Raw genomic sequence first — 55,549 nt, forward strand, 5'->3', positions numbered from 1 at the left:
GTGCCGTCGCTCTAATCCACCCGTGAACGGGTGGGCGTCCGCTCGATATGTGTCACATCAACCGAGTTGAGGGTCGTGCCTGTGCACACTGCCAGATATCCCAGACTCCAGGGAACGAGCCGCTTAGTCGGGCTCGGTGCCTGATTCCCCCGAGCGCAGGCCCTCGATTGTATCAGGGCGGGTCCCACACCTGTTCTATCTGATCGCCTGAGTGATCCGCGCAGACCAGAGCCAGAGACCAACATTCTGGAGCCGGTCCCCATGGAGCCCAGGGGATGCCAGACAGTCACGCGCTGCAGACATGATGAGTGAATCGGAGACACCGGCTCTTCACGACAGGCTGAATCGATGTTGTCCGGCTCCCCCAGTGGACGGGCAGAGGGGTACGCATTAACAAGCATTATTCCGGGGCACGGCGGACTCAGCGACAATGGTACACGGCGATGCGCTCGGTCTCTTCGTTGGCGCAGTCGCTCTGGGCGCCGTACATGGTATCGAGCCAGGGCACGGCTGGCCGGTCGCGGCCTCCTACGCGCTCGACCAGGCGAACGCGTGGGTGTTCGGGATCGCCGCGAGTGTCATCTTGGGCATCGGGCACCTCGTCAGCAGCATCGCCATGGTCGCTGTCTTCTTTTACGCAAAATCGTTCTTCAACCTCACCCAGGTCAACGATCCTATCCAGTTAAGCGGGCCCATCGTCATCGGTGGACCAGTCAGTCTTGTCGCTGGCGTCTTGCTCACCCTGCTTGGCATCCGGGAGTACCGGCACGGGCACGCTCACAATCACGGACACACCCACACTCACGGCGACGCGCACGACCACGGCCCCCACGGACACGACCATGCGCACAGCGACGGTGTTCAGTTCACCGGGGTCGATGAGAACCAACCTGTCCACGAGCATGGCACCCACGGAGCCGACAATAACGGCCTGTGGCGCCGATTGAAACGAGCTGTCCCGTTCGTCGGAGACCAGTCCCACGACCACGGTACCCTCGGAGAGGCGCCCGACCGGGGCTTGTGGGGTATCGCCTGGTTCGCGTTCCTGCTGGGGTTCGCACACGAGGAAGAGTTCGAAATCATCGCGTTGTGTGCCGGCTCGACGTATTGTCTCGAGTTGATGGCCGCCTACGCGCTGACCGTCATCGCCGGCATCGTCGGGCTGACGATGCTGCTCATCGCCGGCTACGAGCACTTCGAGGAGCGGGTCAAGCGGTATACTCACTACCTCCCCATCGTTTCCAGTGCCGTGCTTGTCGGAATGGGTATTGGCTTCATTCTTGGCGTACTCTGACGAGCCCAGCCCGTTTGTGCGTCGTCTGCACCCGTAGCGTCGCCACCCACGTAATGCCGACCTGTCCGCCGCGGTACCGAAGCAGTATCCAGACGGGCAGTCGGTGACTGGACATCGTCGAAACCTGTGCCGACATGCCGACTGCTGAACACAACCCCACACGATTCCCCGACTCAACTGAGTTCTCTCGGCGTCCCCGTAGCCACACCGCCATGGGGACGCCAAACACGGTCGCGGAGAGTAGGCCCGGCCCGTGGCATAGTCAGCAGTCCAACCAGGCCGAGACTGTGGGAAGCGTGGGTGCGAACAGCCTGGTTGACCTCGATTGGACTGCGATCCTGGCCCCCCGTCGCACGGGCACTCGCCGCGTTCACGTGACGGCAGATGGCACAGAACCTGCGTTTCGCTGCCGCCCTCTTGCGTGCAGCACGTTGTGACGGGCGGTGTCGGCGCGGTTAGTTGTTAGTCAACAACGGGGCATCGCCGCCGTACACTTCTGCGAGGAGTAGCGCGACCAACGCAAACATGATGATTGCGTAAGAGCCGGCCGCGAAGAGGGCATCCTGGAGGGTGGCGTACTCACCGGTCCGGAAGATAATCGCCTTCCGAACCATCGCGATGACGCCCGTGTAGATGACCAGCCGGACGATTCGGCGAGTGTCATTCTCTTCGACGTACGCGAGCACCGTCTGGTACACCTCGACGATAATCAACAGGAGCAGTCCGGTGTCGATGAAGCCGATGACCACCAGCGGGTCAGTGATGTTGCCCGACTGGACGGCGTCCAGAATCTGCAGCGTCAGGTCGATAACACCGATTGCAAACAGGAGCGCGAAGACGGTCGCGGCTGCAAGTTCCACGCCGTGGACAAACCGACCCATGATCGCCGAGTAGCGGTCCGAGAGTTTCTCCGGGTGTCCCTGCTCGACGGGATCGGCAGGGTCCGTCTGTGCCGCCGACTCGTCACCGCTCATGCTCGCGAACCTTCAGATGCGCCCAACGTCCGTGAGTCTCTCATTGCCCGCGTGTACACCCGGGGGCCTCATATACGGTTGCCCGCCCAGTTGGGCTCGCCGATGCAGACCGCCTGCCCCACGGGGGCGCCCCAACCACTCCCTGCCAGGTGTCGCGAGGCGCGCACGGCTCGCTGTCTGGTGTCCACTTCAGGACGACCGCAATTGGATGGTAACGAGGCTGGACGATGTCCGCGAACGACCACATATCACAGCAGTCACAGCACTGATGCCCATCGTTCGGGCGTGGGTAGCTGACTGGCCGCGCTGGAGCAGGTCACAATTCTCACCGAGGTGGACGCGGCACGCCGCCCGAACCGACAAGAGTGTATGCACCGGGACAGGGAGTGTGGGTGCACACACGGGACTGCCCTGGGCCCTCCATGGTAAGCCAAGGGCGAGTGTGTGTTGTCGGGTCGCGATGAAAACCCGCATCCCCACATATCTAGAGAGTCGGTGCGGAGGTCGGCGGGCTCAGCACTCCTATCGGTCGTTGTTGACCGCCCACGCGAGGCGACTCGCTCGACGCTACGCGTCAGGTTGCTGCTGCAACTGTACAGGTTGTGTTGAGCCGAGGTTCACAGTGGCGCGTTTCGCTGTCACTGACGACTGTGCCCGCCTCGACGTGGCTAACGTTGCGGCTTGAGAACGCAGGACGGTCAACCCCTGGCTGGCCGAGTGCGTGTGCGACGCAGAGGGCCGTCGCGGACGGGTGCTGGGCTGTCGCCCCACCCCTCATTTCCGCGAGACGAGCAGGGACCGACAGGTCGGTCTTCAGACCGCTTCGACGGCCGTGAGCAGGTCGGCGTAGTCGGGCTCGTTCGTCGGGTCGTCGGCCACCCAGCTGTAGGTGACGGTCCTGTCCTCGTCGAGGACGAACACAGCGCGGTTCGCAACCCCGTACAGCCCCAGGTCCGGGAGATCCAGCGAGAGTCCGTACGCCTCGATGGCATCGCCGGCCATGTCGCTCACGAGGTCGAACTCGAGGTCGTACTCGTCGGCAAACGCCCCCAGCGTGAACGCCGAGTCGGCGCTTACCCCGAATAGCGTGGCCCCCGCTGCCTCGAAGTCGTCGAGCCGTTCCTGGAGTGCAACCATCTCGTTCGAACAGGGCGGCGTGAACGCCCCAGGGAAGAACGCCAGCACCGTGGGTCCGTCGCCGAGATGCTCGGCAAGATCGAACGTCTCGTGGTCACTGCCGCGGTAGGTCGCCGTGAACTGTGGTGCCGCCTCGTTGGTAGAAACCATTACTTGGGCAGAGGAAGGTAGCAAACCTAAACGTTCCGTGACACAAGCCGACAGGCACCTCCGGCGCTGACCGACATACAAAGCCTTGTGAGCTGACCATCCACTCCGCGTCAATACATATTGTGGCGGTCAGCGTCCACATATACGTCCCGACCGATCCGATAATGGGTGCGGTACCACACCGCCACTGGAACCCCCTCTATGTCGTCTGTATCGCATGGCGAAGTGATCATCACCGGAAGCAACCCTTACCAGAGCACTAGCGTAGTGCCGCAGACATGTACCCAGCAATGTCCCGCGTTGGACCGACGGGACACGGGACGATTCCGCCTGCTAATCTACCCCACAGCAGCGTGACCGCGGAATCGATATTCTCACACGGGCTCAGCCGTCTGACTCCTTTCGTGAGGATGATTGTCATGTGGCGCCAATAGAGGAAACGTTCCCGTCAGACCGGTACCCGGACGAGCGTGACGCCGACAATGATGGCGAGGACAGCGCCGATGACTCGCGGCGACCGTGGGAGCTGGCGGGCGGCGATGTACGAGAAGGCAAGCACGAGCAGCGGAATCGTGTTTAGGAGAGGGACAACAGTGACGACCGTCCCAAGGTTGAGCGCGTAGAATTGCCCCAGCCAGCCGACGATGTTGCAGGCGCTCGCGGCCAAGAACGCGTAAAGGGCGGCGCGGGGGACGCGGAGTTGGCGGCGGCCTGCTGGCGTCAGCGCCCACGCACCGAAGATGACCAGTGCCGGCGTCTGCGTGAGTGCCGTCGCCGTGACGGGGTCGCCCGGCCAGCTGTCGAGGCCGAACTTGATGAGAACAAACGCGCTTCCCGTGAGCAACATCGTACACACTGGAAACAGGAAATCGAGGGGACTCGCGGCCGCCAGCTTTTGGCGGACGACGTCTCTCCCGGCACCATCGTCGGTGGTCTGTGTCAGCTGGAGCAGGCCGACGCCACCGACAATAAGCGCGATGCCGATGCCCGCAGCCGAGGGAAGTACCTCGCCGAGCGCCGCGACAGCTGCGAGGGCAGACACCGCCGGATACGCGCCCATAATCGCCGACGAAACAGCGGCGCCGACGCGGTCGATACTCTCGTAGTAGAGAAAGCGGAACAGCGCGGGGTAGGCGACACCCGCGATGACGAACGGCCACACCGTTTCCAGCGAGAATGCCGACCAGTTGAGCCCGCGGGCGCCTGCCAGCGCCCAGAACACGACACACGCGACGACGGTGAAATAGAAGGCAGCCGCGAGTGCGGGCGAGGCGTCGCCGGCATCGTCGACCGCGGTCAGTCCTTTCTCCACGACAACGGTGTACAGGGCAAACGCCAACGCCGCTGTCAGCGCTAACACGGCGCTGGGGTCGATACCCATGCCGCGCCGTGACACCGGCCAGGCTAAAGTAGTTCCCCAGCGCGACGGACGGCCTAACCAGTGTGCGAGGGCAGGCACACAGCTGTCCGGCGTGGAGTCCAAGTCTTCGGGGCTCCATCTGTGTGAGTCTTATCAGCGACAGTCGGCGACCCGTCTGATCGGGCGACAGCTACGTGACGAATTTGACGTCCGTAATCTCGATGCGGGCTCCCCCGTCGGGAGCATCCCCAATCTGTATGGCCCAGTTGTGCTCTGTCACAATCTGGTTGACGATGCTCAACCCGAACCCCGTCCCGTCCGTAGCGGTCGTGTAGCCGGTCTCGAAGACACGATCACGCTCGCCGGCCGGGATACCCGGGCCATCATCAGTGACGGCGAACCCGTCGGAGGTCGTCTCGACACGCACGTCGACAGCCGGGCCGGCGTGGTCGACGGCATTCCGAAACAGGTTCTCGAACAGCTGCTGGAGCCGCGATTCGTCGGCCACGATCCGGGGGTTCGTCTCGGGGAGGTGCAGCTCGGCCTCAGGGGTCGTCACGTTCTGCCAGGCCTGCTTGGCGACGGCTTGGAGTGCTACGAGGGTCATCTCGGCGTCGGCCGTATCGCTTTGGGCGAGCTCCAGCAACTCCGTGATGAGCGTGTCCATCCGGTCGAGCGCGTTGGCCACGAGCCGCAGTTCATCGCGGTCGACGTCCTCCTCTAAGATGTCGAGATACCCGTGCGCGACGTTCAGCGGGTTCCGCAGGTCGTGTGAGACGACGCTCGCGAAGTTGGTGAGCCGCTCGTTCTGCTGTTTGATCTTGCGCTCGCGGGTTCGCCGCTCGGTAATATCCTTGATAGTCCCGAAGTGGTAGGGTTGCCCGTCGATCGACTGTCTGGTGGTGACCGTCGCGACCGGGACCTCCTTGTCGTTCCACGTGTGGACTGTCTCAGCGGTCCGCGTCTCGCCGTCGTGGAACGAGGCCCAGTAGCGGTCGAACCTCTCCGACTCCATCGCTGGGACGACCTCCCACAGCGGCGTACCGACGAGCGCAGTTGGCGTGACACCGAATAGGTCGGCATATGACTGGTTCACATAGATGTACACACCATCCTGATCGTAGATACCGACCCCTACCCCGACCGTCTCGACCATCTTCACAAAGAACTCGGGGTCGAGTTCCGGCGACGACCCCGCGGTCACACTTGGTCCACCACGCTTCAGGCCAACTGCGGGCTGACGTATAGTACACACGCTACGTGAGTAGGACAGCGAACCTCGTCGCGACCCATCTTCGTCAGTGCCGCCGTCGGAGCGGCCAGCGAATGAGGTCCCGCCTCATTATCTGACTGCCGCCGACAGGGCAATCTGGGCTTGGATGGCCACAGGCAGTGTACGTCAATCCGCCCGACTGCCACGGTACCCTGAAGTGGCCTTGCCGAGGAACACAGGTATGGCCGAGCCCGATATCGACGCGGTGGACACGGCGATTCTGTACGCACTTCAGGCCGACGCGCGAACCACCTCTTCGAGTGATATCGCCGAGCGGACCGGTACCTCCGACAGCACCGTCCGCAAGCGTATCCAGCGGCTGGAAGCGGCCGGCGTCATCAAGGGATACAGCGCCAGTGTCGACTACGCGAAGGCGGGCTACCCATTGCGGATGCTTCTGTTTTGCACGGCACCCATCCCCGAGCGGGGCGACCGGATTCCCGAAATCCTGGCTATCGACGGGGTCGTCTCTGTCCAGGAGCTGGTAACCGGCGAGCAGAACCTCCTCGTGACGGCCGTCGGCGAATCCGACAGCGACATCACACCTGTTGCTCAGGAGCTGCTCGACATGGGGTTGACGGTGGCCGACGAGGTGCTCGTCCGGAGTCACGAGACCACGCCGTTCGGCGGATTTGCGTCCTCGACTGATGCGGCGGGGTCGTCGTCAGGGTCGGATCCAGACCAGGACTAAAATTCGGGCCGAGACACAGACCTGTTGTCTGCTGTCCAGAGACTGTCGGAGGCTCGATCCTAACCGGTACGCCCCGGTATCGTGAAGAGCGTCTTTGCGCATACCAGCAGTTAGATCTGCGCGGGCTTGATGCGCACCTCGTGCTTTTATTATAAAACAAACGAATCGTTACTTTTATCGAGCCATTGTTACCAAAGTGTTCATGCGGGGCACGACACGCGACGAGCCGCAGGCACGGTGGCTGCCCCCCACCACCGTGTTCTGGCCGCCTCGCCGGGCTGCTCGCGAGTGTCGTCGGCCTCCGTGGCCGTCCGAGTTCCCCCACCTCTCCCTTCCCCCTCATCCCCCGGGTGGCCGGGCGGACCCCCTTTCGCCGTCCACCGGTTCCAATACAGACAACGACCGACGGGCGACCAGCCGGTCTGACTCCCATCACGCGTACGGCCGTTGCTAAATTGCAAGTCGACGCCGCATGCAGAGCCCACAGAATTTAGGCGCCGAGCCGGTGCCGTTCGGGTGGCATGCCCTCTGTGTGAAGTCCCGCTGTGAACGGCGGGGAGGACGTCACCGCCCGAGCCCACGACCCTGTTTCATATCCGATGCTACTGTAGGTCGCATTTGAGGATGTTTGAAACGGTGCTCGTCCCGGTCGACGGAAGTGATACGGCAGAGCGAGCAGTCGCCGTCGGCAGTGCATTCGCAGACCGCTACGGGGCCCCTCTCGAGCTGGTACACGTCCAGCCGGACCGTTCCCGGATTCCTGGCAGCCTCGGCGCCGAGGCCCGTGAGCGGCGGGGCCGAGAGGTGCTGGCCGACGCCACCGACCGCGCTAGCCTTGCTGAGGAGGCGGTCACGACACGGCTGGAGACCGGCCGGCCGACACACCGCATCGCCGAGCGGGCCGCCGAGTGTGACAGCAGCCTCGTAGTGATGGGCCAGCATGGCCGGAGCGGTGTCCGAGAGCGTCTCCTCGGAACAGTCACCGACCGTGTGTTGCGCCGGACGGACTCGCCCGTGGTGACCGTGCCCGGGACGGCCCGGGACCAGCCCGTCGGTCGGTACGATGACATTCTCCTGACGACGGACGGCAGCGACCACGCCGAGCGAGCAGCCCCCTACGGTGCGAGCGTCGCCCGGCGGTTCGGGGCCACACTCCACCTGCTCTCTGTCGTCGACGTACAGGCCGAGGCAGGCGTGTTCGATGCCGGCGGAGTAACGGAGTCGTTCATCGATAATCTGGAGCGTGACGCCCGCGGGGCAGTCGACCGGCTCGCAGAGCGGATTGACGACACCGACCTATCTATCGACCGAACTGTCACGCGCGGGCGACCACACGAGACGATCAGGAGCTACACGACCGAGCAGGACGTCGACCTCGTCGTTATGGCCTCCGAGGGGGAATCAGACCTCGCGAGCCAGTCGCTCGGCAGCGTCACGGACCGCGTCCTCCGGACAGTCGACGTGCCGGTGCTTGTGGTCCAGTGAGCCCGAGCAGCTGCCATCACGGACACGCACCCCGAGACGGCCGCGGTACCGGCGGTTAGGACCTCGATTGAAACCCGAGGCGACCGTCGCTGTCGGTCGATGTACGATTCGATTCTGGTGCCCGTCGACCGGAGTGCGCCGAGCGACGCGGCCCTCGAGCACGCACGCTCGCTCGCGGGCGAACACGACGCAACGGTCCACCTGCTCCACGCTGTCGAGCTGGTCCAGCTCGGCTACGCCGGCACCATTCCGAGCCACGTCGTCGAAGGCGCCCGGAAAGGTGCCGAAGAGCTACTCGCCGAGGCGGCCGAGGCGTTCGATGCGGTCCCCGTCGAGACGACGGTGGCCACGGGTGGCCCTGCGGCGACCATCGACGAGTACGTCGACGACCACGACATCGACCTCGTCGTTATGGGCACCCACGGCCGGAGCGGTATCGAGCGGGTCGTCCTGGGGAGCACGACGGAGCGGACGATTCGGCTGACCGACGCCCCCGTGTTGACCCTTGAGGCCGCCTGAGCCTGGCCGGCGGTCCGTCGCTGGACGTTCCGACGGAACGCGTCGGACGAGTGCGGGGGCGTTCGACCGCGAGGCCGATCTGGTCAGGGGGAGTACTCCGGCGACTGGGCCTCGATGACCGTCGCAATGGCCTCCAGTTCCTCGCCCGCCGTTGCGACGACGTCGTCGAGGGTGACGATTCCCTCGAGGGTGCCGTCGTCGTCGACGACCGGGAGCCGACGGACGGTTGCCTCGGCCATCCGGTCGGGGAGTTCGACGTCGGGTGCGTCGCCGCTGATCGTCACGGGATCCTCCGACATGATGTCTGCCGCCCGGGTGTCGGAGAGGTCACCGTCCTCGGCGACCGCGAGTGTAATGTCGCGGTCGGTGATGATTCCGACGGGTCTGTTCCCCTCCTCGATGACGACGCTGCCGACGTCTTCCTCGGCGAGCGTTTCGGCTACGTCGTGGGCGTCCGCGTCGGGAGGTTCCGTTACCGGGTCGACGGCGAGGTGTTTCACCGGCATCGTTTCACCGGAACCTTCCAGGTGTGACCGAATAAACCGGCGTCCTAATCGCCGGCCTCCTGCCCCAACCGGCCGCGTGACACCGCGGGTGGCGGCCGGCTCGTGGCCTCGGATGGGTCGACCCGACCCGCTCGGCGGTCGGAGCGAACCTGCCGCCATCACACGCCGGGGGCGTCGCCGTTGGTCGTCTCGTTGCCGTACACCTCCACCAGCTTCCGCTCCGCCTCCCGGAGGTGCTCGTGCATCGTCGGAGGCGCCATGCCGAGGTCCTCAGCGACCTCCTCGGCGGTGCTCTTGCGCGGCCAGTCGAAGTAGCCGGCGTCGGCGGCGGTGAGGACCGTATCCTGTCGCTCGGTGAGCCTCGCCTCCAGCGCGGTGCGGAAGCTGTTCACGGATTCGTACGCGCGGGCGACGTTGCGCTTGCGCACGAGGTCGACGTCGGGGAACGCCGCCCGGACGGACTCGAGGACGTTCCTGAGGTCGACGGCCGACGCGAACTCGACGGTGACCCGTCCCTCGCCGTCCTCGGCGACCATCTCCGTGACGTTGCCGCTGGTTTCGAGGAGGTGTACGGCGATGGCGTCGGCGTGTATGCGACACTCGACGAGCAGGGTATCACCGCGCTCTTCGATGACGCGAGCGCCGGCGACGCCCTCCGAATCGGCGAGGTGACGCATCACGCCGTCGGCCGGCGCCGCCGTCACGGTCAGATAACAGACGACCCCCTCGCCGGAACTGCGGTGGACGCCGTCCAGTTCGACCCGTGCGCCGTGGCGCATCGACACGTCGACGAGGATATCGGTCGGGTCGGTGACGCGGAGCTCGAGCTCGATTACGCTGTCGTCGTCGATGAGCTGCTGTGACTGCAGCGAGTCGAACGCGTTGCCCACGAGCCTGCCCACCTCCAGCAGGGCCGACCGCTCGCGGGGACTGAGCGCGGGCTCGGCGTCGCCCCAGGCGAGCACGACGCCCCGGACGGTCTCGCGGTGGTCGATGGGTACGACCAGCGCCGTCCGGGCCGAGTCGGCTCCGGTGAGTCGCCTCGTGAGCCGGGCGACCGCGTGACCGCGAGCGTACGGCGACGGGTCGACGAGCCGGACGGCCTCCCCGTCGAGGGCGCCCCGGATGGGGCCATCCGGCTCACAGGAGACGCGGTCGGGCACGGTGCCGGTCGTGACCGCCATCGGAAACAACTCGTCGAATGCCGTTATGTACTCGCCGACGAGGGCCCGTTCGTACGGGAGTCGCTGGGTCAGGAGCTCCGCCACCGACTCGGCGAGCGCCTCCGTGCAGTCGATGTTGACGACCGCCCGACTCACCGAGCGGAACAGGTCGTTCACCGACCGGAGCCGCTCAAGCTCAGAGGGCGCCCGCCTACACGCCGGCAGCGCGGTCGCCGCCCCGGCGTCTCCCGTCGTCGCACCGACCGTGGCGGGACGCCCCCCGTCGGCGTCCCGTGGGTCGGCCGAGTGCGTGGTCGACTCGGCGGTGGCAGCCTCCGCGGCCGTCGCCGCCCGTCGGCCCTCCGCGAGTAGCGTCTCGGCGACGCTGAGTACGTCGGCCTTCGCGGCCGGCTTCCTGAGATACTCGTCGAACTGGCGGTCAGCGAGTCGACCGCTCGGTCTCGCCGCGGTGAGCATCGCCACCGGACAGTCCAGCCCCCGCTCGCGCATCCGGGCGAGTACCGCGTCGCCCGGCATCGTCGGCATCCGACGGTCGAGCAACACCGCACTGACGTCCGTAGAGACGCGCTCCAGCGCCTCGGGGCCGCCGTAGGCCGTGACGGTGTCGAAGCGGCCGCGGAGCCAGGTCGTGTAGGTGTCTGCGATGGCTCTGTCGTCGTCGACGACGAGCACGAGCGGCCGGTCGCTGCTCGTCTCGCCGCCGCGTTCGCCGGCAGCGCTGTCGCTCATACACTGTCACTCCACGTGTGTGGAAGTTCTCAACTGCTCTATATAAAAATGGGCTACTGTAGTATCCGGCCATGACGGCCGACGACGCCCGCGGAGTCGACTCACTCGGTCGCCGCGGTCACCGCCGCCATCGGGTCGATGAACCGTCGCTGGTCGGGGCTCGTCGAGAGAACCTCCACGTGGTCGAAGCCGGCCCGTTCCGCGGCAGCCGCGTGCTCGAGCAGACGGCCGGGTGGGGACTGTTCGTGGGCGACGAAACAGCCAATCTCCATACCGTCGCTACCAGGGCCGGCGGGGAGAACACCGGGCCTAACCCGACGGCGCCCCCCGAGCCGGACCGGCGTCCCGCCCGCCGGGCTCCGGCGAGCCCGTCACCACGGCGTGGCCTCCTGGTCGACGAACGCAAACAGCTCCTCGTAATCCGCCGGAAGCTGGTCTCTGGCCTGGTCAATTTCGCCGCCGCTCGCACACTCCGCGACCAGCGCGAGGATGGCCTGGGCCGTGAAGTGTGCGTCGGCCTCCTCGACGTCCGCCCGCTGGGAGATGCGGTCGATGAACTCCTGGTAGGAGAACTGCTGGCCGCTGGGCGACTCGGTCAGGAATCGGTCGATCTCCATCGGAAGGGGGGCCGCGAGGTCCGAGGCTTCACCCTCGCCGAGTCGCTCCCCGAGCGTTTCTAAGACGACGCGGGTCATCTTCGCCGCGTGGCCTTCGTCGGGGAGTTCCAGGCGGTGCTGTACCTTGCCGAGGAACGCATCGTAGTTCATGGGAGTCGTGTGCTGATCGTTTCATCCGGCTGAGCCGGTCGCAGCGGGGCGGTTACGCGGCGGACGGGCCTAAAAGGGCGGCCAACGTGCTTCACAGCAGGTAGGTCGGGACGTAGAGGGCGATACAGCCCAGCGCCGCCCGTCTGCTGACCCCGCCGGTGAGATAAAACAGCGCGACCACGAGCGTCGAGACGGCAATCATGTAGCCGCCGGAGGCGGTCGCCGCGGCGGCGTGCTCGATAGTGAACCCGCCGAGGACGGCCCCGACGCCGATGGAGAACAGCGGATCCGTGATGTTACTCCCGAACAGCGTCCCGACGGCGATGTCACCCTGGTTGCGGTGGACGGCGAGGGCGGCAATGACAATCTCGGGTAGCGTCGTTCCGAGGCCGGTCACGAGCCCGAGCACGTATGATGGGACACCGAGCGCGACGGCCAGCGCCCGGCTGTTGACGACGAGGAGATGCCCCCCGACGGCGACGAGCGCGAATCCGACGAGTATCCAGGCGACCGCCCGAGGCAGCGGGTGGTCCGCGTCCCGGACCCGCTCGACGGCGGCGGCACTCTCGTCACCGTGGAGTCGCACCGCAAGGAAGCCGAGATACGCGAGCACGAGCCCGCTGCCCTCGAGCCTGCTGATCCGACCGGATCTGACCGCGAGGGCCATCAGCCCCATCGCGATGATCATCCCGGCGCCGTAGACGCCTACCTCGTGTCGCTCGAGACGCAGCGGCGACAGCAGCGCGACGACGCCGATTCCGAGCGTGATCTGTGAGGTGGCCGATCCGATGATGTGGCCGACGACGAAGTCACCCGCACCGTAGAGGCCGGCGTAGACGGCCGTCGCAATCTCCGGAACCGAACTCCCGACCGCGACGAGCGTCCCGCCGACGAGCAGCGTGGGGAGTCCGACCTGCCGTGCGATTGCGACGGCCGCCTCCACGGTCTTCTCGCCGCCGTACAGCAGCACGGCCAGCCCGAGCACGACCCGGACTGATTCACCGAACATCTGTGCCAGCGGCCCCGCGTGGCCCACGTCGCGGGTATCTGTTCCAACCGGCCGGGACCCGAGTGGGCAACCCGGCCGCGTCCGGCGGGACGGTCCGACCGCTCCGTGCGCGTCCGGCGTGGCGTCTCATGGGGGGTCACGACGGGCAGTCGCCGCCCGTGGTCGACGGTTGCGCCGGTGTCCACTAAAACGCCCGTCCAACCCGCGGCTGAGCGGCATCGTCGACGGTCGGACCCTCTCGAGTGGGGTAGCCCCGCCCGGGGAGTGATTATAGCGGCGCACTATCCGGTCGCGACCCGGCCACTTCCGCAGTGTGAGTCATAAAGCCCTGGGCTGCCGGGGAGACTCCCGCGAGTCTTACACCATGTTCCTCGGCCGATCGGACGTCGAGGTCCCTGAGGCCGGCACCCGGCCAGGCCTGGCGACCTGAGCCGGCGAGCCAGCCACTATCCGAGCGCGGGTGCCGGTGGGAGGCTCCCGACGGCATCCCGGTCGAATTCCGTATCACCGGCCTCCACGCGCTGCCCGAGTGGCATCTCGCCGGGTTCGTCCGCCGACCGGCCGCCGCGATGAGTATCTGAGCCCCGTGTTTTTCTTCGCGAGCCTGCGGTCGGTCTCCTGATGCGCAACGCGGCACTCAGCGAACGCCTGCGTGAGATCGCCGACATCCTCGAGATGGAGGGCGTCGAGTACAAGCCGCGAGCCTACCGGACGGCGGCCCGGCGCATCGACGCTCTCAGCGAAGACGTCGAGGACGTCTACGACCGGGGAGAACTCAGGGACCTCGAGGGGGTCGGCGAGTCAATCGCCGAGAAGATCGGCGAGTTCCTCACCACCGGCGAGATGGGGTACTACACGACGCTGAAGGCGGAGTACCCCGTCGACGTGGAGCGGCTCCAGCAGGTCGAGGGAATCGGCCCGAAGTCGGTCAAGCGGCTGTACGAACAGCTCGGTATCGAGGACCTTGCCGACCTCGAGCAGGCGGCGCGGGCCGGCGAGATAGCCGCGCTCGAGGGATTCGGCGAACAGACGCAGGCGACCATCCTCGAGCAGGTCGACGTAGCCACGGAGGGGGCCGACCGGAGGCTGCTCGGGCCGGTGCTCGAGCGCGCCACCGAGCTTCGCGACAAGCTTGCCGCCGCCGACTCGTTCGACCGTGTACGGCTCGTCGGGTCGGTCCGGCGGCGCCGCCCGACGGTCGGCGACGTTGACCTGCTCGCGACTGCCGGTGATCCCGAACAAGCCATGGAGACGTTCTGCACGCAGACCAGCGTTGAGGCGGTGTTGGCGCGAGGGCCGACCAAGTCGTCCGTCGTCCTGCCGGACGGGCTGCGTGTCGACCTGCGGGTGGTCGAGGACGCTGCCTTCGGCGCGGCCACGGTCTACTTCACTGGCGCTGTCGACCACAACGTCGCGTTGCGCGAGCGGGCCCTCGAGCGCGACTGGAAGCTCAACGAGTACGGCCTCTTCGACACCTCGGCGACCCAGGCGTCGGGCCGGCGAGCCGGCACGCGGCTGGCCGGCGAGACCGAACGGGGAATCTACGAGACGTTGGGGCTCTCCTACCCACCGCCGGCCCTGCGCGAGCACACCGGCGAGGTGGCCGCCGCTGCCGCCGGCGACCTGCCCACGCTGGTGGAACCCACGGACGTCTGCGGTGACCTTCACGTACGGACCGACTACGGCGACGGTACCGCCTCCGTCCGCGAGATGGCCGAGCGAGCCGCAGTCCTGGGCCACGAGTACGTCTGTATCGCCGACCACGGCCCGACGGTCCCCGACGCCGACGGGCTCGACGTGGAGGCGTTCGCCGAGCAGGCTGCGACCGTCGACGCGGTCGACGACGACCTCGGTATCGCGGTCTTCCACAGCGTCGAGGCGCAGGTCACCGCCGACGGGCTCGGCGTCCCCGACGAGTGGGCCGAGCGCGTCGACCTCCTCACGGTCGGCATGCACGACCGGCCGGCGAACCCGACGGAACGGCTCTGCTCGGTCCTTGACTCGTACCCTGTCGACGTGATTGCCCACCCGCTGCACCGCCGCATCCAGGGCCGGGACCCGATTGCCCTCGACCTCGCGCGGGTCACGCGGGTGGCCCGCTCCGAAGACGTCGCGCTGGAGGTCAACGCCCGGCCGGAGCGGCTCGACCTCGACTGGTACAGCATCAAGCAGTACCGCGACGAGGTCGACTACGTCGTCTCGACGGCCGCCCGAACCCCGGCCGAGCTCGAGCACCTGCCGCTGGGCGTCGCACAAGCCCGGCGTGGCTGGTGTACGCCCGAGGACGTCTGTACCACCCGCGGGGCGGCTGGGCTCCGCGCCCGGCTGGAGCGAGAGTAACAACCGGAAACCAGTTCACTACCCTGCGTGGCCCCGAGCGGCCAGCAGGTCGCGAACCCGCTCGCGTGTCGCTGTCTCGCCGGTCTGGAGATACGCGACTGCACAGGCGTTGGCGAGTGCGAGTCGCTCGTCCCACGACAGCTCCGCGGCCACGCCGGCCGCGAGCGCGCCGTCGAACCGGTCGCCCGCCCCGGTCCGCCGGTGGACTCGGTCGGGAGCGAGGTTCTCCACGACGGTCAGCTCACCCGTGGCGGCCACGGCCCGCTGTTCGCCGTGCCGGACGACCGCGTCGACGCCCAACGCCGTGCGGAGCTTCGCGGCCCGTTCCGGGCCGGTTGCCGACACGTCGCTGTGGGCGGCAAGGTGGGCCAGTTCGGCGTCGTTGGCGGTGACGACGACGTCGGTAGCTCTAGCCAGTCGCCCGAGGGCCTCGGTAAGTTCGCGGAGCGGCCCCGCGCCGGCCGAGGTTACGTCGCCAGGATCGAAGACGACCGTCGCCGGGGTGGGCTCGCGTCCCGCAAGCGTTCGGAGGGCGTCCGTCATGCCGGGGAGCCCGACCCAGTTCTGGAGGACAAGAACGCTGTCGGCGAGCCACGATTCGGGCGACGCCGGCAAAGCGGTGAAGACATCTTCGATGCGCCAGGTCTGGAGGTCTTCGGACTCGACGGACAGGAGCAGGTCGTCGGCCTCGAAGCTGAGGACATGGACCGTCGCCGGCTCGCCCAGCGACACCGTCGGGAAGTCGAACGGCCCCAGCGGCGGGGCATCGAGGTGGCCGACCAGGTGGACTGCTCCCCCCAGCGCCGCCGCTTGCCGGGCTGCGTTCACCGCCTGCCCGCCGGGGCGAACTCCCTGTGGCGCCAGCGTCAATGAGCGCGTCCCGTCCGTGGCAAGCCGATCGAGGAAGGCCTCGCGCGTGCGGATGCGCTCGCCCGCTGCGTCGGTGACGTGGTAGTAGCGGTCCACGCTCCCGTCCGGCAGCGCGCACACCTCACGGGCCGCGAGGTCCTCGGTGAGCCGCGCGTACAGCGCGTCGTAGGGCATCCGTCGGAGAGAGCTACGCGCGGCCGAGCATAAAGTCGGCGCGTGGCTCGAGTGTCCAGCGCGGGCGGCCGGGCCCAGCGGGCCGGCTGTCGCCGGTCACTCGGTCCGCGGGAAGCGTGCCCCGCAAGTGGAACACACGTCTGCGTCCGTCTCGGCGTCGTACTCGAGCGTCCCCTCGTTGCAGGCCCGACAGGCCGTATACGTCACCGACTGCCCGTAGTTCGGCTCGGGGTCCGGTTCGGGCTCACTCTGACCGAGCCTGAGCGCGCCGCGCAGAAGGTTCACCAGTTTCGCGAGCACACCGCGTGTTCGGCCCCGACGGGGAACTCCGTTTCGCCGGCGTCGACTACAGAAGCCCGAACAGCCGCGCCACCCAGAAGTCCACCAGCCCAGTCGCTTCCGTCGGGTCGGTGCCGGCCGCTGCCTCTCGGGCGTCCCGGAAACCGTCGCCATCTGTGTCGGCGCTCGTCGGGTCACTGCCGAGGTCACGCTCGGCGCCGTCCGCGAGCCCATCCCCGTCAGTGTCGGCGCGTGTGGGATTTGACCCGCCATCCCGCTCGGCACCATCGGTCAGCCCGTCGCCATCGGTGTCCGCGACGGTCGGGTTGGTCGGGCCCTCAGTCTCCTGGTCGTCCGCCAGGCCGTCCCCGTCCGTATCGGCACGCGTCGGATCCGTCGGGCCGTCGACCTCGACCGCGTCGGGCAGCCCGTCGGCGTCCGTATCGGGGGTGGTGGGGTCGGTGCCGGCGTCCCGCTCTGGGCCATCCGCGAGCCCATCCCCGTCTGTATCGGCGACGGTCGGATCGCTGCCAGCGTCCCGCTCGGTGCCGTCGGCCAGCCCGTCCCCATCCGTGTCGGCGACCGTCGGGTCGGTCGGTCCGTCTGCCTCCGTCCCATCGGGGAGACCATCGTCATCTGTGTCGGCGAGTCTCGGGTCCGTCGGCCCGTCTGCCTCGCGTGTGTCTCCGAGCCCGTCCCTGTCCGCGTCAGTGTGTCGTGGGTCCGTCCCGAGTTCCGTCTCCTGCAGGTTCGTGAGTCCGTCGCCATCCGTATCGACAGCCGTGAGCGGGCGGTAGCTGCTGGGCGTCGCAGGGAGGTCCGGAACAGCCGCGCCGTCGACGTATGTATCGAACCACGAATTCAGCGAGCCACCGGCGACAGCCTCGGCGGCCAAGCGGATCCGCTCGTTGGTGAGTTCACCGCCGTCGGCATTGAGTCGCGCGACGACATCCCGAAGCGACCGGGCCCCGTCCGTCGCGTTCCGAATACGCTGGTCGAGCGCGGCAGCCACCCGCTGGCCCTTCGTATAGGCGCCCTGCCGTGGTGCCGACAGCGCCGATAACACCACGAGCGCATCCTCGTCGGTCGTCGTGGCCGCACGGAACTGCTCGAACGACTGCCGGCCGTCATAGTAGGCGTAGAGGTCTGCGAAGTGGTCGGCGCTGCCTTCCGTGAACCAGACGGTCGCGTCGTCGTGCCGGAACCGCTGCTGAGTGTGGAGGTACTCGTGGACCCACGTGGTCCCGTCGCGGCGGGCGTCGGCGGCCACCCAGAAGGCGTTCCCGTCCGCGCGGCCAGCGGCGGCCGTCTCTACACCCGCCGGGAGCGCAATCGCGTAGACCGGCTCGGCTCCCGGGGCGGTGGCAAGACGCTGGCGGGCGCTCGCAAGTGCGTCCAGCGTCGCCGTGACGGCGACCCCCTCCGCGGTGGCCGGGACGACGAGGACCTGCCGTTGGCCGTCGACCGTCCGTTCGTGGGTCGTGTGGGCGCCGAGGTAGAGAATGTCGCCGCCGATGCCGGTCGTCCCCTCGGCGACGCGCATCTCGCGGGCAAACGTCGGCGCATCACCGCGGTAGCGCCAGCGGACGTATGTCGGATAGTCGGCAAACACTGCCCAGCTGCCGGTGTCGACGCTGGCCGTCTCGAAGGCGAGTTCACGGCGTCCATCCGGGACTTCGATTGTGGTCGTAATCGTGGGTGTCGCTGTCTGACACGGTACGAGCGGAAGCCCACGGCTTTGGCCGTGGGTGTGAGCGGACACTCCCGCTCAACAACCTACAGTGCCATCGCTCGGCGGTGATTCCGACTGCATCTGCAGCCTTTACGACCTCCGAGAACGACACTCTTCGACGTAATGCGGCGGGTCAACACCTTCCGAGTCAGCCCCCTTCGAGAGAGGGATGAGCTGATTCTCTACGAGGTGCTTGATGCGTCCGCCGCGCTGTGGAACGAACTCACCTACCACCGCCGCCAGGCTTTCTTCGACGGCCGCGACGTGTGGAGCGTCGACGCCGACGAGTACCGCGTCAAGTACAAGGGGGTTCTCGGCTCTGCGACCGCCCAACAACTCATCCGCCGGAACGGCGAGGCGTGGCGGAGCTTCTTCGCACTCCTCGAAGACGGCGAAGACCCCTCGCCGCCCGGCTACTGGACGGACGAAGACAGCGGCCAGCGGGACCTCCAAACGCTCGTCCGTAACGACCAGTACACGCTGGAGTGGGGCGATCGATCGCGGCTCGAGATTCCGGTCGGTTTCGACCTCAAGGAGAAGTACGGCCTCGGCTACCACGAGCGCCTCCGCCTCGAAGTTCGGGGCGACCCGCGGTGGCGTGGAGAGCAGGGCCGGTTGGAGCTGGTGTACGATCAGGACGCCGAAGCGTTCAGGGCACGACAACCCGTCTCCGAAGCTGTCCTCAGACGGGATGACTCACTGGCCACCATGTCCAGCGACGAGGGCGTGGTGGCGGCCTTGGACATCGGCGCGAACAACCTCGTCGCCGTCACCACCTCCACCGGGCACCAGCGCCTCTACCACGCCCGCCCCCAGTTCCACCGCTTCCATCGCACTACCGAGCGAATCGCCGCTCTGCAACAAGCCCTCGCCCGCGACGAGCGGTCAAGTCGGCGCATCCGTCGCCTGTACGGCGAGCGGACGGAACGGGTCTACCACCTGCAGGACGCCCTCATCCGCGATCTCGCGGAGTGGCTGGCCGGCCTCGGCGTCGGGGAAGTGGTCGCCGGCGACCTCTCGGACGTGCTCCGGGCGCACTGGAGCGCGACCGTGAACGAAAAGACGCACCAGTTCTGGAGTCACGGCCGGTTCCGCCGCCGGCTCCGCGAGGTGTTGGAGGGCGAGTACGGCATCGCGGTCAAGGAGGTCGGTGAGTACGACTCCTCCTCCCGCTGCCCCGACTGTGGCGGAGAGAACGTAGATCGTAACGGCGACCTGTTCACTTGCCACGACTGCTCGTTCGAGGGGCATAGTGATCTGGCGGCGTCGGAGAACCTGCTGCTGGCGAACACGGACGTGAACGATGGGTCGATGGCTCGGCCCGCGGTCTCCCGAGAGAACACGACGGAGAGGGGACACCGAGAGGTGCCTCGCCTTGAGTGGGACGATCACCGCTGGCGACGGCGGGATCACCAGACCAACGAGGACTCCGCAAACCGGAGTACCACCGGCAACGGTGGGAAATTTGCCTCCGGTGCTATTTCAGGCACCGCCTGAATCACCCACGCGGAGGAATCCCACGGCTTCAGCCGTGGGAGGAAGTCAACGTCCCAGACGTACTCGTCGCCATCCCGAGAGAAGCCGTCAGTCCCGGTGACGGTAACAGCGGGGGCGGTCAACTCCTGGACACGGAGTTGCGAGACGGATTCCGGTATCTCGTACTGGAACGTCACCTGAAGGCTGCCGGGCGTCGCCGGCGTCAGCGCCACCGTCTGTGTCTCACGGATGGTCGGCCCGTCGGCGGTCGCCTCCGCACCCGTCTCGGCCACCGGCGTCACGCCTGTCTGCGCACCGGCCACCTCGACGGTGGACGCGGCCGCCGCTGGCGCCGTGAGACCCCCGAGCATCAGGAGTACCAGCGCTGCGGCGGCCACGACCCGGCGCGGCTGCCCCTGCAGTCGCTCTGCCATAGCGACCGAAACACCGCCACCCAACTAAAGCCGACCGGCGCGTTTAGGGGGCGCGGCCGCCCACAGATGGTATGAGCCGGCTGGTTGCGACGCTCACGTTCGGGGAGTCACCCGCTCTCGGGGGTGGGCTCGAGCCGGTCGCGCTGGCACACTGCTACGCCGACCCGGTGGCGCGGTTCCTTGGGTACACCGTCACCGAATCTGGCGACCTGGAGCGAGTCCCCGGTGCGTACGCCCCCGACCCAGACGCCGACCGGCCGTATCCAGTGACAGACCTCCTGCTGGCGTTGGCGCGGGATCTCTCGCAGGTGGGCGATCGGCTCGATACGCTGGACACCAAGGCGGCGGCCAACTACGGGGTAGATTTCCGCGAGAAGGCGTTCGACTCCGCTGTCGGCTGGGAGTCGGACGGCTACGGCCGCCACTTCGAGGCCCGCTCGCAGCTCGAAGCTCATCCCATCGATGGCGCCGTCGCGACCGCCGTGTACGCCCCGGCCGAGCCGGTCACCGACGCGATCGCGGCAAACCTCGCGCGGCTCGATGTGACCGTCCTCCGATCGGAGTGAGCACCCGGCCGCCGAAACCGTGAGCGTTCGCACCGAACGCACTGTGCGCCCGCGACCACTTTCACTTCGCTCTGGTAACGCCCAAGCCTCGGGGTGGACTACCAGTGGGTATGGAGGGGCCGCTCGCTCCGTCGGCCGACGACGCCACCGACCGGGTGGTTTGTCACGTCGACATGGACTGCTTCTATGCAGCCTGCGAGCGGCTCCGGGAACCGGCCCTTGAGGGCGAACCGCTGGTCGTCGGGATGGGCTATAAGCCCGAGACGGACATCGGCGCCGTCGCGACGGCCTCCTACGAGGCCCGCGAGTACGGCATCGAGAGTGCGATGCCAATTTCGGAGGCGCTCGACCGGCTGCCACGGAAGGTGGAGGCCGCCCGGGACGACTCGCTGGACGTGTCGGCGGCGGGCTTCTACCGGCCGGTCGACATGGCCTACTACGAGTCGGTGAGCGAGGACGTCCGGACGGTACTCCACGATGCCGTTGACCAGGCAGACCCCGACGGGACCGTCCGCGCGGTGTCGATCGACGAGGCATATCTCGACGTGACGGCAGTCGGCTGGGACCAGGCCCGGGCATTTGCGGCCGACCTGCGCGAGCGAATCAGTGAGACGGTCGGCGTGACTGCCAGCGTCGGCGTTGCACCGAACATGTCGACCGCGAAGGTAGCCTCCGATGCCGACAAGCCCGATGGGCTGGTGGTTGTCCGGCCGTCGGAGGCCGCCGACTTCCTTGCGCCGCTGTCGGTCGATCAGCTCCATGGTGTCGGTCCGGTGACGGCCGACCGGCTCGCAGAACTGGGTATCCAGACGGCTGACGACCTCGCTGCAGCCGACCCAGGGCAGCTCGCCGCGGAGTTCGGCGAGCGGGGCCGCGCCATCTATCGGCACGCCCGCGGGATCGACGACCGGCCGGTGGAGCCGGTCGGTGAGCCGAAGTCGCTCTCCTCGGAGAAGGCTCTCTCGACGACGGACGATACCGTCACCAAACAGGAACTCGTCGCCCGCCTCGCGGCCGAGGTGGCCGAGCGGGCCAGCGCAGCCGGCGCCCTCTACAAGACCATCGGGCTGAAGGTCGTCACTCCGCCATTCGACGTGAACACCCGCGCCCGGTCGCTGTCCGGGCCGGTCGACGATCCCGACCTCGTCGAGGAGGTGGCACTGGCGCTACTCGAGGAGTTCACCGACGAGCGCGTGCGCAAGCTGGGCGTGCGCGTCTCCAACCTCTCGTTCGTGGACGCCGACCAGCCCTCGCTGGGGACCTGGAGTGACGAATCCGGCGAGGAGGGCGCGCACCCGGACAGGGCGACTCGCGGCCAGACCACGTTCGGCGACTTCGCCGAGTGACCCCGCTCCGGAGGGCCATCCAGAACCAGTCGGCGTGGGCAGCCGCGGCAGAGCCACGGTATACTGGGAGACAGGCTGTGCAGCCGCACGGTCTCGCGGGTCTGAGCGGTCGACCGCCGCGGCTATGTGGCTCCGGGGTCGAATCTTACTGTGAACAAGCTCGCCCCAACCGGCGACGAGCGCTGGGCGTTGGCCCCACACGCCCACGTCATCGTCTACGAGGCGGCCGACGGCGGCGAGCTGCTGACCATCTACGACTGTGGGGCCGCACAGGCGCCACCCCGGGCGCAGGTGGTCGGCCATCTCGTCCGGGTCGATGCCGCCCACGTCCAGGAGTACGGACCGACAGGCTATGTCGTGAAGCTGCGCGAGCGGGCCGAGCTCGTCCGGCAGGCCGGTGAAGGGCCAGACCACTACGTGATTCGGGCTGCTGGCGACTGACAGAGGGGTATGCCGGGCGTCTGACGCGGATTTATCGGGACGCCGGCCGCCCCTCGCCACATGGCCGAGGAACACATCACCGTCGGCGAGGTGAGCGCGGGCGAGGCCGTCGGCGCGCCGGTCGAACTGCCCATCGTCGACATCCTCACGGGTCGGGGATTCATCACGGGGAAGTCCGGCTCGGGCAAGTCCAACTCCGCCTCGGTCGTCGCCGAGAAGCTGCTCGACCGGGGCTACTCGCTGCTGTGTGTCGACATCGACGGCGAGTACTACGGGCTGAAAGAGGAGTACGAGATCCTCCACGTGGGCGCCGACGACGAGTGTGACCTGCAGGTCTCCGTCGAGCACGCCGAGAAGCTGGCCTCGCTGGCACTCGAACAGGGGGTGCCCATCATCCTCGACGTCTCGTCGTTTCTCGACGAGCGGGACGCTCGCGAACTGCTGACGGAGGTGTCGAAACACCTGTTTGCCAAGGAGAAGAAACTGAAACAGCCGTTCCTGATGCTCGTCGAGGAGATCCACGAGTACGTCCCCGAGGGCGGTGGGATGGACGAGTGCGGACGGATGCTGGTGAAGGTGGGCAAGCGCGGCCGGAAACACGGACTGGGGATCGTCGGCATCTCCCAGCGGCCAGCCGACGTCAAGAAGGACTTCATCACACAGTGTGACTGGCTGCTGTGGCATCGACTCACGTGGTCGAACGATACCAAGGTAGCGGGGCGCATCCTCGGGAACGACTACCGCGAGCGGGTCGAAGAACTCGGCGACGGCGAGTGTTTCATGATGAGCGACTTCGGCGAGTCGCTCCGACAGGTGCAGATGGAGCGCAAGCGCACCTTCGACGCCGGCGCTACACCCGGCCTCGACGACTTCGAGCGGCCCGAACTCAAATCCGTCTCCGAGGACCTCGTCGGCGAGCTCCAGTCGATCACCGAACGGGAACAGCAGCGCGACTCCCGTATCCAGGAACTCGAACGGCAGCTGAAGGACAAAGACGAGCGCATCAAACAGCTGGAAGCGGAGCTGGAGGAGGCACGCGACCTCTCGGAGATGGCCGAACAGTTCTCGCGAGCAATGATGGCCCACGCCACCGGCCGGGCGTTCCGGGACGACATCACCGGCCGCCAGTCGGAGTTGCCAGACCACGCCGACGCGAGCCGGATCGTCACGTCGAGCGCCGAACGCGAGGCTGAGACCACAGACACAGACGAGCCAGACGACCGGCCCCCAGAGACACCAGCCCGGGTTGGCCGTGGCGACGTCGAGCCCGAGCCGCAAAGCGACTCGCCGACCACGGGCGAGGCCGACGCCGCCGCCAGCACCACTCCCACAGCGACGCGTGGGGCGACGGACGGGGGCGATACGACTGCCAGCGACACGCCAGCCGGGAGCGACCTGTCAGACGGGTCCGCCGACGCCGCAGCAGGCGGGCCGCTGGTCGGACTCGCAGACTCGACGACGCGGTCGGCCGACGACGACCGGCCGATTGTCGCAGAGTTGCGCGAAGCGATTACATCACTCGACGACATCGCTCGGCGGATGTTGGCGTATTACAACGAGCGCGGGCCAGCCTCGCCGCTGGACGCCCACGTGGCTGCCGGTGGCACCGGCGACCGCACGGCCGCGTACCGCCGCAACGGCCAGTTGCGCACCCGCGGACTCATCGCCCACGCTGGCCGTGGGGAGTACCGCCCGAAGCTGCGGACTCGCATCCGCGAGGCTCACGACGACCGACTCGATGAGGCGCGGCTCGACGCGGCCGTCACGCGGGTAACCGACCTGTTGCCGTCGACCGTCCGGGCCGGCGACGAGGGCGCAGATGGCTCCCGGCTACAGTCCTGAGACGAGGTCCTCGAGGGCTGCCCGCGGGTCATCGGCCTTTGCGACGCCCGACGCCAGCAGTACCCCCGAGGCACCGAGGTCGCGGGCCGCCAGGACATCCTCGCCGGCCGAGATGCCGGCCCCACAGTAGACATCCACGCTCGGGTCGACATCGCCAGCGGCAGCAACAGCCCCCTCGACAATGTCGGGGTCGGCCGCCGACACTGGCGTCCCAGTCCCGATGAGTTCTGGCGGTTCGACGGCGACGGCATCCGGGCCAAGCGCGGCCGCGGCCGCAATCTGGCGCGGGTTGTTGGCGCAGACGACCGTCTCCAAGCCTGCGCTCCCGGCCGCGTCGACGGCCGCGTCAATATCCGCCAGCCGGAGGCGGCGTTCGGAGTGGTTGCAGAGCGTACCGTCGGCGTACTCGGCGACGGCGGCAGCGAGCGTCGATCCAGTGTGGCTCCCGTGGTCGACCGGGGAGACATGCTGGGCGAACGTCTCGACGCCCGTCTCCGCCACTACCGAGAGTTCGGCCGTCTGTGGAGCGACAGCGACTCGGACGCCTGCGTCGTCGGCCACGTCGGCGGCGGCCCGGGCGATAGCGGCCGCGTCACAGTCGTACGCCTTCAGATTCACAAGGACGAACATACGGGCGACGCGCCCGGATGGCGCAAATAGCTGTCCGTTTGGGCCCGCTCAGTCCTTCCGCTCGACGACGTCACCGAGCGTGTACGAGCCCGTCGAGGCGCCAGAGTCGGCGTCGAACTCGTAGTCGTCGTCGGCGTCGCTTTCGGACAGGGAGATGCCAAGCGCCTGTTCGAGCTTCTGCTGGACCTTGTCGGTGGGGAGAGTGTCTCCCCGCTCGAGTTTTCGGATGACGCCCACCTTCTCGTTGAGCTGGTTGGCGAGTTTCTCCTGCGAGAGCCCCTTCGACTCGCGGGCCGACCGGATGCGGTCGTCGTAGTCAGTGGCCACCTCGTCCATCTCGTCGAACATATCCCGGCGGCGGCCACCCGAGCTGTTGCCCGACGAGGCCGACGAGCCGCCGGTCGACCCGGCGCTCCCTGTCGACGACGAGTCGGTGGAGTACTTCGCCGAGGCCGACGAGCCGGTGTCCTGGCGCACCTCGGTCCCGAACTCGGCGCAGTCGCCGCAGACATCGAGTTCGGCCCCCTCGACCTTCACCGTCTTCGGGTCGGCGACCGTGGTGCCGCACATCTCGCAGTTGACCATATTAGGGATTCACCAGCGGGACGTATAAACCGTACGACGGGCCGCCCGCAGCGGTTACGCGTCGTCGGCGACCCGGTCCATCGCCGCCTCAAAGGCGTCGGCCGTCAGTGTGAGCTCGTCGGCCCGCGCGTTGGCCGTCTCGGGATCACGCTCCGCCGCGACAGCCCGGATGGCGTGCATCGACGCCTCCCGGACCAGTGCGGCCAACTCGGCGCCGGAGAAGCCGGCCGTCGCGGCCGCCAGCGCATCCAGATCGACATCGTCTGCGAGCGGCTTCCCTTCAGTGTGGACTGCCAGCACCTCCCGGCGCGCCTGCTCGTCGGGTGCTGGCACCTCGACGTGGGTCTCCAGTCGGCCCGGCCGGAGCAGCGCCGGGTCGAGATCCTCTCGGCGGTTCGTCGCCGCCAGCACGACCAGCCGCGGGTTAGAGGCGGCGTTATCGAGTTCGGTCAGCAGCTGTGAGACCACCCGTTCGGTCACGTCCGCGTCGGTGGCAGCGCCGCGGATACCGGCGATGGCGTCGATCTCGTCGAGGAAGACCACCGCGGGGGCGGCCTGCCGGGCTCGGTCGAACAGCTCTCGGACGGCCCGCTCGGACTCACCGACGTACCGATCCAACAGTTCCGGTCCTGCGACGTGGATGAAGTTGACGCCCGTCTCGCCGGCGACTGCTCGCGCGAGCAGCGTCTTGCCCGTGCCGGGCGGGCCGTACAACAGGACGCCCGAGGCGGGGTCAGTCTCGGCCGCCTCAAACAGGGGGGCGTACAGTGCGGGCCACTCGACGGCCTCTCGGAGGGTCGCCTTCGCCTCCGCCAGCCCACCGACATCGGAGAAGTCGACGGTCGGTGCTTCAGCGACGTACTCGCGCATCGCCGAGGGTTCGACCGCTGCGAGGGCCGTCTCGAAGTCCGCTCGCGTCACCGCCAGTGTGTCGCGGGTCTCCCGGTCGCGCAGCGCCGCCAGCGCCGCCTCCTGGGTGAGTGTGCGCACGTCCGCACCGACGAATCCGTGGGTCCGGGCCGCCAGCCGGTCGAGGTCGACATCGTCGGCCAGTTCCATATCGCGTGTGTGGACGTCGAGAATCTCACGACGGCCCGATTCACTGGGTGCACCAATCTCGATCTCGCGGTCGAACCGCCCGCCGCGTCGCAGCGCGGGGTCGACGGCGTCCACGCGGTTGGTCGCCCCGATGACGATGACCTGCCCCCGTTCCTCAAGTCCGTCAAGCAGGGTGAGCAGTTGGGCGACCAGCCGGTTTTCCATGTCGGCGTCCTCGTCGCGCTCGCCCGCGATGGCGTCGAGTTCATCGATAAAGACGACGGCGGGCTGGTTGTCGGCGGCCTCCTCGAACATCGTGCGGAGCCGCTCTTCGCTGTCACCCTTGTACTTGGAGACGATCTCCGGGCCGTTGATGACGCGAAACGCAGCGTTCACCTCGTTGGCGACGGCGCGGGCGATGAGCGTCTTGCCCGTGCCGGGCGGGCCGTACAGCAGGACGCCCTTCGGTGGGTCCACGCCCACCTCGCGGAACAGCTCCGGCTGTGTCAACGGCAGTTCGATGGTCTCGCGGACCAGCTCCAACTCCTCGTCGAGCCCGCCGATATCCTCGTAGGTGACCCCTCGGTCCGTCGGCTCCGGCGCGTCGACGGCCGTGTCCTCGGTGTCGGCAGCCAGCGTGGGGCGGGCGCTGCGCTCGCCGGAGTGGCGCACGGACACGGTGGTCCCCTCGGTCGGCTTGACGACCCCCTCGGGGTCGGTGTCGACCACTTCGGCGCTCAATCCAGCCCGCTCAACGCGGATAGTGTCGCCGACCTGGAGCGGGCGGTCGAGCAGGGCATGTCGCAGCAACTTCTCGGCGTTCTCGGGCGCGTCGCCCTCAAGCGCGACACGGACGCGGTCGGCGTCGGACACGGCCACCCGGCGGACGGTCACCTCGTCGCCGACGGTGACGCCGGCGTTCGCGCGGGTATCGGCGTCGATGCGGACGATTCCCGACTCGGTGCCGGGCCAGACCTTCGCGGCTGCCTGCCGGTCGCCCTCGACGACGACCGTGTCGCCCGAAAGCACGCCCAGCGTGGCGCGTGCCGCCTCCGGGAGCCGGGCGACGCCGCGGCCGGCGTCGCGCTTCTCGGCCGCCTCCACCGGGAGCCGGACCGCCTGCTCGCTCATATACTAATCTCGGCACGGGACGGTTTGAAGTATGCGGTAGCACAGCGTCTCGGCCGTACGCGGGAGCGACGCCCGCGATAAGGCGGTGGGGTACCGGTCCGGAGTGGGCCCTGCTCGCGGTGTGTGGCGCCGTAACACGTTTATCCGAGAGCGGACGACTGCCTCCCATGGTCACAGAGACGGAGCGGGATGACGGGACCTGGTATGCGTGTGACGGCTGCGGGATGCTGTTCGACGACGCCGAGGACGCCCGGGCTCACGAGGCCGACTGTGACGGCGAAGAGCCCAGTTACATTCAGTGACGGGCGCGGTGCTCGGCCGCTAGTTCCGCGGCGTGCTCGCGGTGCTGGGCCCGCTCCCAGCGCACCTGCTCGTGGTCGTCGTAGGAGAGCGCCTCCTTCAGGAGATCACGGACGACCCCCGCTTCGATGCGCTCGATAGTGCCGTCGGTGCCAAACTCGACGACGCCGTAGGCGTCGGGTGCCTGGCCGACGGTCGCGCGGTCGAGGTCGCGCCAGTGTGTCTGGAGCGGCATTACTCGGCCACCAGTTCGTACGACTGTCCGCCCAGTTCGTCCTCGGCAAAAACGAAGACGCGGCCCCGGGCGGCCTCCGGGTCCGCCCGCACCGTCACGCGGTACCCCTCGTTCTCGGCGTCGACGCCGGGAAATAATGACTCTGTCTCGCCGGCCTCAACGATGACGCGACCGACACCCGTCGATTCGAGGATGGCGTCGTCGGTCGCCCGGTCGTTGACGTAGACGAGCACGCCCTCCTCCTCGGTGGGATCGGTCACGAGCACGTGGACGTCCTTGCCGGGGGCCGTGGTGACACTCCCCTCTTTCCGTGTGGGGACGCCGCGGTAGAGGACGCTCCGGCCGTCGGTATAGGTGACTTCGACCCCTTCCTCTCGGAGATCGATCGAGAGCGTGTCAGGGGCGACGTCGCTCCGGAACTGCATACTGCTGGTTGCACGCGGGCCCGCAAAAGCGACTCGGGACGGTTACGCTTCCCTGAACTGGGCGTCTGCTGGGTACGCGACTGCCCCGACCGCCACGGCTTTAGGGACCGGGCGGGGAAATACCGGTAATGCACGGCTCCGCGCGGGCGCCAGCGGCCGGGACGGTCCTCAACGCGCTCGCCACCGGCCGCGGCAGCGCATTCGCCATCGACGAGTACGTCCACGCGACTGTCGATCTCGACGACTCCGGAACGGTCACCGGAACTGTCGCGGACGCGCCTGACGCGGACACGACGCTCATCGAGGCGTGTGTTAGCGCGGTCGTCGACGCGCACGGCGACGGTGAAGGCGGCCACGTCCGCACGGAGACGGAGATTCCGATGGCCGGCGGGCTGAAATCCTCGTCGGCGGCCGCCAACGCGACCGTCTTGGCGACACTGGCGGCGTTAGACGTCGACCTGACCCGCGTGGAGGCCTGCCGGCTCGGTGTCGATGCGGCTCGCGCTGCAGGCGTGACCGTCACCGGGGCGTTCGATGACGCCAGCGCGTCGATGCTCGGCGGGGTCACCGTCACCGACAACACACGTGATGCACTGCTGGACCGCCGGGACCGCGACTGGGAGGTCGCGGTGTTCGTCCCCGACGAACGAGCCTACTCCGCCGACGCCGACGTCGAGCGCTGCGAACGAGTGGCGCCGACAGCCCGCGTCGTGGAGGAACTCGCCCGTGAGGGACGGTACGGCGAGGCGATGACCGTCAACGGGTTCGCCTTCTGTGCGGCGCTGGACTTCGACACAGAGCCGATGGTCGCTGCGCTCCCCGAGGTGGCAGGCGTCTCGCTGTCGGGCACCGGGCCCAGCTACGTCGCCGTTGGCGAGCGGGCGGCCGTCACCGCGGCTCGCGATCACTGGAACGACTACGAGGGTACCACATGGCTCACGACGACACAGACCGAGGGAGCACGACCGACGTGAACGTCGAGGAGATGGAGCTCGACGAGTTGCGTGAGGAAATCCGGAGTATCGACCACGAAATCGTCGAACTGATCGCCCAGCGCACCTATGTCGCCGAGTCAATCGCCGCGGTCAAACGCGACCGCGGCATCCCGACGACCGACGAGAGTCAGGAGGCAGCCGTGATGGAACGGGCGGGCGAAAACGCCGAGCGGTTCGGCGTCGACTCGAATCTGGTCAAGGCTGTCTTCCGACTCCTCATCGAACTGAACAAAGTGGAGCAAAGGGAGAGCAGGTAGTCAGAAATGGGCGTTTTAGGCTGTATATCTGCCGCTTAGATACAAATCCCTTCGGTTAGCTTTCTCATATTCCGGGTCGATGAACGACGTTACAGTTCCAAAGCACAGTGACTCTGAAGCACCATCAGGGGAACTCGTCATAGATGGACGAACGATGGCCAACTGCGCCGGCCTGCATCACTCGTGTTTCGCGGTCGAACTGCACAATAATCCGGTAATTACCGACCCGCAACGACTGCCACGGCTTCGCGCCGGTCAACGGCTTGGCGAAGTCCGGCGGCTCACGGAACTCGTCCGACACTACGTCGTTGAGCTTTATCTAGGATTCGCTGCTGTGTTTCGGCGTCTAGTGCTTCGAGCCCGCCAGCCGCTCGCTTGGAGAGTTCCCACGTCCACTCATCGTCACTCATCCGTACCGAATCGCTCGCGGGCCTGCTCTGCGCTCACCGTCTCACCTTCGTCGAACTGCCGCTCACTTTCCAGTAAGTCTTCGAGTGCCCGCTTCGAGAGGCGCGTCCCGTACACCGCGTCGCGCAGGGCCTCGCGCATGAACTCCGAGCGCGAGTTGTATCCCTGTTCCTGCCACCGCTCGTCCAGGTCGGCAAGGAAATCCTTCGGAAGGCGAAGGTTGACCTTTTCGTCGTTTCCGTCGGCAGCGGTGTCGGACTGAGCCATGTCTTGTAGTACATTAGTACTACACAAGAAGGTTCGGCTCCCTGCGGAGTGATCAAAGTGACGTTCGACCCGGCGGCAGCGAAGAAAGCGGCAATTTACTCGGAATCTGTTACACCAGTCGAGAACCTGAACAAAGTGGAACAGCGAGAGAGTCGTTAACCTCCTCCCGCCCCTGAGGTGTAGGCTTTCGCCCCGCTCTCGCTGTCGTACCGCCGAACGCTGTGGGACGGCAGCCCGTCGCGATTCCGGGGAGAAAACCACCTTGGGACGAGTCCCCGAGCCATCACCGCCTTGACCGCAGCAAACACTGGGCGTGCTCGTTTGCAGGGCCAAGCGTGGTGGTGCTCACCTCGATTCGCTCGCCGTGAGGCCGGCCAGCAGCGCGGTCGCACTCGCGCGATTCGTCGCTAACGGAATGCCGTGGACATCACAGATGCGCAGGAGCGCGCTGATATCGGGTTCGTGCGGCTGAGCCGTCATCGGGTCACGGAAGAAGACAACAGCATCACACTCGCCGGTCACAACCGCCGCACCAATCATCAGGTCGCCGCCGAGCGGGCCCGATGCCATCCGCGTGACCTCCAGCCCGACCTCCTCAATCAGTCGCCCGCCGGTGGTGCCGGTCGCGATGAGCGTCTGCTCGTGAAGCAGTGTCTCGTGCTCCTCGGCCCACTCCATCATCGCCGACTTCTTGTCATCGTGCGCGATGAGTGCGAGTTGCACGGTCAGCCGCACCCCGCGTTCGCCCTCGTCGGGGGGGCCGCCGGGCGCCGGCAACGGCTCATCCGACCACCGCCGCCTCGAGCAATTCGAGCGGATGGCGGATGTCGTAGCCCGTGCCGTGTTCCATCTGCATGGCACAGGTCGGACACTCCGTCATGCCCGTCTCTCCCTCTGCGGCTTCCATGTGGTCGAACATCTCGTCACCGATAGCCATCGACGTATCGTACTTTTCGGTCTTCCAGCCGTAGGTGCCGGAGATGCCCGAACAGGAGTCGCCGACATCCTCAACGGTGACTCCCTCAAGGTCGCCGAACAACTCGACGGCCTGCCGGTCGAGTCCCTGGTTGCGGGCGTGACACGGCGCGTGGTAGGCGAACTCCGCGGCGAGTTCGTCATCGACGTCGGCAGCGGCGATCTCCTCACGAACGTCCTCGTGAATCCGGAGATACTCGACGGCCTCGAACGTGTGGGACGCGACATCATCGATTCCCTCGATGTCGAACAGCTCGGGGTACTCCTGGCGGAGTGCCATCGAACAGGAGGTACAGGAGGCGATGGCATCGTACCCCTGGTCGACGAGGTCTGCCATCGACGAGATGTTGATTTCGGCGTGGCGCCGCGCGTCGGCAAGCATGCCGTTCGCGAACATCGGTGTCCCGGAACACTTCTGCTCGGGCACCACCACCTCGTAACCGAAGTGCTCGAAGACGCGAACCATCGCTTTACCGACCTCGGGGGTGTTGTAGTTGGCATAACAGCCGTGGAAGTAGGCGACGCGTTTGTCTGCGTCTGGCTCTCCCCGGCGGTCGCGCTGCTCTGCGGCTCGCTCTCGCGAGGCTGCCGCACCACCCCGACGGGTCCACCACTCCCGGAAGGTCTCCGTTGCGAAGGCAGGGAACTCGCGTTCACTGGTGATGCCCATCGTCTTCTCCAGCAGCCACCGGGCCGGCCCGAAGTTCATCGCGGCGTTCGCAACCCGGGGGACCTTGCTCGCCAGCCACGCTGACGTCCGGTAGTTCGCGAGCAGCCGGTTGCGCCAGTACTTGATGGAGCGTTTCGACATCTCCTCGCTGACATACTCGCCCCGGGCGGTGTTGTGCATCTGCGAGAGCGGGACACCTGACGGACAGGCGTTATCACACCGCATACAGTTCGAACAGTCCATCACCGACTCGTCGACGGTATGGTCGTCGTCGGACTGTTTGAGCCGCCACTGTTCGGGGCCCTGGAACTTCGGGCCGGGGAAGTCGTCGTCGACGGCCGCGACCGGGCAGTTCGTATCGCAGGTCGAACACTTGTAACAGGAGTCGGACCCCGGCCGGAGGTCGAAGTCGTCGCTGTCGGGGAACACGTCGACAGGCTCGAACGACTCGCCGGTATTGGGCGCCGCAGGATCGAACTCGGGCGGCGCGTCGGCGTCGCTCATTGTGCCTCCGCCGCGGCCTGCTGGCCAGCGGCATAGCCGGTCGCGATGGAGACGCCGGCGCCGGATTTCTCGGCAGCGAAGTCGTACCCGCCAAGCACCGACCCGGCGGCTCGCAGGTTCGAAAACTCGACCGTACCCGTCGTGTCGGTCGGTCTGAGGTCGTCGTCCGTCGCGAGCCCGAACTGAGCGAACGCGTGATCACCGAACGGCTCCGCCTCGAACCACTCGTAGCGGTCAGTCGCGTGGTCGACCGGGCAGTCGAATACGGGTTCGTAGACGCGTTCGCGGTCGGATTCGAGACCCTTGCCCACCAGCCCGCCGGTCGCGAGGATGTACTGGTTGGCGGTATTCGGGATACGGGCGCCGTTCTTCTCGATGTAGACGGTCTCGATCCGGTCGGTCCCATCGTAGTCAACGACGGGATTGCCGGTCTCGTAACGACCGCCCGCCTCGGCCAGCGCTGCAAACAGGGCATCCTCGAGCCGGAGGCCCGGAAGCGACGGCGGGCCCATCGGCACTTCGAACACGTCGGCGCCGAGCCGCTCGCGCAGCGCAGCCCGGACCTCCCCGGGATGGTCGTCACCGAGGACCGCCGGGAAGCCGACCCGGCCCTCACCGTCCAAGTGTGCGGCGACGCGTCGCGCCAGCGCGTCCCGGACCGGGCGGGGCTGGCCGTCGACGGTGACATCGCCGTCCGTGTCGAGCAGCTTCGCATATCTGGTGACCGCAGCGTCCGCCTTGAGGTCGCCGGGGAACGAGAGCGTGACACCCCGAACCCCAAAGGGAACCTCGGCCGCCCGGAGATGGGCGGCGACATGGGCGGCATCGAAATCGACCAGCGACTCGAAGCCAACCAGCAGCGCGTCGCGGGTGTCGCTGGCCAGCCCGGCGCTGGCCCCGGCGGGGTAGCGTGCGGTCGGTTTGACCGTGCCGCCGTGTGTGGGCACGAGCGCGTTCTCGTCGGTGTGTCCGCCCCGGTAGTTCGGAACCGCATCGTCGAACAGCGCCATCGCCTGTCGGACCCCCTCGATGTCGACCGTCTGGTAAGGGTGTTCATCCGGCAACTCCGGAATCGCCGCGTAGGGGTCGACAAGCGGGCCATCGCCGGTAGGCGTGTAGCCGAGCAGGTCGATCAGCCCTGAGGCGTTTCTGAGGGTGCTCTGCTTGTAGGAGACCAGCCGGACGTCTGCGCCGGCCCGCGCCGCTGCCAGCGCGCTCGTGAGGCCGGCGAGCCCGCCACCAATCACGAGTACGTCCGAGTCAATCGCCACGGTCGCCACCCCCGTCGGTCGCTACGCCCGTGGGCGCCTGTCCGCCCGACCGATTAGGGCCGCTATCGAAGGCGTCGAACTCGACCGGGTCGCCGTCAGCGGGATCGCGGTCGCGGTTCTGCGTCGTCGCCTGGAGCGCGTAATTCAGCATCGCCTGTGAGAGTTGTTCGCCCCAGAGTGCGTGACGCTGGCCGGTCCAGCGTTCTGTCAGTAGTTCATCCCAGGCCGACCGGGTCGTCACTTCGTCGTAGCTCTCGTGGAGTTCACTCGCCAGCCGGTGACAGCAGAACCCGCCCTGACAGTTCCCCATGGAGGCGCGGGTCCGAATGCGGACGGCATTGAGATCCGACCCCGACTGGGCGATAGCATCCTGGATCTCCGCGCGCGTCACGCCCTCACAGCCGCAGACCACAGGATTCGGGCCGTCAGTTTGCAGGACCTCCTCGGCCCGAGAGCCGAGCCGTTCGACGCTTCGGCGGCCGACCGGCGACCGGAGTCCAAACTCATCCATGTAATCGCGAAGCACGGAGAACTCCTGGCTGCCCGGCAGCGGCACGTCAGCCGTCCGACAGGCCGCATCGATGCCGAACTTCTCGCAGACGTGGTCACTAATCTCCTCGCCCATCATCCGGTAGGTAGTGAACTTCCCGCCAACGATGCTCGTCATGCCAGCGAGGCCGTCCCGTTCGGCATGGTCCAGCAGGAAGTAATCCCGCGTGATGTCCGTCGGGTCATCGCTGCCCACATCCGGCGGCTCGTAGAGTGGTCTGACGCCCCAGAACGACCGGATTGTGCGGGCGTCCGCGAGCATCGGCACCAGCTCGGAGAGCGTGTCCAGCATCGCGTCGACCTCCCACTGCTCCTCAGGATAGTCCTCGGGGTCGTCGACCTCTTCGTCGGTGGTTCCGAGGATGCAGGTGGTCTCGTGGGGCACGATGATATCCGCGTCGCCTTTCGGCCGACAGCGATTGATGACGGTATCGACCTGTCGAGAGTTCATGACCGTCATCACACCTTTCGACGGGCGGACCTCGATGTCGACGCCGGCCATATCGCCGATACGTCCGGCCCAGGCCCCTGTGGCGTTGACGACGTAGTCGGTCCGAATCGTCTCGGTACCCCCTTCGGTGCCGTGGACGCGACGCCCGGCCCCCGACGCGTGGTCGACGGTGAGGCCCACGACCTCGCCATCCTCGACGACCAGGTCGGTCACCTCCGAGTGGGTCTCGATCCGCGCGCCGTGCTCTTGTGCGCTCGCGGCGTTGGCTACCACCAGCCGGAACGGGTCGACAGCGCCATCCGGCACCGAAATGGCCTTGTCGATGTCCGTTGCCAGGTGTGGCTCCATCGCCCGAGCCTCCTCGGCAGAGACGACCTCCGCGGGGATGTCACAGGCGGCACAGCCGCGTAACTTCTTCTCGAAGTAGGCCTCGGAGTCTTCGGGCCGTTTGACGAACAGCCCGCCAGTCATTTCGACACAGTGGGCTGCGATATCTCGGAGGACGCGGTTCTCTTCGATACACTCCGTGGCGCTCGCCTGGTCGGCGACCGCGTAGCGGCCACCGCTGTGTAACAGTCCGTGCATCCGGCCTGTCGTGCCGTGGGTGAGATTCCCCTGCTCGACGAGCGTCACGTCGAGCCCGCGCATCGAGAGATCACGGGCGATGCCCGTCCCGGTCGACCCGCCGCCGATGACGGCGACGTGTGGTGGCGACACCATGTGTGGTCGTCACATTCGAGCGGACCCACTTCATTTCATCGGTAGTCCCGAGTGGCTAGTAAATTAGACTCTCTCCGCAGCGACCGGGAGACAGGCCGTGTTGTGCGGCCGACTGGGCAGCAAACCGTGCGACCAGTCAGCAGCCGCGCGCCAGCCCACCTCGGCTGTTTCGGGCCCGAGAGCCGCTATGTCGGCCCTACAGATGCTGACAGGGATTCCGCCTGGCACGGAGCGGCTTGCTACTCTGGACAGAAGCAGTGGCGGCCGGGAACGCGTGTCCGACCGATTGGGCGGCCCGACTGGCATCCTGAGCGTGTCGCCACTATGGCAACTCAACCCGGTACCAAAGCGCCCGCCACCCCGAAGTATCACCTTAGTGGAGATGAATATTAGCGTCTCACGACCAGAATCGCGACTTTACCGCCAAAAGTGTGAGTGTGGGTAACATTTATTGTGGGCCGGTCTATTGTTCATCGGCAAGGCGGCCCCATCAGTAAACTGCCGCCGGACGGAGAGGACACACCATGCCAAGCACATACGTCGGCGCTATCGATCAGGGGACGACCGGCACCCGTTTCATGATCTTCGATCACGACGGGCAAGTCGTCGCCAACGCCTACGAACAACACGAACAGATCTACCCGGAACCCGGCTGGGTCGAGCACGACCCCATGGAAATCTGGGAGAACACGAAAGATGTCGTTCAAGCTGGCCTCAGAGATGCAGCAATCGACGCAGAGCAGCTCGCGGCCCTCGGTATCACCAACCAGCGGGAGACCACCGTCGTCTGGGATGCCGACAGCGGTCGTCCGGTCCACAATGCCCTGGTCTGGCAGGATCGCCGGACCACGGACCGCGTGGAGGAGCTTGAGGCCGCCGGCAAGGTCGAAGAGATTCGCGAAAAGACCGGTCTCGAGGCGGACGCGTACTTCTCGGCGACCAAGACGGAGTGGATTCTCGACAACGCCGAGCCACTGAAACTGGAGAGTAGCCGCTCGCGTGACCTCCGCGACCGTGCCCGGGACGGTGAATTGCTGATGGGCACGATCGACGCGTGGCTCATCTACAACCTGACCGGCAACCACATCACAGATGTCACGAATGCCTCTCGGACCATGCTGTACGACATCGAGGGGCTCTCGTGGGACCCAGAACTCCTCGAGGAGTTCGACGTGCCTGAGGCAATGCTTCCGGAGGTGCGGCCCTCGTCTGACGAAGAGTTGTACGGTCACACCGACCCGGACGGCTTCCTCGGCGCCGAGGTGCCCGTGGCGGGCGCGCTGGGCGACCAGCAGGCGGCACTGTTCGGGCAGACGTGTTTCGACGCTGGCGACGCGAAGAACACCTACGGTACGGGCTCTTTCTACCTGATGAACACGGGTAGCGAGGCCGTGTCGTCTGATCACGGGTTGTTGACGACCATCGGGTTCCAGATGTCTGGCGAGCCGGTCCAGTACGCGCTCGAGGGGTCGATCTTCGTCACCGGGGCGGCCATCGAGTGGCTGGAAGACGTTGACCTCATCAAGAACGCTGCTCAGACGGCCGAACTTGCCAGCTCTGTCGACTCCACTGAAGGCGTCTACGTTGTCCCGGCATTCACCGGGCTTGGGGCGCCGCACTGGGATGGGCGCGCCCGCGGCACCATCGTCGGGATGACCCGCGGCACTCGCAAGGAACATCTGGTTCGCGCGACGCTGGAATCGATTGCCTACCAGACGCGTGATATTGCGGAGGCGATGGAGGCAGACTCCGGTGTCGAGACGGCGACGCTGCGGGTCGACGGCGGCGCAGTCAAGAACGACTTCCTGTGCCAGCTTCAATCGGATATCATCCAGACAGATATTGCTCGGCCCGAAGTCGACGAGACGACGGCACTGGGCTCCGCATACGCTGCAGGGCTGGCTGTCGGCTACTGGGATACCGTCGACGAACTCCGGTCTAACTGGCAGGTTGACCGCCAGTTCGCCCCCGAGATGGACAGTTCGGACGCCGACAGGATGTACAGTCGGTGGGACGATGCCGTCGAGCGCTCTCTCAACTGGGCACAGGAGGAGGAGGAGTAAGCATGTACGACTTCATCCTCCAAGTTCCGGTCATCGGAATGGAGTGGGAGGCGTTCATCCTGCTGGCCATCACGGCACTGGCCGGCGGCGCCTTTGGCGCGGCTATCGGCGCCCTCCCAGCGTTCATTTTCACCGGATTCGTCGTCTTCCTCGGCGAGGGGCTCGGAATCCTACAGCGTGAACTGGGCGGTGCAGTGAGTGCGATCAACCCCGGCGAACTCGCAGCCGGAGTGACGGGCGTCCTCGGGTTCGGTGCGATTACCGGGCCGCATATCGCCTTCGCCGGCGGTGTCGCCGCCTCTGCGTACGCGGGCAAAAAGTACCCCGAGATGGAGCCTAACGATTGGGACTACCACTTCGGGAAGAACATCCTGTACGCATTCGGGACCAAGCCGGACATCCTCGCAGTGGGGGCGGTGTTCGGCTTCGTTGGGATGCTCATCAGCCAGGTTGGTGCAGCTGTCCTCGCTGTGGGCGGGACGGGCCTGATCGACACGATTGCGATGTCGGTCGTGGCGACGGCGTTCCTCGCCCGAGTGGCCTTCGGCTACCCGCTCGTCGGCCAGGTCAGCGGCTCGAACATCCTCGACATGTCTCCCTTCGAGCGCGAGGAGATGCGGACCGTGACTGACGGGGGCGTCCAGGCAGAGCGGCTGACGACCGAACCGTGGCTCCCTCACCAGTACAAGTGGCCGGGGGTCGCGACGATCGGGCTCGTCGGCGGCGTGCTTGCCGGCTACATCTACATCAAGACGGGGAGCATCTTCCTCGGCTACGCCATCTCGGCGATGAGCCTGCTGTTCCTTCAGTTGGGCGTCGAGAAGATTCCCGTCACCCACCACATCACCCTCATCGGTGCCGTGGGGGCAGTGGTCTTCCTGCCCACCTCGGGTCCAGTCGTCGCGCTGGTCGCTGCCGGCCTCTTCGGTGCCATCAGCGGGCTCCTCGGTGAGGTAACACAGCGGATGTTCTACTCGCACTCGGGAACCCACGTCGACCCGCCCGCGATGGCTATCGCACTCGCGATGCTCGTCGTCGGGATTCTGGCAATCGCAGGGGTGTTACCGAACGCCGGCTACCTCTGACCAGCCGCCCACGTCAGTGGTCCCCCTTCACGGCATGCGGCCGACCGCAGCCGCTCCCCGGTCTGTAGCACCGCCCTCCGACACCCACGGCCTTTTTATCGTGTGCACTGTACCTCCGATAACAATCATAGCGCCATACCATGGACATCGACGCGCGCATTAAACGACGACAACGACGGGACACCGGCCCCCGAATAGTGGAGAACTACGACGCGCTGTCACCCGTCGCCCACACAGATGAACCGTCGAACAGAGGGCCCGCCTTCGAGCGGCTCCTCGACATCCTCGATCCGGTCTTCGACGGCACCCTCCCGCCGAACGCGTACGTACACGGGCCACCTGGGAGCGGCAAGTCCGCTATCGTCATCTCGCTGTTCTCCCACCTTCAGCAACTGTCGACCGAGACACGGTCGGTCATCCACACGAGCACCCGCGCAGCGTCTCCGACCGCGCCTGGCTTCGTCTACGTCGATCTCCGGATGACGACAAGCGAGTTTGCGTTCTACCGAGAGATTCTCGACGCCCTCGTCGAGGACCCGGTGCCGGAACACGGCGTCAGCACGGGCGACCTCCGGAGCCGAATCCACGAGGTGCTCGCCGACTCGCGAACCGGTGTCGTCGTTGCAATCGACCACGTCGGCGAGCCGGACACGACCGACACGGAGACGCTCGTCGACCTCCTGGCCGGGCTTCCAAGCAAGGTGAGCTGGCTGGCCATCGGCCGGGAGACTCCCGAGGCGGTTCCGCTAACCGAGTACACTGCCACATCGGTCCGCATCAACCGATACCAGCGCCAGATGCTTGTCGACGTGCTGATGACCCGGGCATCGGAGGGACTCACACGAGGGGCGCTCGACCACGACCTCGTTCGCGACATCGCTGAGTGGGCCGACGGGAATGCCCACGACGCGCTCGCGGCGCTGTTCGTCGCCGCTGACACCGCCAGGGCAGCGTCCCGAACGCGGCTCACCGACGAGGACGTCGCGACGGCATTCGCGGAGATCCCATGCCCGAGTGTCTCGTTAGGCCGGGTGCTTGCTCTTCCGGCGAACAAGCAACTCGTGTTGCGCGAACTCGTCGATCTCGACGAGACGGACCGCCAATCCGTGACGGCGACCACCGAAGCCATCAGCAGTCGTCCGTCGGTCGACCTCACCCGCGGGACAGTCAAGCGGTTCCTCTACGAGATGGCAGAGGTCGGCGTCGTCGAGCGGGTTCAGTCGACCGACCACGACGGCAAAGGCCGTCCACCGAGTCGCGTCGAACTTCGCTTCCCGCCGACTGCGTTCCGGCGGCTCTACGACCTCCGCCAGTGATTCCGACCAGCCCACCCGACGAGTCGGTCGAATCGGACAGGACGCGGCCCACCGAAATTCGGCGATGAGCGAGCCCACAGTCGCAGACGGCGACAGAGTACAGCTTGCGTACACCGGTCGGTTCGAGGATGGTACCGTGTTCGCTACGTCTGACCCGGCCGTCGCGGCAGCTCACGGACTGGCGGCCTCGGAGGCGGCCTCAGAGGCGACACCTCTCACCTTCCGGGTCGGACACGACGAGGTGATACCGGGGCTCGAGACGGCGGTCATCGGCCTCGAGGTGGGAACGGAGACGACGGTCACCGTTCCACCAGAGGCGGCCTACGGCGCCTACGATCCGGATCGCGTGCGGACATACACGCCCACCGAGTTCGAGGAGATGGTTGGTCGCCCACCGGAGATTGGCGCCCACGTCGAGGCGCAGAATGGGCTCCACGGCGATGTGACGGCCATCACGGACGAGGCCGTCGAGGTCGACTTCAACCACGAACTCGCTGGAAAGACACTCCACGTCGAGCTTGAGGTACTCGACATCAACTGAGACGTGGTGCGCGGGCGCCCACCGCAGCCCGTTGAGGGGGGAGATGTCACGCGTGCTTCTGCCCGACGAAACGCCTGCAAACCACCACAGCGTCGCGGCTCGAGGTCCTCGCCGTGTGTATCCGGAGAGAGGCGGGCCGCAGGATATATTATGCAGTGGTATTAGTTAGTGATATGCCGGAGACACAGCTCCAGCGTGCCCGAGCCGGTGAGGTCACCCCTGCGATGAAGCGGGTCGCCGAGCGAGAACACCGGGACCCCGAATTTGTCCGCGAGCAGGTCGCGTCGGGCCAGGCCGTCATCCCAAACAATCACGCCCACGACACACTGGACCCAATGATCATCGGCCGGGAGTTCGCGACGAAGGTGAACGCGAACATCGGCACGAGCGAGACAACAAGCGACCTCGAGGGCGAACTCGAGAAACTACACACAGCCGTCCACTACGGCGCAGACACCGTAATGGATCTCTCGACGGGTGAGAACCTGGACACGATTCGCGAGGCCAATCTCGCCCACTCGCCGGTGCCTGTCGGGACAGTCCCCATCTACGAGGCAATCAAGCACGTCGCCGAGCCGGCCGACCTCACGCAGGAGTTGCTGCTGGACGTCATCGAAAAACAGGCCCAGCAGGGCGTCGACTACATGACGATTCACGCGGGCATCCTCCTCGAACATCTGCCGCTGACGGACGGCCGCAAGACGGGCATCGTCTCACGAGGCGGCTCTCTGCTCGCCGGCTGGATGGAAGAGCACGCCGCCCAGAATCCGTTGTACAGTGCCTTCGAGGACATCTGCGAGATATTCGCCGAGCACGATGTCACCTTCTCGCTGGGGGACGGCCTCCGGCCAGGCTGTCTGGCCGACGCCGGCGACGAGGCTCAGTTCGCCGAGCTGGAGACGCTGGGCGAACTCACCCGTATCGCCTGGGACCACGACGTGCAGGTGATGGTCGAGGGACCGGGCCACGTCCCGATGGACCAGATTGCCGAAAACGTCGACCGCCAGCAGACACTCTGCGACGGCGCACCGTTCTACGTCCTCGGGCCGCTGGTGACAGACGTGGCGCCGGGCTACGACCACATCACCAGCGCTATCGGCGCGACGGAGGCTGCCCGAGCCGGCGCCGCGATGCTCTGTTATGTGACGCCAAAGGAGCATCTCGGTCTGCCCGAGCAAGCGGACGTCCGCGACGGGCTGGCGGCCTACCGCATCGCTGCTCACGCGGCCGACGTCGCAACCGGGCGCCCGGGCGCTCGCGACTGGGATGACGCACTCTCGGAGGCTCGTTACGAATTCGACTGGCGCCGGCAGTTCGAACTCGCGTTGGACCCCGAGCGAGCCCGCGCGTATCACGACCAGACACTGCCGGGTGACAACTACAAGGAGGCGCGCTTCTGTTCGATGTGTGGCGTAGAGTTTTGCTCGATGCGCATCGACCAGGATGCCCGCGACGGTGACGGCGAGATGGCCGAACTCGACGACCAGACGGACCTCACGGCGTCACCGGCTGCCGAGGTGAACCGCCCGCCGGTGGGCACCCACGACACAGCTGATGTGCCCGACGAGGTGGAGATTGCCGGCGTCACGTTCACGCCTGAGGAGTCACACGCCGACGATTAGTAGGGCCACAGCCGCGTGATACGATCGACGATCTCCGGGTGTGCGTTCCGGAGACTCGAGGGGTCTCGCTCACCGCCCACGTTAATGATGTGGACCTCGCCGCGTCGACCGCCGTAGATATCCTGAAAATCGTACACCGCTCCGACGACGGTCACGTCGTCGGCCACCTCCTCGGCTGTCACCAGCGCCCGCACCTGCTGGTCGACATTGTACTCGACGAGATGGTTGATGGCCGCTGCCCGGTCGAGGTCACTCGGCAGCTGGTCGACACCGGGGGCGAGGTGAGGCCGCAACAGGTTGATACAGTGCTCGATCCCGGGCGGCTGCGCGACATCTGTCTCGGCGGTGAGTGCGTCGTACGTGGCGGTGACGGCGCCACAGCCAGTGTGCCCGACGATGATTGCTGTCTCTGTGCCTGTGTGTTCGAGCGGATAGAGGACGTCTCCAGAGACGGTCTCACCTGTCGCCGTCTGCTGGACGACCCGGTTGCCGATATTGCCGCAGGTGAACAGGCGGCCGGGGGTGTCGTTGTCCCACATTCGATCGTGGAGCACCCGCGAGTCCGAGCAGGAGATAGTGACCGCCTCCGGCTGCTGGCCGGCCTGCAGGTCGTCGAACCGGTCAGCGAACTCGCCGGCGTGAATCTCGTTGCCGGCGAGAAGGTCGACGACAGTGTCAGTAACCATATCGAGGGTACCCAGACCGTGCTGAAGGATGCTCAACCAGCGGCAAATGATGCGTGCTCACCGGGCGGCGTCGTCGTACCCGGCGGTTAACCCGTCCAGCGCGTCATGCCGCTCGGTCGTGTGGGGGGCCGTCAGCGGCGAGACGGAGATGGCACCCTCCATCACGGCCCGGCGGTCGGTCCCTTCCGGATCGGGGACGTCGCCGGCGGCCATCCGCTCCCAGATGCGGTCGACGATGTGGACGGTGTCGCCGTCCCGTTCCGCCCCCATATCGTAGACGTGGCTGGGCCGGGTGACGACCATCGGAGCGGGCTCGTCGCCGGGGACCGGACAGTTGACGTTGAGATAGTCAGCCCGCTCGAAGACCCCCGCGCCGACGGCGTGGTCAGCGAGATAGCGGGTTGCGCGGGCCGCCTCTGCGTAGGCGCCGCCATCCGGCTCGAACTCGGCGAAGTCGAGGTCCTCCGCGGCGGGCACGTACAGCGAGACAGCAATCGCAGGGATATCGAAGAACGCTGCCTCGACAGCCGCCGAGACGGTCCCCGAGCGGCCGAGCACGTACTCACCGAGGTTCGCACCACGGTTACAGCCGGAGACGACCAGATCCGGCGACGTGTCGAGTGCGCCCACAGCCGCAACGATACAATCGGCAGGCGTCCCCTCGACGGCGTAGCCGAGTTCGTGCTCCACGAGGTCGACCTCGTGGCTCACCGCCCGGCCGACCGCCGACTGGTCGTCTGCGGGGGCGACGGCCGTCACGTCGAGGCCGTCGACAGCCGCCAGCGCGTCGTAGAGTACCCCCAACCCCTCGGCGTCGATGCCGTCGTCATTCGTGAGCAGAACATCCATATCGGCGTCAGGGCCGGCCGGCGGATAAGGCTACGTCCCCTCGCCGACTCAAGCGGCCGCCCGGTCGATGAGCGTCTCCTCGTCGACGACGAGATTGTACGACTCCTCATCGTCATTCCACAGCACGAGGACGTTCTCGAACACGAGGAGGTCGCCGTAGTCGGCCCTCTGGAGGTCGGCGTTCAACGGTGACGGCCGTGTGAGGACGGCGTAGTGGTCGACCGACTCGGAGCCGTCGCTCACCTTGAACAGCGGGTTCCCCTCGTCGGCGAGATTCGCCGACAGCTTCACCGCCAACAGGTCCACCCGCTTGGAGACGTGGTGCTCGCTGTCGGCCAGCCGCGCGAATCGGTCTGGCGAGGGGTCGACCGACAGCATCGCGCGGTCGTCGTGGCGAAGCACGCCGAAGGCGTACTGAACGTCGACGTTGCGGAACTCGCCTTCATCACCGGCTGCCTCGTCGAGCACTCGCTGGAACTCGGGTACCATCAGATCTGGCTGCACATCGAACGTCCACCCGCGGTCCGATGGGCGCGCATCCGGCCAGAGCCGGACCTGGGGCCCCCAGACGCCGTAGCCCCGCGCCTCGAGGCGCCGTTCCGTCTCTCGGAGACCGATGGCCGCCTCGCGGTCGGCCGGCGCCACGGCAACCAGTGACCCATCAGCCGCGACGGCATCCATATATCGGTCGGCAACAGCGACCGGGTCGGCAAGTTCCGAGAGCACGTTCGCGAACAGCACGATGTCGAACTCGCCGGCTGGGTCGTGCGCCTGGGCGGTTTCGCGGTGGAGCGTCGGCCGGAACCCCGTGCGGGTCATCTCGGCCAGCGCAGTGAAGATGTCGGCGGCAGCCGACGGCTCGACGGCGTGGTAGTCCACGACTGTCGTGTCGGGCAGCAGGTCATGGACGCCGAGCATCGGTCCGCCCACGCCGGCGCCCACCTCCAGGACGCGCAACCGGCGGGGAAGCAGGTTCCGGCGTGCGAGTCGCGCGAGCACATACTGGGTGACGGCGTAGTTATCCGGAAGATGGTACAGTGCGTAGCCGAGCGCCGTCTCGCGGTCGTACTCAACATCGCTCCCGGCGAAGTAATCGGCCTTCAGTTCACGGATCGCCGCCCGGAGTCGGTCACCCGACTCACCCTCGGGCCAGTCCGGACCGTATTCGTCGACGAGGAGTGCCTCCAGCTCGCGTCCATACGTCTCGGGGAACTGCTCGACACCGTCGAACGCCACGTCTGCAGGTTCGTCCGCGACGGGGACGAACTGGCCGTCGTCGCGCTCTCGGAGGCCCAACTCGACGGCCGACTCGCGGAGCACCTGTCTGACGACCGCCGGATGGGGGCGGCCCTCGACGTACTCCCAGATTTCCTCGGGATCGACCGGCCGGACGCCCCGGAGATAGCGGGCATTGTCGAGGACAGCCTGCCGCTGTGTCTCGTTCACTGGCGGGCCTCCTCGAACAGTGCCGCGAACGCGTCGCCGTCGGCGGCGGCGATGCGGCGGGCCGCCGTGGCCAACTCGTCGGCGCCATCGAACCGCGCCTGTATCTCGCGGTAGACATCGGCCTCGCCGGTCGTCACCGTCTCCACGAGGTCCGCAAGTGGGCCGGAGACGGGTGTATGGAACGGTTCGGCCACCTCCTCGGCGGCCAGTGCGTACGCGAGTACCGCGGCGTGGGTCTTCGCCTGGACCGTCTCCATCGCCTGGTCGTGGTCGGCGGCGGTCGTCTCGTGGAGAGTGTTGCCGGCGGCGACCAGCGCGTCGAGGACGGCGTCAGTCCGCTCACCGGGCGTGTCGGGAACGACGGCGACGGTACCGGGGGCGTTCGCGGGCGCGAACAGCGGGTGAGTCGAGAGTCGTTCGGCATCGGGAAACGCCGCGCGGATGGCAGCAGTCGTGTCCCGCATCTCGCCGGTGACGTCGACGACGGCGTCCGCGCGGCCGGCGTGCTCGCTTGCGGCCGCGTCGACGGCGGACATCGGCACAGCTAACGATAGAAGGTCGTAGTCGCCGCCTGTGTCGACCGCGAGGTCCAGGTCGGCCGCCGCCGCCTGCGCCCGTTCCGGCTCGGCGTCCGCCAGCGCGACGGTGTGACCGGCATCGGCCAGCAGACTGGCCAGCCACCGGCCCATCGCGCCGCTCCCGACGACGAGTACGTGCATGGGTCGGGGTTGGCCGCCGGCCCGCAAAAGAAGTCGGGTTCGCCTCCAGCTAGACGACCAGCTCTTCGGGGTAGTCCGTGTAGTTCTCGTAGCCGTCCTCCCGGACGACAACGATGTCTTCGATGCGGACGCCGCCCACCTCGGGGTCGTATAGCCCGGGTTCGATGGTGACGACCATCCCCCCCTCTAGTTCGTTCTCGGTCGTTGACACCCGGGGGTACTCGTGGATATCGAGGCCGACACCGTGGCCCGTGGAGTGGATGAAGCCCGTCTCCGCCTCCGGGTCGTCCCGGAGGGTGGCCAGTCCGGCTGCCTCGTAGACGTCACAGACAGCGTCGTGGACCTCGCTGCCGGAGATGCCCGCCTCCAACACGTCGAGCGCGGCCGCCTTCGCCTCCTGTGTCAGGTTGTACCATTCGCGGATTGTCTCGGTCGGCTCTCCCTTCACGAACGTGCGTGTCATATCGGCATAATAGCCCGTCTCCTTCGACCGGGGGAAGATATCGACGATGATTGACTCGTCGGCCTGTAACGGCCCGGAGCCGCGGTCGTGAGGGTCAGCGGCGTCCGCACCGCAGGCTACGATGGTCGTGTCGAGCGCGTAGCCGTCCCGCAGCAGCGACACCTCGATTTCTTCTTTCACTCGCTCGCTGGTCAGCGCTGCCCCGTCGTACCGGAGCGTCCCGTCTGGGCCGACATCGGCCGCCGCAAGCAGTTCCTCGGCTGTCCGCATCGCTCGCTCGTTGGCCGCCTGGGCCGCCTGCATATGCTGAATCTCTTCGGGCTGTTTCACCGAGCGGATCTGCTCGATGACACCCTCATTGTCCGCCGTCACGGCGAGGCCCTGCTCGCGGAGGCCGTCCGCGACGCCGACCGGGAACGACTCGGGCACAGCGACCGACTCGGCATCATAGGCGCGACAGAATGCTGCCAGCGTCCGGTGGCCCCCTTCGATGTCGCCGTACTCCTCGGCGTTCGCCTGGGCGTCGTAGTCCTCGCCTCGCTCGACGGTGGCCGCCCGCGCCTCGCGGACCGCCCGCCCGTATTCGAGCGGGCTGACCAACAGGTGGACCTCGCCGTCGTACAGTGTCGTGAACGGGTCAGGGGCGGTAAAGCCGGAGAGATACCGCTGGTTGGCGTCCGACTCATCGGCCTGCACGAGATAGCCGTCAAAGTCGCCCTCGGCGAGATACGTGTCGAGCTGCGAGAAATCGGGGTCCATACGCCGCGTCGGGGCGGCCCGAATAAATGCATACCGCCGCCGCGTCCGGTAGTCTGATTGGTGAGGGGGCGGACCGGGCGGATGTGAACGTCACCGTCACTCCGTCGCGCGTCCGCGGGACTGCCCGGGCGCCTCCGTCGAAGAGTTACACGCACCGCGCCCTGCTCGCAGCCGGCTACGCCGACGGCGCCCGGGTGCGTGCCCCGCTCGACTCTGCGGACACCCGTGCGACGGCCCGTGCCGTCGAGGCGTTCGGCGGGCAGGTCGACCGGACAGACGACGCCTTCGTCGTCGACGGGTTCGACGGACGGCCGGCGACGCCTGCGGACGTCCTCGACTGTGCCAACTCTGGTACGACGATGCGGCTGACGACTGCGACAGCCGCGCTCGGTGAAGGGCTGACGGTGCTGACAGGTGACGCATCGCTTCGCTCCCGGCCGCAGGGGCCGCTGCTGACCGCTATCGAGAGCTTGGGCGGCCGCGCTGACTCGACGCGAGAGAACGGCCAGGCACCGCTCGTCGTTGGCGGGGCGATCGACGGCGGACCAGTGGCCGTGCCCGGCGATGTCTCTTCGCAGTATATCACCGCCCTGCTGATGGCCGGTGCCGTCACCCCGGCGGGCATCGATATCGAGGTGACAACGACGCTGAAGTCGGCGCCGTACGTCGACATCACGCTGGAGGTGCTGGCAGCCTTTGGCGTCGACGCCGAGCAGACGGACGCCGGGTTCCGGGTCGCGGGCGGCCAGACGTATGCTCCGCCCGACGGCGAGTACGCCGTCCCAGGGGACTTCTCGTCGATGTCGTACCTGCTTGCGGCTGGGGCGCTGGCGGCCGACGACGCGCTCACAGTGCGGGGAGCCCGGCCCAGCGCACAAGGCGACGCTGCTATCGTGGACATCCTCGAGTCGATGGGCGCGACGCTGACCTGGGACCGTGCAGCCGGCGAGATACGCGCCGAGCAGTCGGCCCTATCTGGCATCGAGGTGGGCGTGGCTGACACACCAGACCTTCTGCCAACCATCGCCGTCCTCGGGGCGGCCGCCGACGGGACGACCCGAATCACGAACTGCGAGCACGTCCGGTACAAGGAGACAGATCGTGTCGCCGCGATGGCCGAGGAACTGACGACACTGGGGGCGGTCGTCGAGGAGGAGCCGGACACGCTGGTCGTTCACGGTGGCGAGTCGACGCTGACCGGCGGTACGGTATCCGGCCACGCCGACCACCGTATCATCATGTCGCTGGCGGTAGCGGGACTTGTCGCGGACGACCCGGTGACCGTGGAGGGTGCCGACCACGTCGACGTCTCGTTCCCCGGCTTCTTCGACACGCTGCGGGGGCTGGGCGCCGAGCTCGCGTAGCGAGCCGAGAGCCCCCACATCCTCCGCCCTTCAGGCGGGAGGGAGCGTCCGCTCGCTCTGTGTTATTTTCTGCGCCGACATGACACGTAGCGAGCGGAAGCCAACCCCTTCAGGGGTGGGAGGATGTCAAACACATCGCGGCGCAGTGCCGCCTGGCGACTCGTAGTCTGGCAGCGGCACGTACGTCTGGCCACAACCGTTCAAGAGTGGGGCAGGCCACGAGACGACCAACCGCGCCATCTGGTGTGAATCCTCGCCCCGATTGTAACCTTCAAATGGCCACGCGCCCGACCACGTGTAAATGAACGGCAACCGCTTTGGGCGGCTCTTCCAGTTCACGACCTACGGGGAGAGCCACGGGGACGCGATGGGGGTCACCGTCTCCGGGTGTCCGGCCGGCGTCGAGCTCGATGAGGCGACCATCCAGCGAGAACTCGACCGCCGCAAGCCCGGCCAGTCGATGATCACCACCTCGCGGGGCGAACCCGACGAGGTGACAATCAATTCGGGAACGTTGGAGGGGTACACAACAGGCACGCCAATCGGGATGGTCATCCAGAACAAGGACGCCCGTTCGGGGAAATATGAGCCGTTCGTCACCGCGCCTCGGCCGTCGCACGGCGATTACACCTATTCGGCGAAGTTCGGGACGCGCAACTGGGGCGGTGGCGGTCGCTCGTCGGCCCGGGAGACGGTCAACTGGGTTGCTGCCGGCGCCGTTGCGAAGGCCGTCCTCGACCAGTCCGATCACGACGTCCGCATCAAGGCCCATGTCAACCGGATCGGCGACATCGAGGCGCCGCCGGTGAGCTTCGAGGAACTCCTCGAGCAAAGCGAGGAGAACGAGGTGCGGTGTGCCCATCCCGAGACAGCAGACCGGATGCGCGAGGCGATCGACGAGTACCAGCAGGAGGGCGACTCCATCGGCGGCGCCGTTTACTTCGAGGCTCGCGGGGTGCCCCGCGGACTGGGTGCCCCACGCTTCGATTCCTTCCCGGCCCGACTGGGGCAGGCGATGTTTTCGATTCCCGCGACGACGGCCGTCGAGTACGGGCTCGGACGGGAGGCGGCCGCGGTCCGAGGGATCGACCGCAACGAGGACTGGGAGTTCGACGACGGCACGCGCGAGGACGTCGTCAGCGAGGCCGGCGACCCCGTGCCTGTCGGCAACGACCACGGCGGCCTCCAGGGCGGTATCACGACGGGCGAACCCATCTACGGCGAGGTGACCTGGCATGCTCCCACGTCTATCCCCAAGACACAGCAGACGGTCGACTGGGAGACGGGCGAGCGCAAGGAGGCCCAGGTCGTCGGGCGCCACGACCCGTCGCTGCCGCCCCGTGCGGTCCCCGTCGTCGAGGCGATGCTGTACTGTACGGTACTGGACTTTATGCTCCTGGGAGGTCGGATCAATCCTGATCGGCTGGACGACCAGCCCGGGGAATACGACACCGACTACCACCCCACCTCGCCCCGCGAGGACCCCGATGACGCTGAGACGAGTGCAGAAACGCTCGACGAGTAATCACCAGTAGCCGGGATTGTCGAGCCACGCGCTGCCACGGGCGCCCACGCCGATGGCGACCACCAGTGACCCGACGACGAGCAGCACGACGGCGCCTGCAACGGTCCCGTACGGCCCGAGCAGTGTCGTGGCGACCAGTGAGACGAGCGCGCCGACAAGAAATACGACGACACCGGCACCGAGCAGCCCAACCAGCGGCTTGGCTGTGTCCATGTCGGCAGTTCCAGGGCCCGAGATAAAAAGCTCAAGACCACGCCGCGTCTCTCCTCGCGTGTGACCACCATCGCCGTGCTCGTCGACCCGCCTCGTCCCGGTCTCGTCTTTCCGGAGCTGGTTGCGTCGTCACCGCTCGCAGACGACGAGTGTGCCGCCCTGTACGCCGCTGCGGCCCAGGACGTGTGCCGGGCCGCCGTCGACAGCGGCGGTGACCTGCTCGTCAACTATCGACCCGACGATGCGCTTCCCGGGTCGGGTGGAGACGCCGAAGCAGAGGTACGCGAGATGGTCGCACCGGTCGCCGACGACGCCCGCTTCGAGGTGCAGGTCGGCGAGACATTCGCCGGGCGGGCGGGGAATACCGTCACTCATCTGCTCGAGTCGGAAGACGTGCAGTCGGCTGCCGTCACGACGCCCGCGGCGGCGTTTCTCACCCGCCAGCAGGTCGACGAGGCGGCGATGAAGCTCCGGCGCAGCGAGGTCGTTCTCGGACAAACCGTCGACGGCCGGGTCTACTACGCGGGGTTCCGCGAGCCAATCGACTTCGAAGCTGCCTTCAGCACTCCGGCCGTCCAGACGCTGACCAACCGGGCGCTGGATGCGGGCCTCGAAGTCGACTATCTTCCCTACCGGCCGGTCGTCAAGACTGCGACGGACCTCGCAAACGCGCTTGTGGCCGTCCGGACGCGCCAGCGGGCCAACCGTATCGTCCCGACGGCCACCGCCGACCAACTGGAGGCGTTCGGGCTCGTCGTCGAGCAGACAGCAGACGGGTCGCGGCTCGCGCGGTGACCGAAAGAGGAAAACGGCGCCCCCGGCTACCGATGGTCGCGGTGGGATGGCAGAGTGGCCGATTGCGCCGGTCTTGAAAACCGGTACCCGTCCGGGTTCCTGGGTTCGAATCCCAGTCCCACCGTTCGTTTCCAAAATCCTCACACAGCGTCACCGGAGGCTTGTCTCCGAGCAGTCCAACAAGTCACCCAATTAGTGGTGGATCCCTCACCGCACCCTCACTGAGCGAGCGGGGGCATTGCTGTCGAGGGAAGTCGGGTCGGGGAGGTTACAGTGGTAGCGAGGCGAAGGCTCACCCTCGGTAAGGCAGGGAGTGGGTCAGTCCGGGGGGTCGACGGTCTCGATCGTGTCGCGGAGCCATGCGGCCGCCTGCTGGACGGCCGTCGAATCGGTGCCGGTCACCTTCAGCCGATTCGGTGTCTCTGGGTCTGCCGGGTAACTACCCACCTCAACGTCGAACCGCTCGCGGACGGCCACGAGTGTCTCACCCATCGCTCCCTCGGGAGTCGGCGTGTACAGCGTCTCCGAGACGACCTCACCGTCGAATTCGTCGGCGACAAGCCGGAACATCGCCTGCATCTCGTCTGGCACTCCCGGGAGGACGTAGACGCCGTCGACGACACAGCCGGCGGCCCACCCGGCGTCGGTGACGAGTGGGCGAGCGCCGTCGGGGAGGCGAGCGGCAGCGATGAAGTCGAGGTCGAACTCGTACTCGTCGGCGAGGTCGGGGTTCTCCGTGCGGAATTGTTCGGCCTTCGCCTCCAATCCATCACGTATCTCGTCGTAGACGACGAACGCCCGGTCGAGGCCGTCGGCGACGGCGGCCATCGTCACGTCGTCGGGCGTCCCGCCGAGCCCGCCAGTAACGATTACCGCATCGTAGCGGGCGGCGTAGGCCGCCACCCGGTCGGCGATGATCTCGTGATCGTCGGGGACGGTGAGAATCCGCCGGACAGTCGCGCCGCGGTCTGTCACCTGTTCGGCCAGCCAGGCTGCATTCGTGTTCACCGTGTCGCCCGCCAGCACCTCGTCGCCGACGGTCAGCAATGCCACGTCCATACGTGTCCGAGCGGCGGCGGCCTCAAAACCGGTCTGGTCGGCCGCCGGAAACGTGAACGCTTATGCGCGCGCTGGCCCGACGCTGGGTATGGACTGGCCGCACGACCCCGACGGCGAGGAGGGCAGCGAGGGGATGCGCAAGTACGGACATGCAGTCATCGTCAAGAAGGTCGACGAGGAGGAGTCGTTCCCCTTAGAGAAGGCGGCATTCGTCGAGGAGTACGGCGACCATCCCGTGCGGATGGACCACGAGACGGTCGTCTCTGTTGCGGATGTGTTCGAGTACGTCGACGACGAGGAATTCGAGGATATTCTCGCGTTCCACCGCGCGGTCGGCGACGGGCTCCGCGCGTCTCCCTACTGGCAGTACAACCCGCAGGTCGGCGAAGAGCGCTCCGCCTGACGGCTCAGTCGTCCGTTCCCGGATTGGGGCGGGTTTCGGCCTCCTCTGTCGGCTCCGCCACCTGGAAGCCGCCAGTCTCTGCACGCCCAGATAGCTCCCGCTGGGGATAGGGAATCTTGATATCGGCACGGTCGAACGCGGCCTTCACCTCCCAGACGACCGCCGAGCGTGCCCGTACCTGGTAGGCGACGTTCGGTCGCGGAATCCAAAACCGCACCTGGAGATCGACCGCCGAGCCACCGAATCCCGTCGGGACGACCTGTGGCTTCGGATTCTTGGCCACCTCGGAGACGCTGGCCACGGCCTCGCGGGCCCGCTCCACGTCCGCGTCGTAGTCGATGTCGACGTCGACCCGGACACGGAGCTGGCCTTGCTGGCTGCGGTTGATGACCGTCGAGTTGCTCACCCGGTCGTTGGGGATGACGACGGTCTCGCCGTCGAAATTCCGCAGTCGTGTGTTGACGATGGTGATGTCCGTGACGATTCCCTCGTGGCCGTCGATCTCGACCCAGTCGCTCAACTCCATCGGCCGAGAGAACATCAGCACGAACCCCGCGATGACAGAGCCGAGTGTCTGCCGGGCGGCCATCCCGACGACGATACCTAGGAAGCCAGCACCGACGAGCAGACCGGTCGGGTTCACCTGCCAGATAAACAGCGTCCCGAGGACGGTGGCGATGATGATGCTCAATTGGAGGACGCGGAAGACGATCCCCTCCTGGTGCTGGTTGAGGTAGTCGGACGTCTCGGCGTACTCCGTGAGCCACGTCTCCAGCAGGTCCGTCAAGGCGTACGCGAGTAACCCAAGGACGACTGTCGCGATGACCTGGAGGCCGACGGGGGCGGCCGTCGCCACCGCCAGTCCGAGCGCCGTCGCCAGTCCGAATTCCCCCCACACGACGAGCGCTGCCAGCACCCCGGCGAACAGCAGCGCCGCCTGCAGCCCACGCACCAGCCCCCGGACGAGCAGTTCCCAGGGGACATCTGTCTCGGCATCTGCCAACGACTCGACGGCACCGCGGCGCTGGAGCCACCGGTGGACGATGCTCACGGCAGCTTCGGTCACATATGGCGTGAACACAAGGGCCGCGAACACCACCCCCACGACGACCGCGAGCGTGACGGCGACGCGCGTCTCCGTGCTCGCTGCCCCTGTGGCAACCCGCTCGAGGACGCGCACGGGCCACTCGATGCCGGCGACCATGGGCATGACTCAGCGGACGGAGGTAATGAACTACCCCACCCTACTTCGCTCGTCCTGCGGACTCGCTCGTTGAGGGTGAGGTTTCTGAGTCGGCTCCGAGACGTACACGAACTTGTGCAGCGGTCTCGTCATTGTCGCCCAGTTTGAGGGACGGTTCATACACGCCCCCGAGACTGGATAGCGGGCTCTGAATGTCCTTACCCAGTCCTTTCTTTCCGATGTTCGTCGCACCGTTCTTGTCAGCGTTATCATCCAACCCGCACTCGTCACAGAGATGCCGACCTTGACCCACTCGCTCCGTATTCTCCTTTTCACCACACCGCCAGCACGTCTGGCTGGTATTGGACTCGTTCACCACGTTTACGCCAATACCAGCGAATCGTGCCTTGTACGTGATGTACTGTGTCAGCGTGTAGTGTGGCATCGAATGCAAGCGACGGTTCATCTCCGACCCCTTGTCCTGATTCTGGATACCTTCGAGATTCCCGATGACGATGAGAGCATTCCGGTCCTTGGCGTCTTCGACAATCTGTCGGCTAATCTTGTGAAGTCGGTCGTCAACCGCACGCCGCTCGCTATCCTTCGCAGACACGAATGTCTCGTACGCTCCCTTCTCTTGGAGTCGAGTGCGAAGTTCCTGATGGTGTCGGCGGAGTTGCCGAATCTCCTCACCGTAGAACGTGGTCTCCCGAGAGGGCAACGCCACCGACGTTGCTACCCATCGAGAGCCTAAATCCACGGCGAGAACACCATCGTACTCGTCCTGTAACTCGACGTTCTGCGTTATTGAGAGGTGAGCGTAGTAGTCGTCGTCTTGCTTGACGATTTTGGAGTCTTTTACCTCGGCATCATCAGGAATCGACTCGTGTGGGTTGATTGGAACGTTGATTCCGCCGTACACTTGCGAGACTGGGATGTTCATCCACCAGTCCGCTAACTCGGTGTCGTGCTGCTCGACATCGAACACATCGTTGCGTATGAACCACGGGTACTCGTGGTCGTCCCGCAAGTTCTCCGTGTCGATGTACGCATCAGCAGCTTGCTTGGTGGCCGAGTACAAATCGGCGTCGTCCTCCCCTCGAATATAGGCCTGGAACTTGTTGAACTCGCAGTCGAGTGCCTCTCGCTTCGTCTGCGTTAGCTCGTCGGTGCGTAGTTTGGCGACGATAGTCTTCTCTGCTTCCTGCATCAATCGGCATCACCTGCCGAGCGTTGGGTCTCGACGTATTCTTTCAGTACATCCAGCGAGACCTGTCCCGTACTGATGAGACAGTACGAGTCCGACCAGAACTGGTCGCCCCACAGCTTGTCGTCAAGTTCGTCTTCGTACTCGTTGCGGATGCGTCGTGCTGACGCTCCTTTGAGGACGTTGACGAACTTGGCAAGGTCTGTCGTGGGTTCTGCCTTGAAAACGATATGTACGTGGTCTTCGTCGGCTTCGAGGTTTT

The 55,549-nt window shown here is 66.6% G+C and carries 56 protein-coding genes and 1 tRNA gene (1 of these 57 cut by a window edge); 23 read left to right on the forward strand and 34 right to left on the reverse strand.

Features of this window, described 5'->3' with window-relative positions:
• Positions 1-430: 430 nt before the first annotated feature.
• The gene (locus ABEJ63_RS08575) at positions 431-1,294 is read left to right on the forward strand and encodes a hypothetical protein (protein ID WP_375795948.1); all 864 of its coding nucleotides are present in this window, start codon (positions 431-433) and stop codon (positions 1,292-1,294) included.
• Positions 1,295-1,749: 455 nt separating this feature from the next.
• On the opposite strand, the gene ABEJ63_RS08580 is transcribed toward ABEJ63_RS08575, so the two are convergent.
• The 4 genes from ABEJ63_RS08580 to ABEJ63_RS08595 form a co-directional block, all read right to left on the reverse strand.
• Positions 1,750-2,268 (reverse strand): phosphate-starvation-inducible PsiE family protein, encoded by a 519-nt coding sequence (locus ABEJ63_RS08580; RefSeq protein ID WP_375795949.1) that lies wholly within the window; start codon positions 2,266-2,268, stop codon positions 1,750-1,752.
• Positions 2,269-3,081: 813 nt separating this feature from the next.
• The gene (locus tag ABEJ63_RS08585; RefSeq protein WP_375795950.1) at positions 3,082-3,555 is read right to left on the reverse strand and encodes a redoxin domain-containing protein; all 474 of its coding nucleotides are present in this window, start codon (positions 3,553-3,555) and stop codon (positions 3,082-3,084) included.
• Positions 3,556-4,003: 448 nt separating this feature from the next.
• On the reverse strand, positions 4,004-4,936 hold the full coding sequence (locus ABEJ63_RS08590) for an EamA family transporter (RefSeq protein ID WP_375795951.1): 933 nt from the start codon (positions 4,934-4,936) through the stop codon (positions 4,004-4,006).
• A gap of 169 nt (positions 4,937-5,105) precedes the next feature.
• Positions 5,106-6,119, reverse strand: a complete 1,014-nt coding sequence (locus tag ABEJ63_RS08595; RefSeq protein WP_375795952.1) for a PAS domain-containing sensor histidine kinase — start codon at positions 6,117-6,119, stop codon at positions 5,106-5,108.
• 250 nt (positions 6,120-6,369) lie between these two features.
• On the opposite strand from ABEJ63_RS08595, the gene ABEJ63_RS08600 reads away from it, so the two are divergent.
• The 3 genes from ABEJ63_RS08600 to ABEJ63_RS08610 all read left to right on the forward strand — a co-directional run bounded on the left by ABEJ63_RS08600 (position 6,370) and on the right by ABEJ63_RS08610 (position 8,883).
• Complete coding sequence (locus tag ABEJ63_RS08600) at positions 6,370-6,879, forward strand: Lrp/AsnC family transcriptional regulator (protein ID WP_375795953.1); 510 nt, start codon at positions 6,370-6,372, stop codon at positions 6,877-6,879.
• Between the two features lie 624 nt (positions 6,880-7,503).
• Positions 7,504-8,364 (forward strand): universal stress protein, encoded by an 861-nt coding sequence (locus tag ABEJ63_RS08605; protein ID WP_375795954.1) that lies wholly within the window; start codon positions 7,504-7,506, stop codon positions 8,362-8,364.
• Positions 8,365-8,463: 99 nt separating this feature from the next.
• Positions 8,464-8,883, forward strand: coding sequence for a universal stress protein (locus tag ABEJ63_RS08610; protein ID WP_375795955.1), 420 nt, complete (start codon positions 8,464-8,466; stop codon positions 8,881-8,883).
• 83 nt (positions 8,884-8,966) lie between these two features.
• Here ABEJ63_RS08610 and ABEJ63_RS08615 read toward each other — a convergent pair whose 3' ends face one another.
• From ABEJ63_RS08615 to ABEJ63_RS08635, 5 genes are all read right to left on the reverse strand, one after another.
• Positions 8,967-9,389: a CBS domain-containing protein gene (locus ABEJ63_RS08615; RefSeq protein WP_375795956.1), complete on the reverse strand. Its 423-nt coding sequence runs from the start codon at positions 9,387-9,389 to the stop codon at positions 8,967-8,969.
• A 158-nt stretch (positions 9,390-9,547) separates the two neighbouring features.
• Positions 9,548-11,302, reverse strand: coding sequence for a bacterio-opsin activator domain-containing protein (locus ABEJ63_RS08620; protein WP_375795957.1), 1,755 nt, complete (start codon positions 11,300-11,302; stop codon positions 9,548-9,550).
• Positions 11,303-11,403: 101 nt separating this feature from the next.
• Positions 11,404-11,574 (reverse strand): hypothetical protein, encoded by a 171-nt coding sequence (locus ABEJ63_RS08625; protein ID WP_375795958.1) that lies wholly within the window; start codon positions 11,572-11,574, stop codon positions 11,404-11,406.
• Between the two features lie 99 nt (positions 11,575-11,673).
• Positions 11,674-12,069: a DUF2267 domain-containing protein gene (locus ABEJ63_RS08630; protein WP_375795959.1), complete on the reverse strand. Its 396-nt coding sequence runs from the start codon at positions 12,067-12,069 to the stop codon at positions 11,674-11,676.
• Positions 12,070-12,160: 91 nt separating this feature from the next.
• Positions 12,161-13,105, reverse strand: a complete 945-nt coding sequence (locus tag ABEJ63_RS08635; RefSeq protein ID WP_375795960.1) for a sodium:calcium antiporter — start codon at positions 13,103-13,105, stop codon at positions 12,161-12,163.
• 594 nt (positions 13,106-13,699) lie between these two features.
• Here ABEJ63_RS08635 and ABEJ63_RS08640 point away from each other — a divergent pair.
• The gene (locus ABEJ63_RS08640; protein WP_375795961.1) at positions 13,700-15,418 is read left to right on the forward strand and encodes a helix-hairpin-helix domain-containing protein; all 1,719 of its coding nucleotides are present in this window, start codon (positions 13,700-13,702) and stop codon (positions 15,416-15,418) included.
• Positions 15,419-15,436: 18 nt separating this feature from the next.
• Here the strand turns inward: ABEJ63_RS08640 and ABEJ63_RS08645 are convergent, their stop codons facing one another.
• From ABEJ63_RS08645 to ABEJ63_RS08655, 3 genes are all read right to left on the reverse strand, one after another.
• Positions 15,437-16,462: a PfkB family carbohydrate kinase gene (locus tag ABEJ63_RS08645; protein ID WP_375795962.1), complete on the reverse strand. Its 1,026-nt coding sequence runs from the start codon at positions 16,460-16,462 to the stop codon at positions 15,437-15,439.
• A gap of 96 nt (positions 16,463-16,558) precedes the next feature.
• Positions 16,559-16,762, reverse strand: coding sequence for a hypothetical protein (locus tag ABEJ63_RS08650; RefSeq protein ID WP_375795963.1), 204 nt, complete (start codon positions 16,760-16,762; stop codon positions 16,559-16,561).
• A 46-nt stretch (positions 16,763-16,808) separates the two neighbouring features.
• On the reverse strand, positions 16,809-18,503 hold the full coding sequence (locus ABEJ63_RS08655) for a hypothetical protein (RefSeq protein ID WP_375795964.1): 1,695 nt from the start codon (positions 18,501-18,503) through the stop codon (positions 16,809-16,811).
• Between the two features lie 93 nt (positions 18,504-18,596).
• Here ABEJ63_RS08655 and ABEJ63_RS08660 point away from each other — a divergent pair, with 93 nt between their 5' ends.
• A complete protein-coding gene (locus tag ABEJ63_RS08660; protein WP_375795965.1) occupies positions 18,597-19,970 on the forward strand; it encodes an RNA-guided endonuclease InsQ/TnpB family protein in 1,374 nt (457 codons plus the stop codon).
• Here the strand turns inward: ABEJ63_RS08660 and ABEJ63_RS08665 are convergent.
• Entirely contained in the window at positions 19,883-20,383 is a 501-nt protein-coding gene (locus ABEJ63_RS08665) for a hypothetical protein (RefSeq protein ID WP_375795966.1), read from the reverse strand. The genes ABEJ63_RS08660 and ABEJ63_RS08665 overlap by 88 nt on opposite strands.
• 71 nt (positions 20,384-20,454) lie before the next feature.
• On the opposite strand from ABEJ63_RS08665, the gene ABEJ63_RS08670 reads away from it, so the two are divergent.
• The 4 genes from ABEJ63_RS08670 (at position 20,455) to ABEJ63_RS08685 (ending at position 24,578) form a co-directional block, all read left to right on the forward strand.
• A complete protein-coding gene (locus ABEJ63_RS08670) occupies positions 20,455-20,949 on the forward strand; it encodes a hypothetical protein (RefSeq protein WP_375795967.1) in 495 nt (164 codons plus the stop codon).
• Positions 20,950-21,059: 110 nt separating this feature from the next.
• Entirely contained in the window at positions 21,060-22,295 is a 1,236-nt protein-coding gene (gene dinB, locus ABEJ63_RS08675) for a DNA polymerase IV (protein ID WP_375795968.1), read from the forward strand.
• A 150-nt stretch (positions 22,296-22,445) separates the two neighbouring features.
• The gene (locus tag ABEJ63_RS08680) at positions 22,446-22,736 is read left to right on the forward strand and encodes a hypothetical protein (protein WP_375795969.1); all 291 of its coding nucleotides are present in this window, start codon (positions 22,446-22,448) and stop codon (positions 22,734-22,736) included.
• Between the two features lie 60 nt (positions 22,737-22,796).
• Positions 22,797-24,578: a helicase HerA domain-containing protein gene (locus tag ABEJ63_RS08685; RefSeq protein WP_375795970.1), complete on the forward strand. Its 1,782-nt coding sequence runs from the start codon at positions 22,797-22,799 to the stop codon at positions 24,576-24,578.
• Here the strand turns inward: ABEJ63_RS08685 and tpiA are convergent.
• The 3 genes from tpiA to ABEJ63_RS08700 are packed head-to-tail and all read right to left on the reverse strand — an operon-like array spanning position 24,567 to position 27,962.
• A complete protein-coding gene (gene tpiA, locus ABEJ63_RS08690) occupies positions 24,567-25,208 on the reverse strand; it encodes a triose-phosphate isomerase (protein ID WP_375795971.1) in 642 nt (213 codons plus the stop codon). The genes ABEJ63_RS08685 and tpiA overlap by 12 nt on opposite strands.
• 48 nt (positions 25,209-25,256) lie before the next feature.
• Positions 25,257-25,793: a multiprotein bridging factor aMBF1 gene (locus ABEJ63_RS08695; protein WP_375795972.1), complete on the reverse strand. Its 537-nt coding sequence runs from the start codon at positions 25,791-25,793 to the stop codon at positions 25,257-25,259.
• A 54-nt stretch (positions 25,794-25,847) separates the two neighbouring features.
• The gene (locus tag ABEJ63_RS08700) at positions 25,848-27,962 is read right to left on the reverse strand and encodes an AAA family ATPase (protein ID WP_375795973.1); all 2,115 of its coding nucleotides are present in this window, start codon (positions 27,960-27,962) and stop codon (positions 25,848-25,850) included.
• A 167-nt stretch (positions 27,963-28,129) separates the two neighbouring features.
• On the opposite strand from ABEJ63_RS08700, the gene ABEJ63_RS08705 reads away from it, so the two are divergent.
• On the forward strand, positions 28,130-28,264 hold the full coding sequence (locus ABEJ63_RS08705) for a hypothetical protein (protein WP_375795974.1): 135 nt from the start codon (positions 28,130-28,132) through the stop codon (positions 28,262-28,264).
• Here ABEJ63_RS08705 and ABEJ63_RS08710 read toward each other — a convergent pair.
• Both ABEJ63_RS08710 and ABEJ63_RS08715 read right to left on the reverse strand, forming a co-directional pair.
• Positions 28,258-28,497 (reverse strand): hypothetical protein, encoded by a 240-nt coding sequence (locus ABEJ63_RS08710; protein ID WP_375795975.1) that lies wholly within the window; start codon positions 28,495-28,497, stop codon positions 28,258-28,260. The two genes, ABEJ63_RS08705 and ABEJ63_RS08710, sit on opposite strands and share 7 nt — an antisense overlap.
• Positions 28,497-28,922 carry a DUF5796 family protein gene (locus ABEJ63_RS08715; protein WP_375795976.1) on the reverse strand — a complete coding sequence of 142 codons (426 nt, stop codon included), beginning with the start codon at positions 28,920-28,922 and terminating at the stop codon, positions 28,497-28,499. The genes ABEJ63_RS08710 and ABEJ63_RS08715 overlap by 1 nt, the downstream gene beginning before the upstream one ends.
• A gap of 128 nt (positions 28,923-29,050) precedes the next feature.
• Here ABEJ63_RS08715 and ABEJ63_RS08720 point away from each other — a divergent pair, with 128 nt between their 5' ends.
• Both ABEJ63_RS08720 and ABEJ63_RS08725 read left to right on the forward strand, forming a co-directional pair.
• A complete protein-coding gene (locus ABEJ63_RS08720; RefSeq protein WP_375795977.1) occupies positions 29,051-29,896 on the forward strand; it encodes a shikimate kinase in 846 nt (281 codons plus the stop codon).
• A complete protein-coding gene (locus tag ABEJ63_RS08725) occupies positions 29,854-30,174 on the forward strand; it encodes a chorismate mutase (protein WP_375795978.1) in 321 nt (106 codons plus the stop codon). Before ABEJ63_RS08720 ends, ABEJ63_RS08725 begins: the two co-directional genes overlap by 43 nt.
• 124 nt (positions 30,175-30,298) lie before the next feature.
• On the opposite strand, the gene ABEJ63_RS08730 is transcribed toward ABEJ63_RS08725, so the two are convergent.
• From ABEJ63_RS08730 to glpA, 6 genes are all read right to left on the reverse strand, one after another.
• Positions 30,299-30,475, reverse strand: coding sequence for a type II toxin-antitoxin system RelE/ParE family toxin (locus ABEJ63_RS08730; protein WP_375795979.1), 177 nt, complete (start codon positions 30,473-30,475; stop codon positions 30,299-30,301).
• A gap of 101 nt (positions 30,476-30,576) precedes the next feature.
• Positions 30,577-30,849: a ribbon-helix-helix domain-containing protein gene (locus ABEJ63_RS08735; RefSeq protein ID WP_375795980.1), complete on the reverse strand. Its 273-nt coding sequence runs from the start codon at positions 30,847-30,849 to the stop codon at positions 30,577-30,579.
• 345 nt (positions 30,850-31,194) lie between these two features.
• Positions 31,195-31,572, reverse strand: coding sequence for a methylglyoxal synthase (locus tag ABEJ63_RS08740; protein WP_375795981.1), 378 nt, complete (start codon positions 31,570-31,572; stop codon positions 31,195-31,197).
• 58 nt (positions 31,573-31,630) lie between these two features.
• A complete protein-coding gene (locus ABEJ63_RS08745) occupies positions 31,631-32,998 on the reverse strand; it encodes an anaerobic glycerol-3-phosphate dehydrogenase subunit C (RefSeq protein WP_375795982.1) in 1,368 nt (455 codons plus the stop codon).
• Entirely contained in the window at positions 32,995-34,269 is a 1,275-nt protein-coding gene (gene glpB, locus ABEJ63_RS08750) for a glycerol-3-phosphate dehydrogenase subunit GlpB (protein ID WP_375795983.1), read from the reverse strand. The genes ABEJ63_RS08745 and glpB overlap by 4 nt, the downstream gene beginning before the upstream one ends.
• The gene (gene glpA, locus ABEJ63_RS08755) at positions 34,259-35,989 is read right to left on the reverse strand and encodes an anaerobic glycerol-3-phosphate dehydrogenase subunit GlpA (RefSeq protein ID WP_375795984.1); all 1,731 of its coding nucleotides are present in this window, start codon (positions 35,987-35,989) and stop codon (positions 34,259-34,261) included. Before glpA ends, glpB begins: the two co-directional genes overlap by 11 nt.
• A gap of 524 nt (positions 35,990-36,513) precedes the next feature.
• Here glpA and glpK point away from each other — a divergent pair.
• From glpK to thiC, 5 genes are all read left to right on the forward strand, one after another.
• Positions 36,514-38,052 (forward strand): glycerol kinase GlpK, encoded by a 1,539-nt coding sequence (gene glpK / locus ABEJ63_RS08760; RefSeq protein WP_375795985.1) that lies wholly within the window; start codon positions 36,514-36,516, stop codon positions 38,050-38,052.
• A 2-nt stretch (positions 38,053-38,054) separates the two neighbouring features.
• Positions 38,055-39,137, forward strand: coding sequence for a hypothetical protein (locus ABEJ63_RS08765; RefSeq protein ID WP_375795986.1), 1,083 nt, complete (start codon positions 38,055-38,057; stop codon positions 39,135-39,137).
• A gap of 140 nt (positions 39,138-39,277) precedes the next feature.
• Entirely contained in the window at positions 39,278-40,453 is a 1,176-nt protein-coding gene (locus ABEJ63_RS08770) for a Cdc6/Cdc18 family protein (RefSeq protein WP_375795987.1), read from the forward strand.
• 64 nt (positions 40,454-40,517) lie between these two features.
• Positions 40,518-40,994 (forward strand): peptidylprolyl isomerase, encoded by a 477-nt coding sequence (locus ABEJ63_RS08775; RefSeq protein ID WP_375795988.1) that lies wholly within the window; start codon positions 40,518-40,520, stop codon positions 40,992-40,994.
• Positions 40,995-41,218: 224 nt separating this feature from the next.
• Positions 41,219-42,616: a phosphomethylpyrimidine synthase ThiC gene (thiC, locus tag ABEJ63_RS08780; protein ID WP_375796154.1), complete on the forward strand. Its 1,398-nt coding sequence runs from the start codon at positions 41,219-41,221 to the stop codon at positions 42,614-42,616.
• On the opposite strand, the gene ABEJ63_RS08785 is transcribed toward thiC, so the two are convergent.
• From ABEJ63_RS08785 to ABEJ63_RS08805, 5 genes are read right to left on the reverse strand one after another with little or no spacing between them, the layout of a single operon-like run.
• Positions 42,613-43,302 (reverse strand): carbonic anhydrase, encoded by a 690-nt coding sequence (locus ABEJ63_RS08785; protein ID WP_375795989.1) that lies wholly within the window; start codon positions 43,300-43,302, stop codon positions 42,613-42,615. The two genes, thiC and ABEJ63_RS08785, sit on opposite strands and share 4 nt — an antisense overlap.
• Positions 43,303-43,359: 57 nt before the next feature.
• Positions 43,360-44,151: a 5'/3'-nucleotidase SurE gene (gene surE, locus ABEJ63_RS08790; protein ID WP_375795990.1), complete on the reverse strand. Its 792-nt coding sequence runs from the start codon at positions 44,149-44,151 to the stop codon at positions 43,360-43,362.
• Between the two features lie 48 nt (positions 44,152-44,199).
• Positions 44,200-45,597 (reverse strand): methyltransferase domain-containing protein, encoded by a 1,398-nt coding sequence (locus ABEJ63_RS08795; protein ID WP_375795991.1) that lies wholly within the window; start codon positions 45,595-45,597, stop codon positions 44,200-44,202.
• Positions 45,594-46,316, reverse strand: a complete 723-nt coding sequence (locus tag ABEJ63_RS08800) for a 3-hydroxyacyl-CoA dehydrogenase NAD-binding domain-containing protein (RefSeq protein WP_375795992.1) — start codon at positions 46,314-46,316, stop codon at positions 45,594-45,596. The genes ABEJ63_RS08795 and ABEJ63_RS08800 overlap by 4 nt, the downstream gene beginning before the upstream one ends.
• Positions 46,317-46,365: 49 nt before the next feature.
• Positions 46,366-47,538 (reverse strand): M24 family metallopeptidase, encoded by a 1,173-nt coding sequence (locus ABEJ63_RS08805; protein ID WP_375795993.1) that lies wholly within the window; start codon positions 47,536-47,538, stop codon positions 46,366-46,368.
• 83 nt (positions 47,539-47,621) lie between these two features.
• Between ABEJ63_RS08805 and aroA the strand changes: the two genes are divergently transcribed.
• Together aroA and aroC are read left to right on the forward strand one after the other, a co-directional pair.
• Positions 47,622-48,902, forward strand: coding sequence for a 3-phosphoshikimate 1-carboxyvinyltransferase (gene aroA / locus ABEJ63_RS08810; RefSeq protein WP_375796155.1), 1,281 nt, complete (start codon positions 47,622-47,624; stop codon positions 48,900-48,902).
• 301 nt (positions 48,903-49,203) lie between these two features.
• Entirely contained in the window at positions 49,204-50,427 is a 1,224-nt protein-coding gene (gene aroC / locus ABEJ63_RS08815) for a chorismate synthase (protein ID WP_375795994.1), read from the forward strand.
• Here aroC and ABEJ63_RS08820 read toward each other — a convergent pair whose 3' ends face one another.
• Positions 50,428-50,640, reverse strand: a complete 213-nt coding sequence (locus ABEJ63_RS08820; RefSeq protein ID WP_375795995.1) for a hypothetical protein — start codon at positions 50,638-50,640, stop codon at positions 50,428-50,430.
• A gap of 60 nt (positions 50,641-50,700) precedes the next feature.
• Between ABEJ63_RS08820 and ABEJ63_RS08825 the strand changes: the two genes are divergently transcribed.
• Positions 50,701-51,435 carry a hypothetical protein gene (locus ABEJ63_RS08825; RefSeq protein WP_375795996.1) on the forward strand — a complete coding sequence of 245 codons (735 nt, stop codon included), beginning with the start codon at positions 50,701-50,703 and terminating at the stop codon, positions 51,433-51,435.
• A gap of 40 nt (positions 51,436-51,475) precedes the next feature.
• Positions 51,476-51,559 (forward strand) — tRNA-Ser (locus tag ABEJ63_RS08830).
• Positions 51,560-51,753: 194 nt separating this feature from the next.
• Here ABEJ63_RS08830 and ABEJ63_RS08835 read toward each other — a convergent pair.
• The gene (locus tag ABEJ63_RS08835; protein WP_375795997.1) at positions 51,754-52,494 is read right to left on the reverse strand and encodes a competence/damage-inducible protein A; all 741 of its coding nucleotides are present in this window, start codon (positions 52,492-52,494) and stop codon (positions 51,754-51,756) included.
• An 88-nt stretch (positions 52,495-52,582) separates the two neighbouring features.
• Between ABEJ63_RS08835 and ABEJ63_RS08840 the strand changes: the two genes are divergently transcribed.
• Complete coding sequence (locus tag ABEJ63_RS08840) at positions 52,583-52,897, forward strand: DUF5785 family protein (protein WP_375795998.1); 315 nt, start codon at positions 52,583-52,585, stop codon at positions 52,895-52,897.
• Positions 52,898-52,901: 4 nt separating this feature from the next.
• On the opposite strand, the gene ABEJ63_RS08845 is transcribed toward ABEJ63_RS08840, so the two are convergent.
• The 3 genes in view from ABEJ63_RS08845 to tnpA are tightly spaced (at most 40 nt apart) and all read right to left on the reverse strand, a layout consistent with a single transcriptional unit that may run on beyond the window.
• Positions 52,902-54,101, reverse strand: a complete 1,200-nt coding sequence (locus ABEJ63_RS08845; protein WP_375795999.1) for a mechanosensitive ion channel family protein — start codon at positions 54,099-54,101, stop codon at positions 52,902-52,904.
• A 40-nt stretch (positions 54,102-54,141) separates the two neighbouring features.
• The gene (locus ABEJ63_RS08850) at positions 54,142-55,290 is read right to left on the reverse strand and encodes an RNA-guided endonuclease InsQ/TnpB family protein (protein ID WP_375796000.1); all 1,149 of its coding nucleotides are present in this window, start codon (positions 55,288-55,290) and stop codon (positions 54,142-54,144) included.
• Positions 55,290-55,549, reverse strand: the 3' portion of a protein-coding gene (gene tnpA / locus ABEJ63_RS08855; protein ID WP_375796001.1) for an IS200/IS605 family transposase. 160 nt of this gene lie beyond the right edge of the window; only the last 260 of its 420 coding nucleotides appear in the window; its start codon lies beyond the right edge, outside the window — the gene reads right to left on this strand; the stop codon is at positions 55,290-55,292. The genes ABEJ63_RS08850 and tnpA overlap by 1 nt, the downstream gene beginning before the upstream one ends.

This window comes from Halosegnis sp. (assembly GCF_042216475.1).
Lineage (GTDB): Archaea > Halobacteriota > Halobacteria > Halobacteriales > Haloarculaceae > Halosegnis.

What these genes read in the sequence shown, in the direction of transcription:
- ABEJ63_RS08725 (WP_375795978.1), top strand. Translation starts at nt 29,854, where the DNA reads ATGGCTCACGACGACACAGACCGAGGGAGCACGACCGACGTGAACGTC.
- glpA (WP_375795984.1), bottom strand. Translation starts at nt 35,989, where the DNA reads ATGGTGTCGCCACCACACGTCGCCGTCATCGGCGGCGGGTCGACCGGG.
- ABEJ63_RS08820 (WP_375795995.1), bottom strand. Translation starts at nt 50,640, where the DNA reads ATGGACACAGCCAAGCCGCTGGTTGGGCTGCTCGGTGCCGGTGTCGTC.
- ABEJ63_RS08710 (WP_375795975.1), bottom strand. Translation starts at nt 28,497, where the DNA reads ATGCCGCTCCAGACACACTGGCGCGACCTCGACCGCGCGACCGTCGGC.
- ABEJ63_RS08610 (WP_375795955.1), top strand. Translation starts at nt 8,464, where the DNA reads ATGTACGATTCGATTCTGGTGCCCGTCGACCGGAGTGCGCCGAGCGAC.
- ABEJ63_RS08835 (WP_375795997.1), bottom strand. Translation starts at nt 52,494, where the DNA reads ATGGACGTGGCATTGCTGACCGTCGGCGACGAGGTGCTGGCGGGCGAC.
- ABEJ63_RS08720 (WP_375795977.1), top strand. Translation starts at nt 29,051, where the DNA reads ATGCACGGCTCCGCGCGGGCGCCAGCGGCCGGGACGGTCCTCAACGCG.
- ABEJ63_RS08600 (WP_375795953.1), top strand. Translation starts at nt 6,370, where the DNA reads ATGGCCGAGCCCGATATCGACGCGGTGGACACGGCGATTCTGTACGCA.
- glpK (WP_375795985.1), top strand. Translation starts at nt 36,514, where the DNA reads ATGCCAAGCACATACGTCGGCGCTATCGATCAGGGGACGACCGGCACC.
- tpiA (WP_375795971.1), bottom strand. Translation starts at nt 25,208, where the DNA reads ATGTTCGTCCTTGTGAATCTGAAGGCGTACGACTGTGACGCGGCCGCT.
- ABEJ63_RS08605 (WP_375795954.1), top strand. Translation starts at nt 7,504, where the DNA reads ATGTTTGAAACGGTGCTCGTCCCGGTCGACGGAAGTGATACGGCAGAG.
- ABEJ63_RS08625 (WP_375795958.1), bottom strand. Translation starts at nt 11,574, where the DNA reads ATGGAGATTGGCTGTTTCGTCGCCCACGAACAGTCCCCACCCGGCCGT.
- ABEJ63_RS08745 (WP_375795982.1), bottom strand. Translation starts at nt 32,998, where the DNA reads ATGAGCGACGCCGACGCGCCGCCCGAGTTCGATCCTGCGGCGCCCAAT.
- ABEJ63_RS08705 (WP_375795974.1), top strand. Translation starts at nt 28,130, where the DNA reads ATGGTCACAGAGACGGAGCGGGATGACGGGACCTGGTATGCGTGTGAC.
- ABEJ63_RS08660 (WP_375795965.1), top strand. Translation starts at nt 18,597, where the DNA reads ATGCGGCGGGTCAACACCTTCCGAGTCAGCCCCCTTCGAGAGAGGGAT.
- surE (WP_375795990.1), bottom strand. Translation starts at nt 44,151, where the DNA reads ATGGATGTTCTGCTCACGAATGACGACGGCATCGACGCCGAGGGGTTG.
- ABEJ63_RS08615 (WP_375795956.1), bottom strand. Translation starts at nt 9,389, where the DNA reads ATGCCGGTGAAACACCTCGCCGTCGACCCGGTAACGGAACCTCCCGAC.
- dinB (WP_375795968.1), top strand. Translation starts at nt 21,060, where the DNA reads ATGGAGGGGCCGCTCGCTCCGTCGGCCGACGACGCCACCGACCGGGTG.
- thiC (WP_375796154.1), top strand. Translation starts at nt 41,219, where the DNA reads ATGAAGCGGGTCGCCGAGCGAGAACACCGGGACCCCGAATTTGTCCGC.
- ABEJ63_RS08735 (WP_375795980.1), bottom strand. Translation starts at nt 30,849, where the DNA reads ATGGCTCAGTCCGACACCGCTGCCGACGGAAACGACGAAAAGGTCAAC.
- ABEJ63_RS08695 (WP_375795972.1), bottom strand. Translation starts at nt 25,793, where the DNA reads ATGGTCAACTGCGAGATGTGCGGCACCACGGTCGCCGACCCGAAGACG.
- ABEJ63_RS08770 (WP_375795987.1), top strand. Translation starts at nt 39,278, where the DNA reads ATGGACATCGACGCGCGCATTAAACGACGACAACGACGGGACACCGGC.
- ABEJ63_RS08840 (WP_375795998.1), top strand. Translation starts at nt 52,583, where the DNA reads ATGGACTGGCCGCACGACCCCGACGGCGAGGAGGGCAGCGAGGGGATG.
- ABEJ63_RS08775 (WP_375795988.1), top strand. Translation starts at nt 40,518, where the DNA reads ATGAGCGAGCCCACAGTCGCAGACGGCGACAGAGTACAGCTTGCGTAC.
- ABEJ63_RS08685 (WP_375795970.1), top strand. Translation starts at nt 22,797, where the DNA reads ATGGCCGAGGAACACATCACCGTCGGCGAGGTGAGCGCGGGCGAGGCC.
- ABEJ63_RS08590 (WP_375795951.1), bottom strand. Translation starts at nt 4,936, where the DNA reads ATGGGTATCGACCCCAGCGCCGTGTTAGCGCTGACAGCGGCGTTGGCG.
- ABEJ63_RS08765 (WP_375795986.1), top strand. Translation starts at nt 38,055, where the DNA reads ATGTACGACTTCATCCTCCAAGTTCCGGTCATCGGAATGGAGTGGGAG.
- ABEJ63_RS08715 (WP_375795976.1), bottom strand. Translation starts at nt 28,922, where the DNA reads ATGCAGTTCCGGAGCGACGTCGCCCCTGACACGCTCTCGATCGATCTC.
- ABEJ63_RS08665 (WP_375795966.1), bottom strand. Translation starts at nt 20,383, where the DNA reads ATGGCAGAGCGACTGCAGGGGCAGCCGCGCCGGGTCGTGGCCGCCGCA.
- ABEJ63_RS08845 (WP_375795999.1), bottom strand. Translation starts at nt 54,101, where the DNA reads ATGGTCGCCGGCATCGAGTGGCCCGTGCGCGTCCTCGAGCGGGTTGCC.
- ABEJ63_RS08645 (WP_375795962.1), bottom strand. Translation starts at nt 16,462, where the DNA reads ATGCCCTACGACGCGCTGTACGCGCGGCTCACCGAGGACCTCGCGGCC.
- ABEJ63_RS08620 (WP_375795957.1), bottom strand. Translation starts at nt 11,302, where the DNA reads ATGAGCGACAGCGCTGCCGGCGAACGCGGCGGCGAGACGAGCAGCGAC.
- ABEJ63_RS08585 (WP_375795950.1), bottom strand. Translation starts at nt 3,555, where the DNA reads ATGGTTTCTACCAACGAGGCGGCACCACAGTTCACGGCGACCTACCGC.
- ABEJ63_RS08850 (WP_375796000.1), bottom strand. Translation starts at nt 55,290, where the DNA reads ATGCAGGAAGCAGAGAAGACTATCGTCGCCAAACTACGCACCGACGAG.
- ABEJ63_RS08805 (WP_375795993.1), bottom strand. Translation starts at nt 47,538, where the DNA reads ATGGACCCCGATTTCTCGCAGCTCGACACGTATCTCGCCGAGGGCGAC.
- ABEJ63_RS08785 (WP_375795989.1), bottom strand. Translation starts at nt 43,302, where the DNA reads ATGGTTACTGACACTGTCGTCGACCTTCTCGCCGGCAACGAGATTCAC.
- ABEJ63_RS08800 (WP_375795992.1), bottom strand. Translation starts at nt 46,316, where the DNA reads ATGCACGTACTCGTCGTCGGGAGCGGCGCGATGGGCCGGTGGCTGGCC.
- ABEJ63_RS08575 (WP_375795948.1), top strand. Translation starts at nt 431, where the DNA reads ATGGTACACGGCGATGCGCTCGGTCTCTTCGTTGGCGCAGTCGCTCTG.
- ABEJ63_RS08670 (WP_375795967.1), top strand. Translation starts at nt 20,455, where the DNA reads ATGAGCCGGCTGGTTGCGACGCTCACGTTCGGGGAGTCACCCGCTCTC.
- ABEJ63_RS08700 (WP_375795973.1), bottom strand. Translation starts at nt 27,962, where the DNA reads ATGAGCGAGCAGGCGGTCCGGCTCCCGGTGGAGGCGGCCGAGAAGCGC.
- aroC (WP_375795994.1), top strand. Translation starts at nt 49,204, where the DNA reads ATGAACGGCAACCGCTTTGGGCGGCTCTTCCAGTTCACGACCTACGGG.
- ABEJ63_RS08580 (WP_375795949.1), bottom strand. Translation starts at nt 2,268, where the DNA reads ATGAGCGGTGACGAGTCGGCGGCACAGACGGACCCTGCCGATCCCGTC.
- ABEJ63_RS08630 (WP_375795959.1), bottom strand. Translation starts at nt 12,069, where the DNA reads ATGAACTACGATGCGTTCCTCGGCAAGGTACAGCACCGCCTGGAACTC.
- ABEJ63_RS08640 (WP_375795961.1), top strand. Translation starts at nt 13,700, where the DNA reads ATGCGCAACGCGGCACTCAGCGAACGCCTGCGTGAGATCGCCGACATC.